At 70.0% G+C, this 55,631-nt stretch carries 57 protein-coding genes and 1 pseudogene; 41 read left to right on the top strand and 17 right to left on the bottom strand.

Annotated features, from left to right (window positions below; genetic code table 11):
• Window positions 1-100: 100 nt before the first annotated feature.
• The 3 genes from VET29_RS00290 (at window position 101) to VET29_RS00280 (ending at window position 2,839) form a co-directional block, all read left to right on the top strand.
• Window positions 101-268 carry a DUF3117 domain-containing protein gene (locus VET29_RS00290; protein WP_075136168.1) on the top strand — a complete coding sequence of 56 codons (168 nt, stop codon included), beginning with the start codon at window positions 101-103 and terminating at the stop codon, window positions 266-268.
• Window positions 269-312: 44 nt separating this feature from the next.
• Complete coding sequence (locus tag VET29_RS00285) at window positions 313-1,812, top strand: leucyl aminopeptidase family protein (protein WP_324912992.1); 1,500 nt, start codon at window positions 313-315, stop codon at window positions 1,810-1,812.
• 127 nt (window positions 1,813-1,939) lie between these two features.
• The gene (locus VET29_RS00280) at window positions 1,940-2,839 is read left to right on the top strand and encodes a S1 family peptidase (protein ID WP_324912990.1); all 900 of its coding nucleotides are present in this window, start codon (window positions 1,940-1,942) and stop codon (window positions 2,837-2,839) included.
• Between the two features lie 44 nt (window positions 2,840-2,883).
• Here VET29_RS00280 and VET29_RS00275 read toward each other — a convergent pair whose 3' ends face one another.
• The 3 genes from VET29_RS00275 to glgA all read right to left on the bottom strand — a co-directional run bounded on the left by VET29_RS00275 (window position 2,884) and on the right by glgA (window position 5,089).
• Window positions 2,884-3,324, bottom strand: a complete 441-nt coding sequence (locus VET29_RS00275) for a GtrA family protein (RefSeq protein WP_324912987.1) — start codon at window positions 3,322-3,324, stop codon at window positions 2,884-2,886.
• A gap of 73 nt (window positions 3,325-3,397) precedes the next feature.
• Window positions 3,398-3,922, bottom strand: a complete 525-nt coding sequence (locus VET29_RS00270; RefSeq protein WP_324912985.1) for a GNAT family N-acetyltransferase — start codon at window positions 3,920-3,922, stop codon at window positions 3,398-3,400.
• Between the two features lie 6 nt (window positions 3,923-3,928).
• Window positions 3,929-5,089: a glycogen synthase gene (glgA, locus tag VET29_RS00265; RefSeq protein WP_324912981.1), complete on the bottom strand. Its 1,161-nt coding sequence runs from the start codon at window positions 5,087-5,089 to the stop codon at window positions 3,929-3,931.
• A 48-nt stretch (window positions 5,090-5,137) separates the two neighbouring features.
• On the opposite strand from glgA, the gene glgC reads away from it, so the two are divergent.
• Both glgC and VET29_RS00255 read left to right on the top strand, forming a co-directional pair.
• Window positions 5,138-6,358: a glucose-1-phosphate adenylyltransferase gene (gene glgC, locus VET29_RS00260; protein WP_324912977.1), complete on the top strand. Its 1,221-nt coding sequence runs from the start codon at window positions 5,138-5,140 to the stop codon at window positions 6,356-6,358.
• 41 nt (window positions 6,359-6,399) lie between these two features.
• Entirely contained in the window at window positions 6,400-6,651 is a 252-nt protein-coding gene (locus tag VET29_RS00255) for a hypothetical protein (protein WP_324912974.1), read from the top strand.
• Window positions 6,652-6,663: 12 nt separating this feature from the next.
• Here VET29_RS00255 and VET29_RS00250 read toward each other — a convergent pair whose 3' ends face one another.
• On the bottom strand, window positions 6,664-7,314 hold the full coding sequence (locus tag VET29_RS00250; protein ID WP_324912970.1) for an O-methyltransferase: 651 nt from the start codon (window positions 7,312-7,314) through the stop codon (window positions 6,664-6,666).
• A 153-nt stretch (window positions 7,315-7,467) separates the two neighbouring features.
• Between VET29_RS00250 and sigE the strand changes: the two genes are divergently transcribed.
• The 4 genes from sigE to tatB all read left to right on the top strand — a co-directional run bounded on the left by sigE (window position 7,468) and on the right by tatB (window position 10,784).
• Window positions 7,468-8,112, top strand: coding sequence for an RNA polymerase sigma factor SigE (gene sigE, locus VET29_RS00245; RefSeq protein ID WP_324912968.1), 645 nt, complete (start codon window positions 7,468-7,470; stop codon window positions 8,110-8,112).
• Entirely contained in the window at window positions 8,109-8,708 is a 600-nt protein-coding gene (locus VET29_RS00240) for a zf-HC2 domain-containing protein (protein WP_324912965.1), read from the top strand. The genes sigE and VET29_RS00240 overlap by 4 nt, the downstream gene beginning before the upstream one ends.
• 86 nt (window positions 8,709-8,794) lie before the next feature.
• Entirely contained in the window at window positions 8,795-10,336 is a 1,542-nt protein-coding gene (locus VET29_RS00235) for a S1C family serine protease (protein WP_324912961.1), read from the top strand.
• 55 nt (window positions 10,337-10,391) lie between these two features.
• On the top strand, window positions 10,392-10,784 hold the full coding sequence (tatB, locus tag VET29_RS00230; protein ID WP_324912958.1) for a Sec-independent protein translocase protein TatB: 393 nt from the start codon (window positions 10,392-10,394) through the stop codon (window positions 10,782-10,784).
• Window positions 10,785-10,865: 81 nt separating this feature from the next.
• Here tatB and VET29_RS00225 read toward each other — a convergent pair whose 3' ends face one another.
• Window positions 10,866-11,993 carry an Mrp/NBP35 family ATP-binding protein gene (locus VET29_RS00225; protein ID WP_324912956.1) on the bottom strand — a complete coding sequence of 376 codons (1,128 nt, stop codon included), beginning with the start codon at window positions 11,991-11,993 and terminating at the stop codon, window positions 10,866-10,868.
• Between the two features lie 38 nt (window positions 11,994-12,031).
• Between VET29_RS00225 and VET29_RS00220 the strand changes: the two genes are divergently transcribed.
• On the top strand, window positions 12,032-12,502 hold the full coding sequence (locus VET29_RS00220) for a MarR family winged helix-turn-helix transcriptional regulator (protein ID WP_324912953.1): 471 nt from the start codon (window positions 12,032-12,034) through the stop codon (window positions 12,500-12,502).
• Window positions 12,503-12,554: 52 nt separating this feature from the next.
• Here VET29_RS00220 and VET29_RS00215 read toward each other — a convergent pair whose 3' ends face one another.
• From VET29_RS00215 to VET29_RS00205, 3 genes are read right to left on the bottom strand one after another with little or no spacing between them, the layout of a single operon-like run.
• Window positions 12,555-13,085 (bottom strand): DUF1003 domain-containing protein, encoded by a 531-nt coding sequence (locus tag VET29_RS00215; protein ID WP_324912950.1) that lies wholly within the window; start codon window positions 13,083-13,085, stop codon window positions 12,555-12,557.
• The gene (locus VET29_RS00210) at window positions 13,078-14,334 is read right to left on the bottom strand and encodes a magnesium transporter MgtE N-terminal domain-containing protein (RefSeq protein WP_324912947.1); all 1,257 of its coding nucleotides are present in this window, start codon (window positions 14,332-14,334) and stop codon (window positions 13,078-13,080) included. The genes VET29_RS00215 and VET29_RS00210 overlap by 8 nt, the downstream gene beginning before the upstream one ends.
• Window positions 14,335-14,394: 60 nt before the next feature.
• Entirely contained in the window at window positions 14,395-15,246 is an 852-nt protein-coding gene (locus tag VET29_RS00205) for an aminoglycoside phosphotransferase family protein (protein WP_324912944.1), read from the bottom strand.
• Window positions 15,247-15,332: 86 nt separating this feature from the next.
• Between VET29_RS00205 and VET29_RS00200 the strand changes: the two genes are divergently transcribed.
• From VET29_RS00200 to VET29_RS00150, 11 genes are all read left to right on the top strand, one after another.
• Window positions 15,333-16,391 carry a CoA ester lyase gene (locus VET29_RS00200; protein ID WP_324912941.1) on the top strand — a complete coding sequence of 353 codons (1,059 nt, stop codon included), beginning with the start codon at window positions 15,333-15,335 and terminating at the stop codon, window positions 16,389-16,391.
• Window positions 16,388-17,233 carry a CoA ester lyase gene (locus VET29_RS00195; protein ID WP_324912937.1) on the top strand — a complete coding sequence of 282 codons (846 nt, stop codon included), beginning with the start codon at window positions 16,388-16,390 and terminating at the stop codon, window positions 17,231-17,233. The genes VET29_RS00200 and VET29_RS00195 overlap by 4 nt, the downstream gene beginning before the upstream one ends.
• A 785-nt stretch (window positions 17,234-18,018) precedes the next feature.
• On the top strand, window positions 18,019-18,810 hold the full coding sequence (locus VET29_RS00190; RefSeq protein WP_324912934.1) for a slipin family protein: 792 nt from the start codon (window positions 18,019-18,021) through the stop codon (window positions 18,808-18,810).
• Window positions 18,811-18,819: 9 nt separating this feature from the next.
• Window positions 18,820-19,734, top strand: a complete 915-nt coding sequence (locus VET29_RS00185; RefSeq protein ID WP_324912930.1) for a hypothetical protein — start codon at window positions 18,820-18,822, stop codon at window positions 19,732-19,734.
• Between the two features lie 135 nt (window positions 19,735-19,869).
• Window positions 19,870-20,049: a hypothetical protein gene (locus VET29_RS00180; RefSeq protein WP_324912926.1), complete on the top strand. Its 180-nt coding sequence runs from the start codon at window positions 19,870-19,872 to the stop codon at window positions 20,047-20,049.
• Between the two features lie 106 nt (window positions 20,050-20,155).
• Complete coding sequence (locus tag VET29_RS00175; RefSeq protein ID WP_324912924.1) at window positions 20,156-21,349, top strand: acyl-CoA dehydrogenase family protein; 1,194 nt, start codon at window positions 20,156-20,158, stop codon at window positions 21,347-21,349.
• A 220-nt stretch (window positions 21,350-21,569) separates the two neighbouring features.
• On the top strand, window positions 21,570-22,097 hold the full coding sequence (locus VET29_RS00170) for a general stress protein (protein WP_324912920.1): 528 nt from the start codon (window positions 21,570-21,572) through the stop codon (window positions 22,095-22,097).
• A 327-nt stretch (window positions 22,098-22,424) separates the two neighbouring features.
• Window positions 22,425-23,675 carry an ABC transporter substrate-binding protein gene (locus VET29_RS00165; protein WP_324912917.1) on the top strand — a complete coding sequence of 417 codons (1,251 nt, stop codon included), beginning with the start codon at window positions 22,425-22,427 and terminating at the stop codon, window positions 23,673-23,675.
• A gap of 50 nt (window positions 23,676-23,725) precedes the next feature.
• Window positions 23,726-24,637, top strand: a complete 912-nt coding sequence (locus VET29_RS00160) for a sugar ABC transporter permease (protein WP_324913089.1) — start codon at window positions 23,726-23,728, stop codon at window positions 24,635-24,637.
• On the top strand, window positions 24,637-25,530 hold the full coding sequence (locus tag VET29_RS00155) for a carbohydrate ABC transporter permease (RefSeq protein WP_324912914.1): 894 nt from the start codon (window positions 24,637-24,639) through the stop codon (window positions 25,528-25,530). The genes VET29_RS00160 and VET29_RS00155 overlap by 1 nt, the downstream gene beginning before the upstream one ends.
• A 5-nt stretch (window positions 25,531-25,535) precedes the next feature.
• Entirely contained in the window at window positions 25,536-26,717 is a 1,182-nt protein-coding gene (locus VET29_RS00150; RefSeq protein ID WP_324912912.1) for a sn-glycerol-3-phosphate ABC transporter ATP-binding protein UgpC, read from the top strand.
• Window positions 26,718-26,749: 32 nt separating this feature from the next.
• Here the strand turns inward: VET29_RS00150 and VET29_RS00145 are convergent, their stop codons facing one another.
• On the bottom strand, window positions 26,750-27,115 hold the full coding sequence (locus VET29_RS00145) for a DUF4267 domain-containing protein (protein WP_324912909.1): 366 nt from the start codon (window positions 27,113-27,115) through the stop codon (window positions 26,750-26,752).
• Between the two features lie 88 nt (window positions 27,116-27,203).
• On the opposite strand from VET29_RS00145, the gene VET29_RS00140 reads away from it, so the two are divergent.
• Entirely contained in the window at window positions 27,204-27,773 is a 570-nt protein-coding gene (locus VET29_RS00140; protein ID WP_324912906.1) for a TetR/AcrR family transcriptional regulator, read from the top strand.
• Window positions 27,774-27,996: 223 nt separating this feature from the next.
• On the opposite strand, the gene VET29_RS00135 is transcribed toward VET29_RS00140, so the two are convergent.
• The 5 genes from VET29_RS00135 to VET29_RS00115 all read right to left on the bottom strand — a co-directional run bounded on the left by VET29_RS00135 (window position 27,997) and on the right by VET29_RS00115 (window position 32,420).
• Window positions 27,997-28,902, bottom strand: a complete 906-nt coding sequence (locus VET29_RS00135; RefSeq protein WP_324912901.1) for a hypothetical protein — start codon at window positions 28,900-28,902, stop codon at window positions 27,997-27,999.
• Window positions 28,899-29,651 (bottom strand): DUF998 domain-containing protein, encoded by a 753-nt coding sequence (locus VET29_RS00130; protein WP_324912898.1) that lies wholly within the window; start codon window positions 29,649-29,651, stop codon window positions 28,899-28,901. The genes VET29_RS00135 and VET29_RS00130 overlap by 4 nt, the downstream gene beginning before the upstream one ends.
• A gap of 789 nt (window positions 29,652-30,440) precedes the next feature.
• Window positions 30,441-30,800 (bottom strand): peptidase inhibitor family I36 protein, encoded by a 360-nt coding sequence (locus VET29_RS00125; RefSeq protein WP_324912896.1) that lies wholly within the window; start codon window positions 30,798-30,800, stop codon window positions 30,441-30,443.
• A gap of 139 nt (window positions 30,801-30,939) precedes the next feature.
• The gene (locus tag VET29_RS00120; protein WP_324912894.1) at window positions 30,940-31,785 is read right to left on the bottom strand and encodes a chromosome partitioning protein ParB; all 846 of its coding nucleotides are present in this window, start codon (window positions 31,783-31,785) and stop codon (window positions 30,940-30,942) included.
• Window positions 31,782-32,420: a metallophosphoesterase family protein gene (locus VET29_RS00115; protein WP_324912891.1), complete on the bottom strand. Its 639-nt coding sequence runs from the start codon at window positions 32,418-32,420 to the stop codon at window positions 31,782-31,784. Before VET29_RS00115 ends, VET29_RS00120 begins: the two co-directional genes overlap by 4 nt.
• A gap of 104 nt (window positions 32,421-32,524) precedes the next feature.
• Between VET29_RS00115 and VET29_RS00110 the strand changes: the two genes are divergently transcribed.
• From VET29_RS00110 to VET29_RS00085, 6 genes are all read left to right on the top strand, one after another.
• Window positions 32,525-33,613 carry a PPE domain-containing protein gene (locus tag VET29_RS00110; RefSeq protein WP_324912888.1) on the top strand — a complete coding sequence of 363 codons (1,089 nt, stop codon included), beginning with the start codon at window positions 32,525-32,527 and terminating at the stop codon, window positions 33,611-33,613.
• Between the two features lie 18 nt (window positions 33,614-33,631).
• Window positions 33,632-34,246 carry a hypothetical protein gene (locus VET29_RS00105; protein WP_324912886.1) on the top strand — a complete coding sequence of 205 codons (615 nt, stop codon included), beginning with the start codon at window positions 33,632-33,634 and terminating at the stop codon, window positions 34,244-34,246.
• A complete protein-coding gene (locus tag VET29_RS00100; protein ID WP_324912881.1) occupies window positions 34,246-35,049 on the top strand; it encodes an ESX secretion-associated protein EspG in 804 nt (267 codons plus the stop codon). Before VET29_RS00105 ends, VET29_RS00100 begins: the two co-directional genes overlap by 1 nt.
• A gap of 107 nt (window positions 35,050-35,156) precedes the next feature.
• Entirely contained in the window at window positions 35,157-36,452 is a 1,296-nt protein-coding gene (locus VET29_RS00095) for a hypothetical protein (RefSeq protein ID WP_324912878.1), read from the top strand.
• Window positions 36,453-36,462: 10 nt separating this feature from the next.
• A complete protein-coding gene (locus tag VET29_RS00090) occupies window positions 36,463-36,819 on the top strand; it encodes a hypothetical protein (protein ID WP_324912875.1) in 357 nt (118 codons plus the stop codon).
• Window positions 36,819-37,613 carry an ESX secretion-associated protein EspG gene (locus VET29_RS00085; protein ID WP_324912871.1) on the top strand — a complete coding sequence of 265 codons (795 nt, stop codon included), beginning with the start codon at window positions 36,819-36,821 and terminating at the stop codon, window positions 37,611-37,613. Before VET29_RS00090 ends, VET29_RS00085 begins: the two co-directional genes overlap by 1 nt.
• A 10-nt stretch (window positions 37,614-37,623) precedes the next feature.
• Here VET29_RS00085 and mycP read toward each other — a convergent pair whose 3' ends face one another.
• The gene (mycP, locus tag VET29_RS00080; protein ID WP_324912868.1) at window positions 37,624-39,105 is read right to left on the bottom strand and encodes a type VII secretion-associated serine protease mycosin; all 1,482 of its coding nucleotides are present in this window, start codon (window positions 39,103-39,105) and stop codon (window positions 37,624-37,626) included.
• Between the two features lie 12 nt (window positions 39,106-39,117).
• Entirely contained in the window at window positions 39,118-40,521 is a 1,404-nt protein-coding gene (gene eccD, locus VET29_RS00075; protein WP_324912864.1) for a type VII secretion integral membrane protein EccD, read from the bottom strand.
• 139 nt (window positions 40,522-40,660) lie between these two features.
• Here eccD and eccCa point away from each other — a divergent pair, with 139 nt between their 5' ends.
• The 5 genes from eccCa to VET29_RS00050 all read left to right on the top strand — a co-directional run bounded on the left by eccCa (window position 40,661) and on the right by VET29_RS00050 (window position 48,117).
• Window positions 40,661-44,662 (top strand): type VII secretion protein EccCa, encoded by a 4,002-nt coding sequence (eccCa, locus tag VET29_RS00070; protein ID WP_324912861.1) that lies wholly within the window; start codon window positions 40,661-40,663, stop codon window positions 44,660-44,662.
• 170 nt (window positions 44,663-44,832) lie between these two features.
• Window positions 44,833-46,605, top strand: a complete 1,773-nt coding sequence (locus VET29_RS00065; protein ID WP_324912857.1) for a type VII secretion-associated protein — start codon at window positions 44,833-44,835, stop codon at window positions 46,603-46,605.
• A 10-nt stretch (window positions 46,606-46,615) separates the two neighbouring features.
• Window positions 46,616-47,167 carry a hypothetical protein gene (locus VET29_RS00060; RefSeq protein WP_324912853.1) on the top strand — a complete coding sequence of 184 codons (552 nt, stop codon included), beginning with the start codon at window positions 46,616-46,618 and terminating at the stop codon, window positions 47,165-47,167.
• Between the two features lie 236 nt (window positions 47,168-47,403).
• Window positions 47,404-47,718, top strand: a complete 315-nt coding sequence (locus VET29_RS00055; RefSeq protein ID WP_324912849.1) for a WXG100 family type VII secretion target — start codon at window positions 47,404-47,406, stop codon at window positions 47,716-47,718.
• A 69-nt stretch (window positions 47,719-47,787) separates the two neighbouring features.
• Window positions 47,788-48,117 (top strand): WXG100 family type VII secretion target, encoded by a 330-nt coding sequence (locus VET29_RS00050; protein WP_324912844.1) that lies wholly within the window; start codon window positions 47,788-47,790, stop codon window positions 48,115-48,117.
• Between the two features lie 68 nt (window positions 48,118-48,185).
• On the opposite strand, the gene VET29_RS00045 is transcribed toward VET29_RS00050, so the two are convergent.
• On the bottom strand, window positions 48,186-49,079 hold the full coding sequence (locus VET29_RS00045) for a hypothetical protein (protein WP_324912840.1): 894 nt from the start codon (window positions 49,077-49,079) through the stop codon (window positions 48,186-48,188).
• A 195-nt stretch (window positions 49,080-49,274) separates the two neighbouring features.
• Between VET29_RS00045 and rplM the strand changes: the two genes are divergently transcribed.
• The 8 genes and pseudogenes from rplM to VET29_RS00005 form a co-directional block, all read left to right on the top strand.
• Window positions 49,275-49,718, top strand: coding sequence for a 50S ribosomal protein L13 (gene rplM / locus VET29_RS00040; RefSeq protein WP_324912837.1), 444 nt, complete (start codon window positions 49,275-49,277; stop codon window positions 49,716-49,718).
• A 44-nt stretch (window positions 49,719-49,762) separates the two neighbouring features.
• Window positions 49,763-50,221, top strand: coding sequence for a 30S ribosomal protein S9 (rpsI, locus tag VET29_RS00035; RefSeq protein ID WP_324912835.1), 459 nt, complete (start codon window positions 49,763-49,765; stop codon window positions 50,219-50,221).
• 227 nt (window positions 50,222-50,448) lie between these two features.
• Window positions 50,449-51,783: a phosphoglucosamine mutase gene (glmM, locus tag VET29_RS00030; protein WP_324912833.1), complete on the top strand. Its 1,335-nt coding sequence runs from the start codon at window positions 50,449-50,451 to the stop codon at window positions 51,781-51,783.
• A 137-nt stretch (window positions 51,784-51,920) separates the two neighbouring features.
• Window positions 51,921-52,346, top strand: coding sequence for a hypothetical protein (locus tag VET29_RS00025; protein WP_324912831.1), 426 nt, complete (start codon window positions 51,921-51,923; stop codon window positions 52,344-52,346).
• Between the two features lies 1 nt (window position 52,347).
• Window positions 52,348-54,312: a WXG100 family type VII secretion target gene (locus VET29_RS00020; protein WP_324912828.1), complete on the top strand. Its 1,965-nt coding sequence runs from the start codon at window positions 52,348-52,350 to the stop codon at window positions 54,310-54,312.
• Window positions 54,313-54,314: 2 nt separating this feature from the next.
• Window positions 54,315-54,818 (top strand): hypothetical protein, encoded by a 504-nt coding sequence (locus tag VET29_RS00015; RefSeq protein WP_324912825.1) that lies wholly within the window; start codon window positions 54,315-54,317, stop codon window positions 54,816-54,818.
• Window positions 54,819-54,960: 142 nt separating this feature from the next.
• Window positions 54,961-55,320 carry a hypothetical protein gene (locus VET29_RS00010; protein WP_324912822.1) on the top strand — a complete coding sequence of 120 codons (360 nt, stop codon included), beginning with the start codon at window positions 54,961-54,963 and terminating at the stop codon, window positions 55,318-55,320.
• Window positions 55,317-55,631 (top strand): annotated as a pseudogene (locus VET29_RS00005) (hypothetical protein); the annotation flags it as partial. The gene VET29_RS00010 and the pseudogene VET29_RS00005, both read left to right, overlap by 4 nt.

Here is a 55,631-nt window from a genome sequence, read left to right as displayed (position 1 = left end):
CGGTTCGATTTCACCGGCGAGATGCCATAGGGGAGAATGTCAGGGTCTTTGGTCGGGTGGGTCCGGCCAGGGTGGCAGGCTATGACGGAGGGAGCACGCTATGGCGGCCATGAAGCCCCGGACCGGGGACGGTCCCCTCGAGGTGACCAAGGAGGGTCGGGGCATCGTGATGCGCGTCCCACTCGAGGGTGGTGGGCGCCTCGTCGTCGAGATGTCGGCTGAAGAGGCTTCTGCCCTGGGTGACGCGTTGAAGGTCGCCGCTGGCTGACGGGTCCAGAGTGGAGGTTCTGTTCCGTCGAGTATGGAGGTCCGTTGCGAACTTCGGTGCCCGCGATACCGACGGCGCTCCCCGACGTGGAGGTGATTTCCGCACCACGGCGGGCTACGCCGCTCGCCGTGGTGTGCCGGGCCGGCGACGCGGCGCCGGCCTCGCTGTCGGCCAGGGGGGACGAGCTGACCGGCGAGTGGATGCACGCCGTGGCGCTCACCGGCAAGGCCGGTGAGGTTCAGCCGGGTCCCGTCGGGTCGTCGGTCCGCTGGGTCGCCGGGGTCGGGGATGGTGCCCCCGGCCAGTGGCGTACCGCGGGCGCGGCACTGACCAAGGCGCTGAACGCGCGGATCGCGCAGGACGTCGACGCCGGCCGCGCCGCGGAGCGGACGCTGCAGCTGGAGCTGCCGTCCTCGGTCGGGCCGGACGAGATCGCCGAGCTGGTGTGCGGGTTGCGGCTTGGCGGCTACCGGTACGAGGTCACGGCGCAGACGGCTCCGCCCGCCGTGCGGACGATCCGCCTGCTCACCGCCGACCCGGCGCTCGACGCGCCGGTGCGCCGGGCCGCGGTGCTCGCGCAGGCCACGGCCCTCGCCCGGGACCTCGCGAACACGCCGTCGAACATCAAGGACCCGGAGTGGCTCGCGCAGATGGCCGTGCGCACCGCGGGCAAGGTCGCCGACGTCGTCGTGCGGGACGAGAAGTGGCTGGCCGAGCAGGGCTTCGGCGGGGTGCTCGCGGTCGGCGGCGGCTCGGCGCGGCCACCGCGGTTCGTCGAGCTGTCCTGGAAACCCAAGGCCAGGGCGCCACACGTGGTGCTCGTCGGCAAGGGCATCACGTTCGACACCGGTGGCGTGTCGATCAAGCCGGCGGACGGCATGCACCTGATGCGCACGGACATGTCCGGTGGCGCCGCGGTCATCGCCGCTGTGGAGGCGATCGCGCGGCTCAGGCTGGACGTACGGGTGACCGGGCTCGTGTCGTGCGCGGAGAACCACGTGTCCGGGTCCGCCTACCGGCCGGGTGACGTCGTGCGGCACTACGGCGGCCGCACGACCGAGGTCACCAACACCGACGCCGAGGGCCGCATGGTGATGGCCGACGCGCTGGCCTACGCGGTCGACCGGCTCAGGCCCGACCTGCTGGTCGACGTCGCGACGCTGACCGGGGCGATGAAGGTCTCGCTGGGGCTGCGGACCGGCGGCGTGTTCGCGTCCACGGACCTGGTCGCGTCCCGGGTGCTCTCCGCCGGGGTGGCGGCGGGCGAGCGGTGGTGGCGGATGCCGCTCGGCTCGGACCTCGGCTCGGTGGCGGAGGAGTTCGCGGAGTCGGTGCGTAGCCAGATCGCGGACGTGCGCCAGTGCCCGCCGGGGCCGGGTGGCATCGCGGCGGCAATGTTCCTGCGTGAGTTCACGGGTGGTCTGCCGTGGGCGCACCTCGACATCGCGGGGCCGGCGCGGGCCGACCGCAACTACGACGAGGTCTCAGCAGGCGCGACCGGGTTCGCGGCACGTACGCTTGTTGAGTTGGCCGCCCAGTCCTGAACTGGCAACTTTAGGCCCCGAACGGCCGATATCGGACAAACCGCTTAAATACCCAGTTTCATCGGTTGTTGCCCACACCGGGCGACCGTTCCCTCCACCCTACGGGGCGTACGAGGGAGAAATCCTGATGAGACAACTCACCCTCCCAAGGCTGCTCGGCGCCGCCCTCCTGGCGGCCGGCGCGGCCCTGACCATGTCCGCTCCCGCGAACGCGGCACCCACGACACCCGCCGACCCGGCCGCGGCGGTCACCTCGCTCAACACGGCGGCCGCGAGCCGGCCGAGCACGGTGACCGGCTGGTACGTCGACGCCGCGACGAAGTCGGTCGTGGTGTCGGTGCACGGCTCCGACCGGGGCGTGGCCACCTGGGCCGCGGCCGCACACGCGGGCGCCATCACGATCGAGCACGTCGCCGAGGCGCCGAAGCTGCTGTGGAACCTCATCGGCGGCCAGGCCATCTACACGGGCGGTGCACGCTGTTCGCTGGGCTTCAACGCCACCTCCGGCCGCAGCCGGTACGTCATCACGGCCGGTCACTGCACCGCCGCCGGCGCCGGCTGGACCGGAACTGGCGGCACCATCGGCAGGCGTGCGGCCTCGTCGTTCCCCACGAACGACTACGGCGTCATCCGCGTGACGTCCTCCCTCGCCGTGCCGACCCCGCTGGTCGACCGGTACTCGAGCGGAAGTGACGTGACGGTCACCGGCCCGGTGACCGCGACGAACGCACTGGCCGTGTGCAGGTCCGGGTCCACCACCGGCTGGCGGTGCGGCAGCGTCACCGGCGTGAACGAGACCGTCTGCTACCCCCAGGGCTGCGTCTACCAGCTGATTCGCACGAACGTGTGCGCCGAAGCAGGTGACTCCGGTGGCTCGTTGGTGACCAAGCCGGGTTCGGGTTCCACCGTTCGGGCGGTTGGCATGACCTCCGGCGGGTCCGGCGACTGCACCAGCGGCGGCACGACCTACTTCCAGCCCGTCACCGAGGTACTGAGCGTGAACGGTCTCACGCTTGTCACCGGCTGACCTCGACCCGGGCGGGCCGGCCCTCCCCTGCCGGCCCGCCCCGGTCAGCCGGCCAGCGCGAGCGCGGCGTACCTGCGCTCGGCGCTGGCGGCGAAGACCCGGTCGAAGATCGCGAACTTGGCCACGAACACCGGGCCGCTCGCCGCGAGGTAGCTCAACGTCAGCGCCACCGGCTGCCACCCGGGCGACAGCAGCGGCAGGACCAGCAGGTCGGCGGCCGTGGTCAGCGCGATGGACGCCGCGCCGCCGACCATGGTCACCGTCAAGTACGTCGCCAGTTGGGCCCGCAGTTTGCCCGGCGGCCACGCCCAGTGGCGGACCATCAGGAAGTGTGGCACCGAGCCGGCCAGGAACGCGGCCGTGCTCGCGACGGTCGCGTCGAACGGGGTCCACGCGTACAGCACCAGCAGCACCACCTGGCTCAGGCCGGTGGCGATCGCCGACGCCACCGTGAAGCGGGCCAGCCTGGTGCGGGAAGGTGCCATGCGACGACGCTATTGCGCCCAGGCTGAACGGGTTCTCAGGTAGATCCCTGAGTTTCCCCGTAGCAACCCCCGGTCAGGGGGTGAGTCGCCAGATGATGTCCACGCCGTCCTCGCCGGACGTGAGCGGCTCCTGTGGCGAACGTCGCTCCACCTCGGTGAAGCCCAGGCGCCTCGGGACGGCGGCGCTACGGAAGTTCGCGACGTCGGTCACGATCTCGACGCGGCGAACGCCGTTGCGGAAGGCCTCCGTCGCCAGCAGTGACGCCGCTCGGGTCGCGGCGCCGTGGCCGACGAACGACGGGTGCAGCCAGTAGCCGAGCTCCAGCCCGCCCGGGCCGACGCGGTCCATCAGGCTGGCGGCGCCAGCGAGCCGGCCCTGCACGAAGATCGCGTAGTTGTACGCCGCCCCGCTCGCCCAGTCGTCCCGCGCGCTGGCCAGGAACTCGACCGCGGCCTGCGGCGAGTAGCCGTCCGCGACCCATGCCATCCACGGCCGCAGGTGGTCGAGCGACTCCAGGACGACCTGGTACAGGTCGTCCGCGTCTGTCTCGCGCCAGCGACGCAGTGTCACCTCGCCCGCGCCAAGTTGTGCCCGCATGGGTGATTAGTCAAGCACTGACCGGTAGACCGCGACCGTCTGCTCGGCCGCGGACTCCCACGAGAACTCCGTGACCGCCCGTTCCCGGCCCGCCACGCCCATGGCCTTCGCCCGGTCGGGGTCACCCAGCAGGGCGTTCACGGCGTCCGCGAGACCGACCCTGAACGTCGACTCGTCGGCCGCGTCGTAGTGCACCAGCAGGCCCGTCCGGCCGTCGTCGACGACCTCGGGGATCCCGCCGACGTCCGACGCGACAACCGCCGTGCCGCACGCCATGGCCTCCAGGTTCACGATGCCCAGCGGCTCGTACACCGACGGGCACACGAACACCGCCGCGTGGCTGAGGAACTGGCGCACCTCGGCCGGTTGCAGCATCTTCTGGATCCAGAAGACACCGGGCCGGGCGGCTGCCAGCTCCGACACCGCCTCGGTCGTCTCCCTGGCGATCTCCGGCGTGTCCGGGGCGCCCGCGCACAGCACGAGCTGCGCGTCGTGGTCGATCTGGTGCGCGGCCGCGACCAGGTGGCCGACACCTTTCTGCCGGGTGATCCTCCCCACGAACACCACGATCGGGCGGTCCGGGTCCACCCCGTAGTGGCGCAGCGCGTCCGACTCGGTCACCGGGTGGTACGACGACGCGTCGATGCCGTTGCGGACGACCTTCACCCGGTCGGGGTGCAGCGACGGGTAGCAGTCCAGCACGTCGGCCCGCATGCCCTCGCTCACCGCGATGATCGCGTCCGCCGACTCGTACGCCGTCCTCTCCACCCACGACGACAGCCGGTAGCCGCCGCCGAGCTGTTCGGCCTTCCACGGCCTGCGCGGCTCCAGCGAGTGGGCCGTGACCACGTGCGGCATGCCGTGGAGCAGCTTCGCGAGGTGGCCGGCGTGGTTGGCGTACCAGGTGTGCGAGTGCACGAGGTCGAGGCCGTCCACGGCAGCGGTGATCGACAGATCGACCGACAGCGTGCTCAGCGCCTGGTTCGCGTGCTCCATGCCCGGGGCCGGCCGGTGCGAGTGGACACCCTCGCCCGACCGCGGCCCGCCGAAGCAGTGCACGTCGACGTCGACGAGATCCCGCAGGCGAGGCACGAGGAACTCGACGTGCACGCCCGCGCCACCGTAGACCTCCGGCGGCCACTCACGAGTTAACAGCCCGATACGCACGAGCCTCAAGGTAGCCGTACCAGGCCGTACGCCGTTAGGGTCAGCCCCGTGAAGTGGCAGCAGCCGCACGTGCTCGCGATCGTGCTCGCCGGTGGCGAAGGTAAGCGTCTGTGGCCGCTCACGGCTGACCGCGCCAAGCCGGCCGTCCCGTTCGGGGGCAACTACCGGCTGATCGACTTCGTGCTGTCGAACCTCGTGAACGCCGGCTTCCACCGCCTGTGCGTGCTCACCCAGTACAAGTCGCACTCGCTGGACCGGCACATCTCGACGACCTGGCGGCTGTCCAGCGTGCTCGGGCAGTACATCACCCCGGTACCGGCGCAGCAGCGGCTCGGGCCGCGGTGGTACACGGGCAGCGCGGACGCGATCTACCAGTCGCTGAACCTGGTGTACGACGAGCGACCGGACCACATCGTCGTCTTCGGCGCGGACCACGTGTACCGGATGGACCCGGCGCAGATGGTGGAGCAGCACGTCGACTCGGGCGCGGGGGTGACCGTGGCCGGGATCCGCGTGCCGCGCGCGGAGGCGAAGGCGTTCGGCTGCATCGACTCCGACGCCGACGGCAGGATCACCCGCTTCCTGGAGAAGCCGGCGAACCCGCCGCACGTGCCGGACGACCCGGAAGTGACGTTCGCGTCGATGGGCAACTACGTGTTCCGCACGTCGACGCTGCTGGAGGCGCTGCGCGAGGACGCCGCGAACCCCGAGTCCATGCACGACATGGGCGGCGACATCATCCCGATGCTCGTCGGGCGGGGCGACGCGCGGGTGTACGACTTCGACGACAACGCGGTGCCCGGCGCGACGGAGCGTGACCGCGGGTACTGGCGCGACGTCGGGACGCTCGACGCGTACTACGACTCGCACCTGGATCTCGTGTCGGTGCACCCGGTGTTCAACCTGTACAACCACCGGTGGCCCATCCGGACGGCGACGCCGCCGCTGCCGCCGGCGAAGTTCGTCAACTCCGGCAGCGCGGTCGAGTCGATCGTGGGCCCCGGGACGATCGTGTCCGGTTCGACCGTGCGCGACTCGGTGATCAGCGCGGACGTGATGATCGAGGACGGGGCGCTGGTCGAGGGGAGCGTGCTTTTGCCCGGCGTGCGGGTCGGCAAGGGCGCGGTGGTCCGGCGGGCGATCCTGGACAAGAACGTGCAGGTGGCGGAGGGTGCGGAGATCGGCGTCGACCTGGCGGCGGACCGGCAGCGGTGGACCGTCAGTAACGGCGGGGTTGTCGTTCTGGGCAAGGGTGAGCGAGTCGAGTGATTCGGTCCCACTGAGACGGACGGGATGCCTACCCTGGGGGTATGGAGCCACCTGGGGGAGAGAACGACCCGTACCGGTCCGTATGGCAGATGTCGCAGGTCGGCGGGACCGGCGGGCGGCGGGACCGGCGCATCCGGTGGCTGCCCGGGATCCTCACCGGGCTGGCCGTGTTCGTGCCGTTCGGCCTGGTCGTGGTCATGTGGGAGTTCACCGGGGTCGCCGTCGCGGTCCTGATCATCGGCCTGTCGATCGCGGTGACCGTGGGCGGCTACGTGGCGACCGGCGAGGAGTAGGCGAGGAGTAGGTCAGCGGGCCTTCGCCGCCACCAGCAGGCCGTCGCCGAGGGGAAGCAGGACCGGGACCAGGCGGTCGTCGTCGCGGACGATCCTGGCCACGTCGCGCAGGGCGACGGTCTCGGCGTCGCGCCGGGTGGGGTTGGCCACCAGGCCCGACCACAGGACGCCGGCGAACGCGAGCACGCCGCCGGGACGCAGCAGCCGCACGCCCTGCTCGTGGTAGCTCGGGTACTCCGGCTTGGCCGCGTCGACGAACAGCAGGTCGTAGGCCTCCTCGGTCAGCCGGGGCAGCACGTCCAGCGCCCGGCCCATGATCAACCGGGTGCGGCCGGGGGCGACGCCGGCGGCACTGAACGCGCGCTTGGCGGCCGTCTGCCGTTCCGGATCGACGTCTATCGAGGTCAGCACCCCGTCCGTGGCCATGCCACGCAGCAGGTACAGGCCGCTGACGCCCGCGCCGGTGCCCACCTCGACCACGGCCTTGGCCTGCAGTGCGGTCGCCAGGAACCGCAGGGCGGAGCCCGAGCCGGGGGACAGCGGGCCGGCGCCCAGCTGGTCGGCCCGCCTGCGGGCGGCGGCCAGCGCGTCCTCCTCCGGGAGGTAGCCCTCGACGTACGCGTGCACCGCGTCTGAGTCGATCGTCGGCGTATCGGATGCCACGAGTTGTGAGATTAGCGTTGTCGACCCCGGAACCGGGTGATAAGGCCCCGGTCGATTCTCAGGCGCTTCTCAGTCGACTCTCACTAGCTTCACACCAGCACCCGAAATGATCCTGGGTGAGACAACGACACAGGTCGGGGGATGGGGAACACGATGAGCGCGGCACACGTTGAGAAGTTGAGTGGGTTTACCGACCCGGAAGAGGTGGCACAAGCGCCTATGTCTACGCAGACAGCCGACGCCGCGCCCGTCGCCCTCGACGACGCCGCCACGTGGACGCCGCCGTCGTGGGACGAGGTCGTGCGGGAGCACGCCGACCGTGTCTACCGTCTGGCCTACCGCCTGACGGGTAACGCGCATGACGCCGAGGACCTCACCCAGGAGACCTTCATCCGGGTGTTCCGCTCCCTCGCGAACTACAAGCCCGGCACGTTCGAGGGCTGGCTGCACCGCATCACGACCAACCTCTTCCTGGACATGGCGCGTCGTCGCTCGCGGCTGCGCATGGAGGGGCTGCCGGAGGACACCGACCGCCTCGCCGGCGACGACCCGAGCCCGGAGCAGGTCTACGTGTCGAACCACCTCGACCCGGACCTGCAGGCCGCGCTGGACGAGCTGCCCCCCGAGTTCCGTGCCGCGGTCGTCCTGTGTGACGTCGAAGGTCTGTCCTACGAGGAGATCGGCGCCACGCTCGGCGTGAAGTTGGGTACTGTTCGAAGCAGGATCCACCGGGGGCGGCAGGCACTTCGTGCGTCGCTGGAGCGGCGCCGTGAACTCGTAGGGGAGGGTAGGTCGTGACCGACGAGCGCGGTTGGGGTCTGTCCGAACAGCACTTGCTGCCGGACGCGGTGGTGGCGTTCGTCGACGGCGAGCTGACGCCGACGGCCTGCGACCGGGCGTCCTCGCATGCCGCCAGGTGCGGCGCCTGTGCCGCCGAGATCGCGGCGCAGCGGCAGGCGGCGGCCGCCGTCCACGCGGCGAACGCGTTCTCCGCGCCGGCGGGTCTCCTCGCGAGCCTGCGGGCCATCCCGGAGCAGATCGAGATGCCGGCGATGCCCGACGGCCTCGCCGTCACCAACGACGGCCAGCTGGTCGCCGTCCAGCGCCCGGACCGGGTTGCCGCGCTGGGGGGCACCGCCCCGTTGGGCACATCAACCAAGCTCGGCGAGGGCAGCACCGTCCTCGGCCGTAGTCCCAGCCGTCGTGCCGTCCAGGGCGCCGGTGTGGTCGTGTCCGGCCTCGTGCTCGGCGCGCTCGCACTCGCGGCGACGGCCAGCGGCGGTGGCGCCGAGCCGGCGCCGAGGTCCCCGGCCGGCGGCGAACGTCCCGCGGTGGTCGGCGGCAGCATGCAGCAGGTGGGTTACGCGACCCTGCGGTCCGCCAACCGCCGCTGACAGCACAACCCGTGTGAAGTCGCTGTGAGGCGCCTGGCCGGGAACAGAACGCTGACTTCACCATCCCTCCGGCACGCTTGGCGACGATGAGCAACCAGTGGAACCCCGAGCCGGGCACGCCGTCGAACGGCAGCGCCGTTCCCGGCACGGACGATCGGCCGAGGCTCGGGCCACGGCCGTTGCACCGCCCCGACATCGACCCGGGCGCGGCCGCCGTGTTCGGCCGGCCCACTGGCGTCGACGGGGCGTTCTCCCCGCAGGCCGGGCGGACGCCCACGCTGGGTGAGCTGAAGACCGCGCCCCCGGCCCCCGAGTCGCTCGCGTCGGCGTTCGGCCGGCCCGAGGGCAGCGCGGACCTGCTGCAGCGCCCACCCGCGGACGAGCACGGCGCCAACGGCGTCGACCCGTGGGACCCGGAGGCCGCGCACGACCCGTGGCGCGACCCGTCGGCCGGTGCCGTGATCGGACCGCCCGCCGTCGGCCCGGACCGGGACGGCGACGAGGACGCGAAGTCCGGGACCAAGCCCTCCGGCCAGCTGCTGAGCCTGACCGAGGTGCTGTTCGGGCGCCGGGTGAAGGTGTCCGCGCTGGTCGTGCTCGGGGTGCTCGCACTGGTCATCGGGGGCGGCGGCGGGGTCGCCGCCTACTTCCTCGCGCAGCAGGGCGACCAGCTGTACAGCGACACGACGCTTGCCGAGGTCCAGCCGGCGAAGGAACGTCCGCCGGGCTCGATCGCGGACATCGCGCGGCGGGTGCGTCCGGCGGTCGTCACCATCGAGGTGCGCACCGACCAGGGCACCGGCATCGGCTCGGGCGCGGTCGTCGACAGCCAGGGCTACATCGTGACCAACGAGCACGTGGTCTCCCTCGGGGGCGCGGTGACCAAGGGGCAGAAGATCACCGTCGTGTTCAACGACCGGCGGCGGGCCAACGCTCGGCTCGTCGGCATCGACCCGAAGATGGACCTCGCCGTCGTGAAGGTGGACGCGGACATCAGCACCGTCATCCAGCTCGGCAAGTCGGCCGACCTGGCGGTCGGGGACACCGTGCTCGCGATCGGCTCGCCGCTGGACCAGGCGGACACCGTGACCGAGGGCATCGTCAGCGCGCTGAACCGGCCGGTGGTGCTCGGCGGCGAGGACGGCCAGCCCGCGGCCTACGACGCGATCCAGACCGACGCGGCCATCAACCACGGCAACTCCGGTGGTGCGCTGGTCGACGCGACGGGAGCGCTGGTCGGCATCAACTCGTCGATCATCTCGACGTCCGAGGAGGGCGGCAGCATCGGCCTCGGCTACGCCATCCCGATCGACGACGTGCGGCCGGTGGTCGACTCGCTGATCAAGACGGGCAAGGTCAACCACGCAGACCTCGGCGTCAACGCGTCGTCGGTGTCGGCGGAGACGGCCGAGGGCGCCCGGGTGCAGAACGTGCGCGACGAGGGTGCCGCGGCCAAGGCGGGCATCAAGCAGAACGACGTGATCCGCAAGGTCGGCGACCGTGTCATCGCGAACGCCGCCGAGCTGATCGTGACGGTTCGGCACTACAAGATCGGCGACACGGTGCCGGTCGTGCTCGCCCGGGACGGGCGAGAGCTCACAGTTCAGGTGACGTTGCAGTCCGACTGAGCGGCTACGCTGAACAACGGACTGCGGGGGTTTTCGTCGCGGGAGGGCGGCCACAGTGTTCGACAGCATCGGCTGGTCCGAGATCCTGATCATCGTGGTCGCGGGCCTGTTCATCCTCGGCCCGGAAAGGTTGCCGTCCGCGGCGTCCTGGCTGGGGCGCAACGTGCGGAAGCTCCGCGAGTACGCGACCGGCGCACGCGAGCAGCTCCGCAACGAGATGGGCGACGACTTCGAGGAGCTGCGCAAGCCGTTGCAGGACCTGCAGCAGCTGCGGAACTTCGATCCCCGGCGCGCGGTGGCCCGCCACCTGTTCGAGGACGTCGACGTCTCCAACGGCGGCACCAAGCCGAACGGGCACACGCCACCGCCCGCGACGCCGGCCCCGGTCCAGGACGACCCGAAACCTCCCGCGACCGGCGAGGCCAAGTTCGACCCCGACGCGACCTGACGCGGCCGCCTCGAAGGCGCCGGACCCCACGACGTCCGCGCCGAGGATCTACTGGCCCTGAGGGGACGTCTCCCGGGACTGTCAGGCCGGGGAGACCGACAGCATGCGGCCGGCGAGGCCGCGGGCGCGGGTCGACAGCTTGGCCGCGATCCGGGTCAGCTCCTGAGCGGCCGCGGAGTCCGGGTAGGACATGACGATCGGCTTGCCGCCGTCGCCCGCCTCGACCACGCGGGGGTCCAGCGGGACCTTGCCCAGCAGCGGCACGTCCGAGCCGATCGTCCTGGTCAGCGACGACGCGACCGTCTGGCCGCCGCCGGAGCCGAACAGCTCCATCCGCGAGCCGTCGGGCAGCTCCAGCCACGACATGTTCTCGATGACACCCGCGATGCGCTGCCGCGTCTGCATGGCGATCGCGCCCGCGCGCTCGGCCACCTCGGCGGCCGCCTGCTGCGGCGTGGTCACGACCAGCAGCTCGGCGTTCGGCAGCAGCTGGGCCACCGAGATCGCGATGTCGCCGGTGCCCGGGGGCAGGTCGAGCAGCAGCACGTCCAGGTCGCCCCAGAACACGTCCGCCAGGAACTGCTGCAGCGCCCGGTGCAGCATCGGGCCGCGCCACACGACGGGGGTGTTGCCCGGCGTGAACATGGCGATGGAGATGACCTTCACGCCGTTGGCCTCGGGCGGCAGGATCATCTTCTCGACGCGCGTCGGCCGGCCGTCGGCGCCCAGCATGCGGGGGACGGAGTGGCCGTAGATGTCCGCGTCGACCACGCCGACCGACAGGCCGCGGGAAGCCATCGCGACGGCCAGGTTGACCGTCACGCTCGACTTGCCCACCCCGCCCTTGCCGGACGCCACGCAGTACACCCGGGTCATCGAGCCCGGCTCGGCGAAGGGGATGCGTGGCTCCTCGGACGTGCCACGCAGCTTCTGCCGCAGCTCGGTGCGCTGCTGGTCGGACATGACGTCCATCTCGACGGTCACGTGGCGGACCCCGTCGACCGAGGAGACGGCCTCGGTCACGTCGCGGGTGATCTTGTCGCGCAGCGGGCAGCCGGACACCGTCAGGTAGATCTCGACGTGCACCGTGCCGTTGTCCCCGACGGACACGTTCTTGACCATGCCCAGGTCGGTGATCGGCTTGTGGATTTCCGGATCTTGCACGTCGGCCAGTGCCGTCCGCACAGCCTCGACATCTGGAGTGGTCACCCCACCATGGTACGGATCGGTTCCGTACCATCCTCCTCGTGCCTGAACCCGGGGTAACACGATTGCCGACCACGACCGAGCTCCACGCCTGGCGATCGTTCCTCCGTGCGCACGCGCGGCTCATACGTGTGCTGGAGACCGAGCTGGTGGCCGAGCACCCCATCACCCTGGGTGCCTACGACGTGCTGGTGCAACTTGCTGAGTCCTCCGAACGGCGACTGCGGATGGCCGAGCTGGCCGACGCGGTGCTGCTGTCCCGGTCCGGTGTCACCCGGCTGGTGGACCGCCTGGAGGTGGCCGGCATGGTTACCCGAGAACGCTTCGACGGCGACGGCCGCGGCGTGGTGGCGGTGATCACCACCAAGGGGATCGACACGCTGCGCCACGCGGCCAGGACGCACCTCTCGGGCGTCGTCCGCCACTTCGTCGAGCACCTGGACGGCGACGAGCTGGCCTCCTTCGGCGACCTGTGCTCCCGCCTGGCCGGTCCGCCTCCCGGGATCCCCTAGTGGAGGGTCCCGGCGAAGCTGGAGACCGCCGGACGAGGGTCCACGGACGGGCTCAGGTCTCCGCCCAGCGGTGGTCGTCGCGAACGGCCTCCGCCGACGGGCGGGGCTTGCGGGGCCTGCGCCCGTCGAGGTCCGTGCGGAGGCGGTCCAGCTCGCTGCGCAGGTAGTCCCTGGTCGCGACCTCGCCGATGGCCAACCGCAGCGCGGCCAGCTCGCGTGCCAGGAACTCGGTGTCCTCCTTCGTGCGGGTCGCGCGTGCCCGGTCCTCCTCCAGCGACACCCGGTCCCGGTTGTCCTGGCGGTTCTGGGCGAGCAGGATCAGCGGCGCCGCGTACGCAGCCTGGGTCGAGAACGCCAGGTTCAGCAGGATGAACGGGTAGGGGTCCCACCGCAGCGACACCGCGGTCAGGTTCAGCACGATCCACACGATCACGAGCACCGTCTGCCAGAACAGGTACTTGCCGGTGCCCAGGAACCTCGCCAGCCGCTCGGACATCCGGCCGATCATCTCCGGGTCGATCGACACCCGGAAACCCGGTGTGCGCGGCTGGTCGAGCCGGCGGCGGGCGAACAGTTCAGGCATCGGCCGGCTCCTCGCTGTTGGTCTCGCGCCACCCGGTGGGCAGCAGGTGGTCCAGCACGTCGTCCACGGTCACCGCGCCCAGCAGGTGCTCGTTCTCGTCCACGACGGGCGCGCACACCAGGTCGTAGGTGGCGAAGTAGCGGGTCACCTCGTTCAGTGACGCCGCCGGTGACAGCCGGGCCAGCTCGCTGTCCACGACGCTCGCCACCAGCTCGCTCGGCGGCTCGCGCAGCAGCCGCTGGACGTGGACGCAGCCGATGTACCGGCCGGTCGGCGTCGCGGACGGTGGACGGCAGACGAACACCATGCTTGCCAGCGCGGGCGTGATGTCCGGGTTGCGGATCATGGCCAGCGCCTGGGCGACCGGGGCGTCGGGCATCAACACCAGCGGCTCCGGCGTCATCAGCCCGCCCGCCGTGTCCGACGAGTACGCCAGCAGCCGGCGGACCGGGTCGGACTCCTGCCGCTCCATCAGCTCCAGGAACCTCAACCGGTCCCGCTCGGGCAGCTCGGCCAGCAGGTCCGCGGCGTCGTCGGGGTCCATCGCCTCCAGGACGTCCGCCGCGCGTTCCTCGTCGAGGTGCCCGAGCAGGTCCTTCTGGTCGTCCTCGGACAGCTCCTCGAACACGTCCGCCAGCCGCTCGTCGTCGAGGCCGTCGATGACCTCGTAGCGGCGCTTCACCGGCAGGTCCCGCAGTGCGGTGGCCACGTCCGCGGCCCGCATGCCCTCGAACACGCTCAGCAGGTGCGTCGTCTCCTGCGGCGCGGACGCCAGGTCCGTCACCCCAGGCGGCTCGAGCTCCTCCCAGCGCCGCACCTGGATCGGGCCGCGCCTGGACAGCCTGCCGGTCCGCTCGCGGATGGCGAGCCGGGAGATCACCCAGTCGCGGGTCCGCGTCAGCTCCATCGCCGCGTCCACGATCATGGCGGGGTGCCCGGTCTCGACGACGACCGCCCGCGCGTCCAGCAGCTGACCGACGACCAGCACCTCGTTGGGCCGCTGGTTGAAGCGCCGCAGGTTCACCGAGCCCGTGGCCAGCGTGACCGCGTTCGCGTCGATCGAGGTGACCCGCAGCATCGGCACGAAGATCCGCCGGCGGGTCGCGAGCTCCACGACCACGCCGAGCACGCGCGGTGGCGTGCGGTCGGTACGCAGCACGGCGACCACGTCCCGGATCTTGCCGATGGACTCCCCGTCGGGCCCGAACACCGGCAACCCGACCACCTGCGCCACGAAGACCCTGCTCACGCCGCAAGGCTAGCCGTGCCGCGGTCCGTTCACCCGGCGGTGAGCCCCGCGCGCGTCGGGTCAGCCGGGGCCGGCGAGCACCCCGGCGATCCGGGCGCACCTGTCGCCCAGCCAGTGGTCCGGGCCCGCGTAGAGCCAGTTGTCGACCGCGCGCACGAACGTCCACTTCCTGGCCAGCTCACGGTCCAGCCCGGCCATGTCGACGACCACCGCCAGCCGGGCCAGCAGGGTGGCCTCCTCGAACCGGTTCCACAGCAGCTGGCAGAGCCCGAACTCCCGGTCGCCCGCGACCGGCTTCGGGTCGATCACCAGCCACGGCGCACGCTCGCCACGCAGCACGTTCTGGAAGTGCAGGTCCTCGTTGACCAGGTGGTTCCCGGCGGTCGGTCCCAGCTCGCGGCAGTAGGCGACGGCCTGTGCGACCACGTCGTCAGGCACGAGGCCGTCGTTCTCCGCGGGAAACTCGCGAACCCAGCGGGCGGCGACGTCCCGCAGGTGCCTGACTCCCGCCGGCGCCGGCCGGTCGAGCCGGCGGATCATGCCCGCGAGGACCGCGAGCGCCTCCGGCAGCGGCTCGCTCTCCAGCGTGACGGCCGGGTCGAGGCGTTCGAGCAGCAGCGCCCACGCGCCAGGATCGTGTGCCAGCAGGCGGACCGAGCTCGCACCGTCCCAGATGGACAGTGCGAGGGCCTCGTGCTCGGCCTCCTCGTGCGGCCACGTCACCTTGAGCACGGCGGGTTCGCCGCCGGCCCGGCGCACCGGCAGGACGAGCGCGCACGCGCCGTGCATGGGCTCGCCGTCGACCGTCAGGTCCCAGTTGGTGAGGCAGGACTCGGCGAGCGCGGGGAGCCGCGCGAGCCAGTCCTGGTCTTCGAAGCCCGCCGCGAGGCTTTCTGGCACGGTCAAGGACACGTCCCCAGGGTGGCGTAGCCGACACGTGCACGGCGAACCAGTTTTCGAGCCCCTATGGTTACTGGCAAGTAGCGTTGGGAGGCTCGATGAGGTCACCGAAGGACTTCTTCCGTCCGCTCGCCGTCGGCGCACCGGAGCCGTTGCGGCAGATCCCGGTCCGGCCCTCCCGGATGATCCACTTCTTCGACCCGGGCAACGAGAAGATGGCGGCCAAGGTCCCCGGCATGGCCGGGCAGGCCGACGTGCTGCTCGGCAACCTCGAGGACGCCGTCCAGGCCGACCGCAAGGAGGCCGCCCGCGCCGGGCTCGTGCGCATCGCCCGCGAGGTGGACCTCGGCGACACGCAGCTGTGGACGCGGATCAACAGCCTCGACTCGCCGTGGGTGCTCGACGACCTGTTGACGCTGGTCACCGAGGTCGGCGACAAGCTCGACGTGATCATGGTGCCGAAGGTCGATGGCCCGGAGGACATCCACTACGTCGACCGGCTGCTCGCCCAGCTGGAGGCCCGCGCGGGCCTGCGGCGCCCGCTGCTCGTGCACGCGATCCTGGAGACCGCGAGCGGGGTGTCGCGTGTCGAGGAGATCGCCATGGCCAGCCCGCGCATGCAGGGCATCTCGCTCGGCCCTGCCGACCTGGCCGCGAGCAGGCGGATGAAGACGACCCGGGTCGGCGGCGGCCATCCCGGGTACCTGGTGCGGACGGACCCCGTCGGCGACGACCTGTCCGAAGGGCGCACCACCTACCAGCAGGACCTGTGGCACTACACGGTCGCGCGGATGGTCGACGCGTGCGTGCGGGCCGGGATCCTGCCGTACTACGGGCCGTTCGGCGACATCCGCGACACGGTCGCGTGCGAGGACCAGTTCCGCAACGCGTACCTGCTCGGCTGTGTCGGCGCGTGGAGCCTGCACCCGGCCCAGATCGCCATCGCACGCAAGGTCTTCTCGCCGGACCCGGCCGAGGTGGGATGGGCGCGGCGGGTGATCGCGGCCATGGGTGATGGCACCGGCGCGGTGATGCTCGACGGCAAGATGCAGGACGACGCGACGGTCAAGCAGTGCCAGGTGATCGTGGCCCTCGCCGACGACCTCGCGGCGCGGGACCCGGAACTGGCCGCGCTGTACAAGGAGGCTGCCGAATGAGGCCGCGCAGGTCGGTCCTGTACATGCCGGGCGCCAACGAAAGGGCGCTGGAGAAGGCGAAGACGCTGCCGGCGGACGCGTTGATCCTCGACCTGGAGGACGCGGTCGCGCCGGACGCGAAGGCCGCGGCCCGGGAACGGGTGTGCGCGGCGGTCGGCTCGTACGGCTCGCGCGAGGTGACCGTTCGCGTCAACGGTCTCGGCACGCCGTGGCACGCCGACGACCTCCGCGCGGCCGGCGAGGCGGGCCCGGACGCGGTGGTGGTGCCGAAGGTGAACTCCGCCGAGGAGGTCCACGCGATCGAGAAGGCGCTGTCGCACGCCCCGGACCACACGGCGATCTGGGCGATGATCGAGACACCGGTGGCGGTGCTGAACTGCGCGTCGATCGCGGCGGCGTCGGACCGGCTGACCGTGCTGGTGCTCGGCACGAACGACCTCGCGAAGGAGCTGACGGCGGCACAGGTCCCCGGCCGCGCGCCGCTGCTCGGCCCCCTGTCGACGTGTGTGCTCGCGGCCCGCGCGACCGGCCGGGTGATCCTGGACGGCGTCTACAACGACGTCCGTGACCTGGACGGGTTCGCCGCGGAGTGCCGCCAGGGCCGGGACTTCGGCTTCGACGGCAAGACGCTGATCCACCCCGGCCAGGTCGAGCCGTGCAACGAGATCTTCGCGCCGTCCGCCGACGAGGTCGCGCACGCCCACCGCGTGATCGAGGCTTTCGAACAGGCCCAGCACGCGGGCCGCGGCGTGGCGACGGTCGACGGCCGCATGATCGAGAACCTGCACGTGGTCGACGCCCAACGGATCCTGGCGCTCGCGGCGGCGGTCAAGGGCACCTGACCGCAATTGTCGGTGCCCACCGGTAATGTGGAATCCGGGGGACCCCCGGGCGCACGAAAGTCCCTTTCGCTCGGGTTGGGTGGGTGAAATTGCTGCCGGGGTGTTCAGTGGCTCGCCAGCAGTGCGGGAATCCTTGTGGTGTTGCGACGCAAGCCGTCGTGGACAGTGTCGGATTGTTTCTCCTTGGGGTTGAGCCAGTGTCTTGCTGGGGGTGGTCGTTGGCCGGGCGGTGACGAAGTCGGTGCCTTTGGGGAAGGACTGGTGTTCCCGGCCGACACCCTCGCTGCCAGGCGTGGGTGCGCCGCAGTGGCGAGGCCGCGAAGGCCGGGGTTCTACGCGCCGTCGGTCGCCGGCCTGATCTCCGCGTGCCAGGCCAGTGACCGTCTGGGCGGTGGTGATCATCGCGCACCGCCGCGCTGGCGTCGTAGCCGTCCGGGAGGTGATCTCCAGCAGATCAGGGAGCGGGGGACGGCCGAGCTTGTGCTCACCAACGCTGGAAGCCCCCGTTCGGTGTGCAGTCAAGCGGGCCAACTGGCGACACCATGCCCCTCGGCGCACGAAAGTCCCTTTCGCTCGGGGAACTGCTGGCCGGCGCGTTCAACGGCCCGGAATTGTCGGTGGCTCCCGGTAGCCTGAAAGCAGGGGTCCCCCCGGCGAGCACAGCGGCCGTTCGGGTCGGTGATTTGCTTTTGTGAGTTGGGATGCGGGCTGGATCCTTCTGCGGCTTTCCCCGCATCTCCGGGCGTAGCATCGGTTGCGAGGGGTGGTTGACCGCGGAGGCGCCAATGGTTGCCTACATTCTCCTGCTGATCCTCGTTGTGGTCGTGATCGGAGTCTCCTCCAGCGTCCGCGTGATCAAGCAGTACGAGCAGGGCCTGATCTTCCGGTTCGGTCGGGTCCAGCCCGGCATCCGCGCACCCGGCCTCGCGTTGCTGGTACCCGTCGCGGACAAGCTGCAGAAGGTCAACATGCAGATCGTGACCATGCCGGTGCCCGCGCAGGAGGGCATCACCCGCGACAACGTCACCGTGCGGGTCGACGCGGTCGTCTACTTCAAGGTGGTCGACCCGGTCGCGGCGGTGATCAAGGTCGAGGACTACCGGTTCGCGGTCGGGCAGGTCGCGCAGACCTCGTTGCGTTCGATCATCGGCAAGAGCGACCTCGACGACCTGCTCGCGAACCGCGAGCGGCTCAACCAGGGCCTCGAGATGATGATCGACAGTCCGGCCCTGGAGTGGGGCGTGCACATCGACCGGGTCGAGATCAAGGACGTCGCGCTGCCCGAGTCGATGAAGCGGTCCATGTCCCGCCAGGCCGAGGCCGAGCGGGAGCGCCGCGCGCGCATCATCTCCGCGGACGGCGAGTTCCAGGCCTCGCAGAAGCTCTCCGACGCCGCCCGGGTCATGAGCGACACCCCGGCCGCGCTCCAGTTGCGACTGCTGGAGACCGTCGTACAGGTCGCGTCCGAGAAGAACTCGACCCTCGTGTTGCCCTTCCCCGTTGAGCTTCTCCGCTTCCTCGAACGAACCGGGCACCCGACGCTGGCCCCCAGGCCCGAGGAGAAACCATCCGAATAGGGTGACGCGGTGGGGTTGTTCAGCCGAGGCCGCGAACCGGACGAACCGGCCGACGAGGGTCTGCCGGAACTGACGGTGAGCCGCGCGCAGCGGCTTCGTGATCTCGTCCGCGGCAGCATGGCCGTGGCCGGCTACGAGGTGACCGTCTACGCCGGACATGTCGAGGACGCCGACGGTCGCCAGTTCGGGCTCGGCAGCCTCGCGCGCCGCCTCGCCGACCCCCGCGTGTCGGCGAAGAAGTGGCCGGCGATCGTCGACGACCACATCAGCCGCCTGCTCGCCAGCATCGACGGGCCGGACGAGTTCGACGTGCCGACCGAGGACCTGCTCGAGCGCACGTACCTGCGGCTGTACGAGGCGGGCGCGCTACCCGACGGCGACTGGTGGTCCTACGGCCGCGAGGCCCTGCCCGGCGTGCTGGAGCTCCTGGCGCTCGACCTGCCGGACTCGGTCGCCACGTTCAACGACGAGCAGGTCACCAAGCACGGCCTCGGCCGGCTGCGGTCGGCCGGCCTCGCCAACCTGCGGCGCGAGGAGGCCGACGAGCGCGCGACCTACGACGGTGTGGAGATCCTCGTCGGGTCGATGTTCATGGCGTCCACGGCGCTCGTGCTGCGGGACGTCGTGCTGCGCACCACCGGCGAGGCCCACCTGCCCAACGGCGTGCTGGTCGCGGTGCCGTTCCGGCACCAGCTGCTGTACCACGTGCCGCGGGACTCCAGCGTGGTCGAGGCGCTGAACGCGATGGCCGGCAACGCCGCGGCCGGGTACGACATGGAGGTCGGGCCGATCAGCCCGCATGTCTACTGGTGGCAGGACGGGCAGTTCCAGCAGATCACCCAGCGAGACGATGATGGCCGGATCGAAGTCCACGTCGAGGGTGGCTTCGGCGAGGTGTTCGGCCGCCTGTTTCCTGAGTCGTGAGGTGACTACGTTATGCAATAGTTACTACCCTCCAGAAAAACGACGTCACGGATCGTCGAAGGTTGCCGTGATATAACGCACAGATAACGACGAATACTTGGCACTCACCCACTCCTCCGGGTGAAGCTGTCGGGCATGGGTAAGCATCGACTCGGCAAGGACGATGGAAGTGGGCCACGTCTGTTCAGCCGTTCCCGCCGCGACGAGCTGTTCGAGCGCAGCTTCCGTCCCTGCCGTGACTGTGGTGCCGACGTGTACGTCCTCGTCGACGAGTGCCGAGACTGCGGTTCTCCCGCGGTGATCGGCGTGGGCTGAGCGCGGGTACCGTCTCTAGTGGTACTGCGCACAACCTCCCCGCGAACGAGCGTTAACCGGTGGATACTGGCCGGTAACCACCGTCGCCCGGGAGGGAGCGCCCAAGATGGCCCGCCTCGCTCAGACCGCCGGCCTGACCGACATCCAGCAGGAAATCCTTGCCACGGTTCGTGATTTCGTGGACAAGGAGATCATTCCGCACGCCCAGGCCCTCGAGCACGCGGACGAGTACCCGCAGGACATCGTCGACGGGATGAAGGAGATGGGGCTGTTCGGCCTCACCATCCCGGAGGAGTACGGCGGGCTCGGCGAGTCGCTGCTGACCTACGCGTTGGTGGTCGAGCAGATCGCGCGCGGCTGGATGAGCGTCTCCGGCGTGATCAACACGCACTTCATCGTGGCCCACATGGTTCGCCAGCACGGCACCGACGCGCAGAAACAGAGCCTGTTGCCGCGAATGGCCACCGGTGAGGTGCGCGGTTCCTTCTCGATGTCGGAGCCGGACCTCGGCTCGGACGTCGCGGCGATCAAGACCAGGGCCAGGCGCGACGGTGACGAGTACGTCGTCGACGGCGCGAAGATGTGGCTCACGAACGGCGGCAGCTCCAACCTGATCGCCGTGCTGGTGAGGACCGACGAGGGCGCGGAGAAGCCGCACGAGAACCTGACGGCCTTCCTGGTGGAGAAGCCGACCGGGTTCGGCGAGGTGGCGCCGGGGCTGACGATTCCCGGCAAGATCGACAAGATGGGCTACAAGGGCGTCGACACGACCGAGGCGGTGTTCGCCGGCTACCGGACCGGCGCCTCGTCGGTGCTGGGCGGCGCGCCGGGGCGTGGTTTCGCGCAGATGATGGACGGCGTCGAGGTCGGCAGGGTCAACGTCGCGGCCCGCGCGTGCGGCATCGCGATCCGCGCGTTCGAGCTGGCGGTGGAGTACGCGCAGCAGCGCAGCACGTTCGGCAAGCCGATCGCGCAGCATCAGGCGATCGCGTTCAAGCTGGCCGAGATGGCCACGAAGGTCGAGGCGGCCCACCTGATGATGGTGAACGCGGCCCGCCTGAAGGACTCCGGCGAACGCAACGACGTCGAGGCCGGCATGGCCAAGCTCCTGGCCTCGGAGTACTGCGCCGAGGTCACCCAGGAGTCGTTCCGCATCCACGGCGGCTACGGCTACTCCAAGGAGTACGAGATCGAACGCCTCATGCGCGAGGCCCCGTTCCTGCTCATCGGCGAGGGCACGAGCGAGATCCAGAAAACGATCATCAGCCGAGGCCTGCTACGCGAGTACCGCTCCCGCTGACCCCGCGAGTCCCGCGTTCGCACACACCGAGTCCCGCGTTCGGGCACATCGAACTGCGGTTTAGTGCAGGTCCGTGTGCACGAAACCGCAGTTCGCACTGCTTGAACGCGGGACTCGCACTGTCTGAACGCGGGACTCGCGGGGTGGGTAGGTGTCGGGTTAGCACTGTTTGCCTCGTGTTGGCAGGATGGTGGCAACTGCTGAACAGAGGTGAGCAACGGTGACCGGTTCGTTCTCCGGAGGGGCACGCGGGAGCCAGGCGCTCCCCAAGGTGCCGACCCCGCCGACTGGCTGGCCGATCGGGTCCTACGGCACCTACCAGGAGGCCCATCGCGCGGTCGAGTATCTGGCCGGCAACGAGTTCCCCGTGCAGGAGGTCACGATCGTCGGCGTCGACCTGATGCTGGTCGAGCGGGTGATCGGGCGCCTGAGCTGGCCGAAGGTGCTGGGGACGGGTGCGCTGTCCGGCGCGTGGTTCGGTCTGTTCGTCGGGCTGCTGCTCGGCCTGTTCAGCTCACAGACCATGTCGTTCGCGCCGATCCTGGTCGGGTTGGTGGCCGGTGTGGTCTTCGGGCTGGTCTTCGCCGCGGTCGGGTACGCGACCACGCGGAGCGCGGGCCGGGAGATCGCGTCGGCGAGTCAGCTCGTGGCCGGCCGCTACGACGTGCTCGCCCAGCCACGCAACGCCGAGAAGGGCCGCGACCTCCTCGCCAGGCTCGCGATGCGGCCAACTCCCGCGACGGACTAGCTGCCGGGCGGGAGCTGGCGGCCGGGCTGGGAACTGGCGGCTGGTGCGGCGGCCCAGCTTCCCGCTGGTGGCGTTGCCGGTCCGCCCTTGTGGTCCAGTACGAGGGCGAACCGGCGCCTTGTCGGTGGAAAGCTGGATCCACCGACTCAACCAACGCATCCCCGGGGCGGCCCGCTAGCGTTACAGGCCTTGACCGGATCGTTGCTCCTCTAGGTTGCGGTCCGTGATCATGAGGCCTAGGTTCGGTTCACCGTGAAACACGCATCCCCCAGGCACGACGAGGTGCCCCGCGCCTCCCGTGCAGGCGGGAAGGGAGGCAGGGTTCTCATGCGATGGCGGATGCTCGCCGTCAGCGGAGTCGCACTCGCCGTGGCGCCGTTGGTCGCTGCTTGCGGCTCGGACGGCGGCACTGAAATCAACGTCTACTACGCGCCGGAGGAGCACTTCCAGTCGGTCATCGACCAGTGCAACCAGAAGGCCGACGGACGCTACGAGATCGTCTACCGCAAGTTGCCGCGCGACGCCGACGGCCAGCGCGAGCAGATGGTCCGCAGACTCGCGGCCGCCGACTCCGATCTCGACATTCTCGGGCTGGACGTCACGTGGGTGCCGGAGTTCGCCGAGGCGAAGTGGCTCGAGGAGTGGACCGGCTCGAACAAGAGCGAGGCCGAGGACGGCGTGCTCGAAGGGCCGCTCAAGACGGCGATGTGGAACGACAAGCTCTACGCGGCGACGAAGAACACCAACGTCCAGCTGCTCTGGTACGACGACTCGGTGACGCCGCAACCACCGCAGACGTGGTCGGAGATCATCACCACGGCGAAGCGGCTCAAGAGCGAGGGCAAGCCGTACCGGGTCGTGTTCACCGGCGCGCAGTACGAGGGCCTCGTGGTCACCTACAACACGATGGTCGCCTCCTACGGCGGGCACATCCTGTCTGACGACGGTAAGAAGGTCGTCATGGACCAGGGCGCGGTGGACGCGCTGAAGCTGCTCAAGGAGGTCACGACGCAGGGCATCACCGACCCGTCGCTGACCAACACGCAGGAGCAGCAGGTACAGCAGGCGTTCGAGGCCAAGGACAGCGAGGCCGCGTTCGAACTGAACTGGCCCTACGTCTACACCGCCATGCAGACCGGGAACCCCGAGCGCGCCAAGCACTTCAAGTGGGCGCGGTACCCGGGCATCGACGGGCCGGGCAAGGTGACGATCGGGGGCTACAACCTCGCGGTCAGCGCGTACTCGCAGCACAAGCCCGAGGCGTTCGAGGCGGCACTGTGCCTGCGCAGCGCGGAGAGCCAGCGGTACTCGGCGATCAACGACGGCGTGCCGCCCACGATCGAGTCGGTCTACGACGCCGGCGACGCGGACTTCATCAAGGCGTACCCGATGTGGCAGACGATCCTCGACGAACTGCAGGACGCGGCGGTCCGCCCGCTGACCGTGGTGTACCAGAACCTTTCGACGGTCACGTCGAAGGTGCTCTCGCCACCGCAGGACATCGACCCGAAGTCCACCGCGGACGAACTGCGTGACCAGTTGCAGAAGGCCCTGGACTCCAAGGGGGTGTTGCCGTGAGCGAGCTCGCGAGCGAACCATCGGCGCAGAGCCAGACCGCCCCGGCGCCGGTGGCCGAGGCGCCGGGGAAGAAGCCGGCGCTCTCCGAGGGCAAGAAGGCCGAACGCAGACTCGGTCTGCTGCTGTGCGCGCCGGCCGCGATCGTGATGATCGCGGTCACCGGCTGGCCGATCATCTACTCGATCTGGCTGTCCCTGCAGCGTTACGACCTCCGGTTCCCGGACCAGCGCCAGTTCGTGGGACTCGACAACTACGTGGCGGTCCTGTCGGACGGCTACTGGTGGACCGCGTTCGGCGTCACCGCGCTGATCACCGTGATCTCGGTGGTGATCGAGCTGGTGCTCGGCATGCTGCTCGCGCTGGTCATGCACCGGACGCTCGTCGGCCGTGGTCTGGTCCGCACGGTTTCCCTCATCCCGTACGGCATCGTGACCGTCGTGGCCGCGTTCTCCTGGTTCTACGCGTGGAACACGGACACCGGCTGGCTCACCGCGTTGTTCGGCGCCGACGCCCCACTCACCGACCGGGTCGCGTCGCTCGCGATCATCATCCTCGCCGAGGTGTGGAAGACCACGCCGTTCATGGCGTTGCTGCTGATGGCGGGTCTCGCGCTGGTGCCGGACGACCTGCTGAAGGCGGCGTCGATGGACGGCGCGTCCGCGTGGCAGCGGTTCACCAAGGTGATGATTCCGGTGATGAAGCCGGCGATCCTCGTGGCGCTGCTGTTCCGCACGCTCGACGCGTTCCGGATCTTCGACAACATCTTCGTGCTCACCAAGGGCGCCAACGACACGTCGTCGGTGTCCATGCAGACCTACAACAACCTGATCAAGGGGTTGAACCTCGGCATCGGGTCGACCATGTCCGTGCTGATCTTCATCGCGGTGGCGATCATCGCGTTCATCTTCGTCAAGCTGTTCGGTGCCTCGGCGCCCGGCAGCGACCCGGGAGGTAGGCGCTGATGGCCGACGTCGTTGTTGCCCCCACCACCGAGCGGCCCAAGCCCGCGCGTGCCAAGTCCGCGGGTCCCACGCTCGCGGGCCGCAAGGCCCGCTGGACCCTTGTGGACGTCGTGGTGGTGGTCTACGCGCTGGTTCCCGTGCTGTGGACGCTTTCCCTGTCGTTCAAGACGCCGGAGGCACAGACCGACAAGTACTTCTGGCCGACCTCGTGGACCTGGCAGAACTACAAGGACATCTTCACGACGAGTGAGTTCATCCGGGCCCTGATCAACTCGATCGGCATCGCGATCATCGCGACGCTGATCGCGGTGGTCCTTGGCACGATGGCCGCGTACGCGATCGCGCGCCTCGACTTCCCCGGCAAACAGCTCCTGGTCGGCGTGTCCCTGCTGATCGCGATGTTCCCGCAGGTGTCGCTGGTCTCGCCGCTGTTCGAGATGGAGCGGAACCTGGGCCTGTTCGACACGTGGCCCGGCCTGATCCTGCCGTACATCACCTTCGCCCTGCCGCTGGCGATCTACACGCTGTCGGCGTTCTTCCGGGAGATCCCCTGGGAGCTGGAGAAGGCGGCCAAGATGGACGGCGCGACGCCCGCGCAGGCGTTCCGGCGGGTCATCGCCCCGCTGGCAGCGCCGGGCGTGTTCACGACCGCGATCCTCGTGTTCATCTTCTGCTGGAACGACTTCCTGTTCGCCATCTCGCTGACGTCCACCGAGGCGTCGCGCACGGTGCCGGCCGCGCTGTCGTTCTTCACGGGCGCCTCCCAGTTCGAGGCCCCGGTCGGGACGATCTCCGCGGCCGCCGTGGTGATCACCATTCCGATCATTCTGTTCGTGTTGTTCTTCCAGCGCCGCATCGTCGCGGGGCTTACGTCGGGTGCCGTGAAGGGCTGAGGGAAATGGCTGAGATCGTCCTTGACAAGGTGACCAAGCGGTACCCGGACGGTGCCCTTGCCGTGTCCGAGGTGAATATCGAGATCGCGGACGGCGAGTTCATCATCCTCGTCGGCCCGTCCGGCTGCGGTAAGTCCACGATGCTGAACATGATCGCCGGGCTGGAGGACATCACGTCCGGCGAGCTGCGCATCGACGGCGCGCGGGTGAACGAGAAGGCGCCGAAGGACCGGGACATCGCGATGGTGTTCCAGTCCTACGCGCTGTACCCGCACATGAGCGTGCGGGAGAACATGGCGTTCCCGTTGCGGCTGGCCAAGGTGGACGACGCGACGGTGCGGCAGAAGGTCGAGGAGGCCGCGAAGATCCTGGATCTCACGCAGCACCTGGACCGCAAGCCGGCGAACCTGTCGGGTGGACAGCGCCAGCGCGTGGCCATGGGGCGGGCGATCGTCCGCAGCCCCAAGGCGTTCCTGATGGACGAGCCACTGTCCAACCTGGACGCCAAGCTGCGCGTGCAGATGCGCACGTCGGTGTCGAAGCTGCAGAAGCAGCTCGCGACGACGACCGTCTACGTGACGCACGACCAGACCGAGGCCATGACCCTGGGCGACCGGGTCGTGGTGCTGCGCGGTGGTGTCGTTCAGCAGCTCGGCTCGCCGCAGTTCCTGTACGACAACCCGCAGAACCTGTTCGTGGCCGGCTTCATCGGCTCCCCGGCCATGAACTTCCTGCCGGGCGTGCTGGAGAACGGCCAGCTGTCCACCGGTCTCGGCCAGGTCGCCCTGTCCGACCGCGTGCGGCGGCTCGCTGAGACGGCGAACGCGCCACGCGAGCTGATCGCGGGCATCCGCCCGGAGCACTTCGAGGACGCGAAGGTCCTCGACGACACCACGCTCGCCGGCGGGAGCACCTTCACCGCGACGGTGGACGTACTCGAGTCGATGGGCTCGGACAAGTTCGCCTACTTCACGGTCGAGGGCGAGGCCGCGACGGCCGCCGAGCTGGAGGAACTGGCGGCCGACGCCGGCGCGACGGACGTGCCGGCGAGTGGTTCGCAGCTGGTGACCCGGCTGTCGGCCACGTCGGGCGCGAAGGAGGGCGCGGAGCTGGAGGTCTGGTTCGACGCGGACAAGATCCAGCTGTTCGACCCGTCGACGGGCAAGAACCTGACCTACGCCGAGTGATCTCGTTGTGAGCCCGGGCGTCCTGCCCGGGCTCACAACGCGAACAGCAGCGCCGAGCTGACGAGCACGACCACAGCGGTCGCGAGGTGGACACCGAACGCGATGGCCTTGGTGCCGCCGTTGCGGAGCACGACGACCGTGTCGCCGAGCGGCACGAGCGCGACGAGCAGCATGAGCCAGGCCTCTGCCTGCGCGCCGGCGAAAGCGAGCAAGGCAAGGCCGATGAGGCCGTAGCTGCTGTCGCGGACACCCTTGATCGTGAGGTAGGCCCGGTCGTGCGTGGCCGGCACGCCGTAGGCGGTGGCCGCTGCCCAGGGCACGATGAGGAAGCGGCCACCGATGAAGAGAATCATCAGGTCAAGGACGATGGCCAGCCCGTAGGCGATGGTGGTGAGCATCTCGATCTCCGCTTGCTAGCAGTGCTAGGAACAAGAACAAAGCTAGCATAACGGCGACAGTTTGCCTAGCGTCGCTAGGATCAGAAGCATGTCCATTCAGACGCGCCGGGAGCGCGAGCGTGCGGAGCGCGAGAGGCTGATCGTCACGGCGGCCCGCGACCTGGCCGAGACAGAGGGCTGGGAGGCGGTGACGACGCGCAGGCTGGCGGAGCAGGTGGAGTACAGCCAGCCGGTGCTGTACAGCCATTTCAAGGGCAAGGACGCGATCATGGCCGCGGTGGCGGTGGAGGGCTTCGCCGACCTGGGAGCGGACCTACGCAAGGCACGCGAGGCGGCCGATGACCCACTGGCGGCGGTGAGCACGGCGTACCTGACCTTCGCGGACCAACGCCCAGCCCTGTACGACGCGATGTTCAACCAGGCGGTGGCCCTACCGTTCGCCACCCCCGAAGCCCCACCGGCGTTGCATGCTGCCTTCAACGAACTGCTGGCGGTGGTGACCCCCCGCGCGAACGAGGAACCGGGCCTGCTGACGGAACTGTTCTGGGCAGCCCTACACGGCCTGGCAACCCTGACCCGCGGCGGCCGCCTACCCCGCGAGCAACAGGCCCGAAGGCTGGAGCTACTACTGACGCGCTTCAGCACAGATTTTTCTTGATCAACGCCAACACAGATGGTTGCGTAGGCAGCCCCCACCCGAACCCGGGGGCCGCCCCGATGCCCATTTTACCGGCTGGCACTGACGAAACCCCTGGTCGGCGGGGGCTGTGGATAACTTTCACCCGGTCAGTGCGGGCGAATGGGACATTCGCGCCGGGCTGCGTCGTTCGTTCGGCGATCTTTCCGGGCAGGGCGGATCGCCGCGCCTTCCGGTGCTGTTGTCAGCGGCGGGAGATGGCGCGGAACAGGTGACGTTCGGCCGAGTGTGGGGTCGCTCTGGACGTCGCTTCCGGATGGTGGCGGGCGAGCAGCACCACGCCGACGACCGCCACCGCGGCGCCGCCGGCCAGGCCCACGCCGGTCCAGCCGCCCGCGTCGGCCGTCTCGTCCAGTAGGGCGATCGCGAAGGCCGTGGCCACGAGCGGGCTCAGCACCGTCTGGCAGCCCACCACGATGTCCGGTGGCCCGCTGGCATACGCGAGCTGGACGAACCACGACCCGATCGCGAACGTCACGACCAGCCCGGTGATGGACAGCGGCGGGATGCCGCGTACGCCCTCGGTCTGGAACGTGTACGTCACGTCGCGGACCAGGATCGACACCAGCCCGTAGGCGCTGCCCGCGCCCGTCGCGAGCAGCACGCACCGGACCAGGCCCCCGGTCAGCGCCCCGGCCACGCCGAACAGCGCCACCGCGCCCGCGGTCAGCTGGCATGCGAGCAGCACCGCCGAACTCGGGAAGTGCACGGCCGTCGCGTGGCTGGACGCCAGCGCGACGAACAGCGCGACGCCGAGCGTGCTCGCCCCGATCGCGATCATGGCCGTCGTGTCGAGGCGTTCGCCGGAGGACCGTGCGTTGAGCACGGCGACCGCCGGCAGCGCGAGCACGACGATCGGCGCGACGATCGTCACTGGCGCGAGCGCGAGTGCCAGGATCTGCAGCACCGCGCACGCGAACAGCACCGCGAACCCGAGCAGCCACGTGCGGTTGTGCACCAGCGCCGCCGCACCACGTAGACGCAACCCCGTGTCCTTGGTCGCGGTGCGCACACCCTTGTGCTGCAGGTGTGCCCCGACCGCGCTGCAACACGCGCCGAGCACGGCGAACACGATGGCGAGTGCGATCATCCGGTGGCCTCGGCTCTCGCTGGCTCCCTACGCTCGCGAGCCGCGCCGACCGTGACCCGCAACAGGTGGACCGCGAGCGCCATCAACATCAGCATCTCCAGCCCGAACAGTGCGCGCTGCACGAGTCCGGAGACACCGCGTCCGTCCAGAATGCCGGGAATCGCCAGTCCGGGGAAGATGTCCGGCAGTCTGGTCGCCAGGTAGACCGCGGCCAGCCCCATCGCCACCATCGCCATCCGCCGCACGATCAGACCGACGCGCGCCCAGTGCAGGTCGGCGACGAGGCGCTTCGCGAGCGCCAGGCCGGCCAGCGGCAGGCTCACGAACAGCGACGCCCCCGCGACCTGATGGATCAGGCCGGACACGCTGGTGATCGACTTGCTGTTGTCGGTCGGGAACATCGCGCACAGCGTGAGGCTCGTGCACCACACCCCGAAGAACATCCCGGCTCGTGCGCCGAGGCGCAGACCCGCGACCCGTAGGCCGAGCAACGTGGTCAACGTGCCACCCGCGAGGACGATCACCGCCGTCGCGAACTCCTCACGGCCGTCGCCGTAGAACACGTAGTAGCTCACCGCACGGGAGTACGGGTCCACCTCGGCGCGGAAGTGGATGTTGAGGTAGGTCATCGCCGCGAGGGACCGGACCATCGCGATGATGGAGACCACCGAGAGAACGGCGGTCAGCACGAGGAAACCACGCAACAACGGGCCACGGCGGGCCCGTGTCGAGTCTGGGTCGTGGTTCATCGCCCCCACCCCCTACGCGGATTTAACACACGTACGTGTCGTCAGATTCCCGCATCGGAGCTGAGATGGGCCTCAGGTGAGGTGCCGACGCACTCGGACGAGTGATCGGTGCCTTGTTCAGTTAGGGGCTTGGTTCATGCGACTCCTTTGCCAGGGATGGAAGTTGAGGGCGGCTGCCCAGCGCGGACCAGAGTGCGCGGCGTGGGTTCGAATGGCGGAAGTCCGGATTTGGTCAGGGAGACCTGGTTACGCTCGGCTCCTGGGAGGTGAGCGGATGCCCGGCCTGATCGGACGCGGATGGGTGCCCGCCTCGTCCGGACGCAGGCTGGCGCCCGGCCCGATAGACGCGGATGGGTGGCCGCCTCGTTCGGACACAGGCGGTGCCCGGGCTTCGATGGACCTTGACGCTAGCCCGGCCCGATCGAACTTGGGCGGGCGCCGCGATCGGACAGAGGTTGGTGCCCGGCCCGATCGGACGTGGACAGGTGCCGGACCCGATCAGACGCAGGCGGGTGCCCGGGCCTGATCGGACGTGGGCGGCGTGCCCGGCCCGATCCGGACAGGGACGGACGTGTCCGGCCCGAACGCGAACGCAGACGTGGTGCCTGCTTCGGATCGGGTCCGGGAACGGCGCCCCTGCCCGGAGTGTGAACGTGACCTAGACCCAACGCCGGTCGTTCCGGTCGTCAGGGTGGCCGCAACCACAAACGTTGATCTTGGCCAGGTCTAGTCCGCTGGCGGCCACTCGGCGAAGTTGGTCCTGCTTCGGCCAAACGACCGGCATTGGACCTAGCCCTCCCAGATCTGGACTCCCTTCACGACGTACGGGGCATCGGGGACGAAGGTGCCCCCGCCGGGGTAGGTGTCGAACTCGCCTTCCGTGGAGCAGTCCCGTCCCTGGTAGACGGTGACGGCTCGTTTGGACCTGTTGACGAAGGAGCGGCCGTCGAAGTCGTCCGGTAGCGGTATGCACTCGTTCGGGTTGGCGTTCTCCAGGGCTACTCGAACCGCCTCGCCCTTGTAGGACTCCGTGTCCCATAGGCAGAACTCTCCGCTCTCGCAGAGTTGTGGGTCGGCGTGAGCAACGGACGTGGCGGCGCTGACCAGCAGCCAGGCTGTGACTATGACCGGGATGGCTAGCATTTTCATTCCTGTGGATCCCCTCTGTGTCGAGCCGCGGAAATGCGGCTGACAATGAGTTTCGGGGGGTGTGCGCGAATGGCAAAAAAAGTTGTCCACAGGGGAGAGTTGTCCACAGCTCAGGATTGTGGACTTGACACGCTCAGAATCAGCGGTTCTTGCTTTCGCGGACCGCGGTGATGATTTCGTCGTCCCAACGGTGGGCGCGGATCAGGCGGTAGCGCTCACCCGCGACCCACATGTACGCCTCGGCCTCGGTCTGCGTGTCGATCATCCCCGCCTGCCGCAGCATGCGGACGACGGGCACGAACTCCTCGTCGTACCAACGCTGTGCCACCGTCGGCCGGTCCAGATAACCGCCCTCGTCCTGCATCAGGCGGAAGCCCCACGCCTCCACCGACTCCGCCAACTCCGTGTAGTCCCACGCATCCGTCAGCATCACGGCCTTCCTGGCCTCGCCCACCAGCGGGACGCGGTCCAGGAAGATCCGCCGGTAGTCCTTCACCAGCAGGTCGCCCCGGTAGCGGATGCCGTTCGGGGACAGGCGGGTGACGACCTCCGTGACGAACGCGTCGATCGTCTTCAGGCCAAGGGCATGCGCCACCGACACCCGGTGGTGGCCGTCCAGCACGAAGTGCATGTCGCCGACCCGGTACACGTCGATCGGCGGGATCGGCTCACCGCGCCGCTGTGCCAGCGCCAGCCGTTGCCACCGTTCACGCACCTGTCCGGACGTCGGCCGGAAGCGGCGGTCGAACTCGCGTGACCGGTCCACACTCCCGACGATCGAGTCGAGGGTGATGACCTGCAGGCCCAGTCGCCGCTCGCCCAACCGCCCCAGCGCGGCGACCACCTCGTCGAACGGCAGCATGATGTTCACGTCGTCCGGTGCCCGCCGCAACCACGCGGCCAGGCGGGACAGGACCTGCCTGCGGCGCGCCCGCAGGAAGTCGTTCTCGGCGTCGGCTATCGGGAAGCCCGTGTCTCGCTTCATGGCATGTCCAGGATGCGGTATCCGACCGTGTTGAGCACTCGGGTGTCACCCAGCACACGGTCCGGCACCGGCTGGCCGTGCGGGTGGATGTGGCCGTGCACGAGAACAACTGGTTTCAGCCGGTCGACGACCATGTGAAGACAAGCGAAACCGCGGTGCGGCGGATCCTCGCGGTCGCCGACGTCGCGGGGCGGCGAGTGCGTCAGCAGCACGTCGATCCGCCGGCGCCGGGCGGCGCGGACCAACCGTGCCGCCCGGCGCGTCTGCTGTCGTTCCGTCCACTGGTTGGGGCCGTCGTTGTAGCGGATCGACCCGCCCAGCCCCGCGATCCGCAGGCCCGCCGCCTCGACCACCAGGCCGTCCGCGTTCACCGCCCCCACCGGGCCCGGGTAGCGCGCGGGGAAGCCCGATCGCAGCCACAGCCCGCGCCGGTTCGTGTAGCCGGACAGGTCCGCGTCGTGGTTGCCGGGCACGAACACCAGTGGGCGGTCGAGGGTCGAGGCCAGGAAGTCCAGGTAGTCGAACGGCAGGTCCCCGGCCGCGAGCACGAGGTCGACGTCGCCGTGACGTTCCGCTACCCGGTCCGTCCACAGCGACTCGACTATCTCGTCGGAGACGGTCAGCACTCGGGGCACGTCATCGAGCGTACGGCGGGCGTCTGATCAGACTAGTGCCGTCACCGTGCGCGACCCATTACAGTCAGGTGCGAATGTCGGGGCAAACGGGAGCGGGGAACCCAATGGGGAACACCGGGGACCTATATGTCGACGGCGGGGTGAACTGGGGCGCGTTCACCCTCGAACAGCTGGTCGGGATGGTGTCGGACAAAGCGAGCGTGCCGCAGTTGGAGCGGCTCGCCGACGACTGGCGGGAGACCGGCGAAGGGGTCATCGCCGCGGCCGACTACCTGGCCGACGCGCTCGACGACCTCATGAACTTCTGGTCCGGCGAGTCCGCGGAGCAGGCCAGGCAGACGGTCGCGCTCAACGCCCAGTGGGTCGGCGACCTCGGCGCCACCGCACGAGGCATGGGCAGCCCCATCGAGGAGGCCGCCGGCGCGCTCAAGTCCGCGCAGGAGGCCATGCCGAAGCTGCCGACACCGGAACAGGCCGTGCCGGGGTCGGCGCCGCAGGGTGCGGACGCGGCCTCGAACGTGACCGGTGGCAGCCACCTCGGCGCCGCGGTCGGCGCGACCGCCGCCGGCTCGGACAGCGCGTTCCAGGCGCAGGCCGAGCAGGAGGACATGAAGCGGGTCGCCATCGAGACCATGCAGCGCTTCGAGGCGGCCGCCCTCGGGATCGACCAGGCCACGCCCCAGTTCCAGAGCCAGAGCGACGTGCTGCGGCCGCGGGTCGACGTCGACGTGGTGACCGGCGGTGACGGCGTTTGGCTCGACAGGGTGAAAAAGACGACCGGGGTGGACGCGCGTTTCCAGGCGCTCACCGGGTTGACCGACGCCAGCGCGGCCAAGGCGCCGCGGTTCGGCGCCGCCGACTTCGGCTTCGCCGGTGCCGGCGGCGAGGCCGCTGACGTCGGCACCGTGGGTGCCCCGGCGGGCGGCGGCGCGATCGGTGGCAATCCGGAGCGGGGCGGTGGCGTGAGCGGCGCACGGCCTGGTCTCGCGGCCGCCGCGACGTTCGGTGCGGCGCCCGGAACGGCGCCGGGTGCGGGTTCGGGGACGTCCGGGCCCATCGGCGGCGCGCCGATGGGTGGGGCCGGCATGGGTACGCAGGCCGACGGACAGCAGCACCGCAGACGCGTTCCCTTCGACGGCGAGGACCCGTTCGACACGGGTCAGCAGGCGTCGAAACCGGTCATCGGGATCTAGGGAACCAAGGGGAACGACATGCCTGCCGACAACGTCACGGAGCTGGTGACCGAACCGGCCACCGGCAGCGGGAGTCTCGCGGACCGCCTGGACGGCACGGAACCGGCGGACACGCCGCCCCAGATGCCGGCCACCGGAACGGTCGTGCCGCCGGCCACGGACGGGTCGACACCGCCGGCGATGCCGACCCCGGACCCGTCGGCCAGCGCACCCGCCGTGCCGGACCAGCAGGCCACCACCATGCAGGTGCCGGCCACGACGGTCGCCCCCGTCAGGAAGCCCGACGGCTGGGAGGTCGACTCCTACCAGCTCCGCGCCTTCTCGGACGCCGTGGTCCGGGCCCGCTCGTACCTCGACTCCGTGCACGCCAAGGCGGACCGGATGCAGGGCGCCGAGCTCGACCCGCAGCTGGGCACCAGCCCGGTCGGCACGCAGCTGGCCAAGAAGTTCGACGACCGGCTCAACTCCACACACGGCTTGCGCGCGATGCTGGCCGAGGCCATGAAGCGGATGGACGACTTCGTGGCCAGCGCGGAGAAGGCGGCCCGTGCCTACGAGGAGAACGAGCAGAACGCCGTCGACACGTTCGGCAAGTACGACGTCGTACCACCACAAGACGACAAGCGGGGCTGATGATCATCAGCGCCAGGTCCGCGGTGGCGATGGGCGTGGCGGAGGTCGACCTGCTGTGCGCGGCGGCCAACTCCGCTCCGCCGTTCCCGCTGCGGGTGACGTCCGACGGCGTGACCGGCACCGAACGGCGTGCCGTGCTGCGTGCCGCCGGCGAGCGGCTCGCCGCCCGCGGTCTCGCCGACGAGCGGGGGCCGCTGGGTGTCGCCGAGGCGTTCGCCTACCTCCTGCAGGACGCCCCGATGACCCTCGACCTCGTCCTTTCCATCGGCGGTGACACCATCGGCGTGGTGCTGCTGGTCCGGCAGGACCTCGCCGTGCTCGTCACGCAGGAACTGTCCAAACCGGACAACGTGAGTATGGCCGAGCTGCCCTTCGACGACGCGGTCGACGAGCTGATCGGGCTCATCCCGGACCACGACGCGGCGCTCGCGGCTCCGTTCTCCCTGCCGAAGGCCGCGCTCGACCAGGTGTACCGGGCGCTCCTGCGGCAGCAGGGACGGCCGCTCGGCGTCGGTGAGTGGGAGGAGCTGCTGGCGCGGCACGGCGTCACCGACCGGCTCGCGCGGCGGCTCGTCACACATCTCCAGCCCGTGCTCGGCAACGGTCAGATGGGGCTCGCGACCCGTGGCGGCTACGCCAACCAGTGGCGGCGTGCGGGCGCCGAGCTGCGCTGGCTGGACACCGAGAAAGGAAGGTTCCAGTTGGTCGACACGGACGAGGGTGGTTGGCTGTCGGTGAACCCGCTTTACGGGCAGGATCTGGCCGCTTCCGTGCGTGGGCTCGCCAGGTCGCTCAGGAGATGAGAGGCGTGCGATTGTTTGCCTGCGGAAAGTTGAGGTCGATTCGCCTCCTTTGTGTCGGTGCAATCAAGTAGCGTGACCGTCGGAATCGATGATCGGAGGGTTGGGGCGTGGTCTTCGAGCAGCTCCTCCAGATGGTCGCGGACGCCCAGGCACGTGCCGCGGCTGCGGCGCAGGCGGCGCAGGACGACCGAACGCGCCGGCGCGAGGAGAACGACCAGTGGGTCACCGGCGGGGTCAACTGGAACGGCTTCGGGCTCGAGTCGCTGATCAGAATGGTGGCCGACAAGTCGAGCGCACCTCAGCTCGAGGCCCTGGCCGGGGAGTGGGAAGTGCACGGCCGCGCGGTCACCTTGGCCTCCGACGACCTGCAGCGCTCGCTCGGCAAGCTGATGCACTTCTGGAGCGGCCGGGCCTCCGACGAGGCGGTCCGCACGGTCATGACCAACGCCAGATGGATCGGTGAGCTCGGTACGACCGCCCAGAAGATGTCGCCCCCGATCCAACACGCGGCGGGCGCGTTGCGGTCCGCGCAGTCCACGATGCCCGGCATGCCGAAGAACAACTGGCTGGCCACCGCGGGTGGCGGCGCCGCGGCCGGGTTCGCGGTCGGTGGCCCGGTCGGGGCCGCGTTCGGCGCGGCCATCGGTGGCATCGCGAGCGCGTTCGGCTTCGGCAACAAGAAGAAGAAGATGAAGCGCAAGGCCGTGCAGACCATGGAGCGCTTCGAGGACGCGATACTCGGCGTCGACCAGAACACCCCCCAGTTCGGCGGCCCATCGGACGGCGCAAACCCCGGTGGTCCCGGCGAGTCCCGGCCGGACCCGGGCATCGGCCAGCCGGGCATGCCGGCCCCGCCGCCCGGTGGTGGCGTGGTGCGGCCGGGCCCGCCCCCGATGGACGGCAACCACGTCACCGACCCGTCGTTCGCGCACGGGCCGGAAGGGCGCTGGCAGTCGCTGACCGGGCTGGGCCCCAACGTCTCCGGCGTGCCCGGTCTCGGCAGTGGCGGTGGCGGTGCGAACAGTGGTCTCGGTCTCGGCGCCGGGGCGTTCCCCGGGATGCCGGGCATGAGCGGCCGGGGCGCGGGCGCGATGGGTGGCAGCCCGTACGGCCGAGGCGGCGCCGGTGGACGTGGCGCGGGCGGCCGGGGCGCCGGTGGACGCGGTGGCGGGTTCCCGGGCGGCGGTGGCGCCGGTGGCCGGGGCGACCGCGAGTACCGCGGGCGTGGCCGGTTCAGCAAGGCGGGCGCGTTCGGCAAGTCGGGTGGGTACGGTCAGGGCGGCGCGGGCGCCGGCCGCCGGGAAGAGGGCGAGGAGGACGGCGAGCACCGCAGGACCGTGCCGCTCGAGGAGGACCTCTTCTCGTCGGATCTGAAGGCCGCGCCACCGGTGATCGGGCTCTAGGGGGTAAGGGATGTACGTCGACGGACCCACTGACGAGACCTCGTCGGCCGGTGGCTGGGCGGTCGATCCTTCGCAGGTCCAGGCGTTCGCGGACGCGGTGGCGGAGGTGCGGACGCAGCTCGACAAGATCATGGGCGACGTCGCGGAGCTGGCCACACCGAACTTCGCGCCCATGCTGGGGACGAGCTCCGTCGGCCAGGAGTTGGCGGAGAAGTTCACCGACCGGCTCGGCAGTGAGCGGGGACTGCGCGGCCAGCTGAACATCGCGGTCCGGCACATGGAGGAGTTCGTGCTGGCGGCCGAGAACACCGCACGGACCTACACCCAGGTGGACACGGACAACCTCACGAAGTTCAACTACAGCTGATGGATGTGCGAGTCAGCGCCGGGGCCCCGCTGCACCCGGTCGAGGTCGATCTGCTGTGCGTGTTCGCGGAGGTCGAGGCGCCGTTCCCGCTGGAGATCCCGGCTTCCGGGCAGACCGACGTCGAGCAGCGGTCACTGTTCGCCGCGGCGCGTGAGCAGCTGACCGGGCGCGGGCTCGCGGACGAGAACGGGCCGCTGGGCGTGGCCGAGGACTTCGTGTTCCTGCTGCGGTCGTGCACCGGGGTCGTCGACATGGTGCTGGCGAAGGAGGAGCCGACGCTGGCCGCGGCCGTGCTGGTGCACCGGGACGAGGCGCTGCTGGTGACTCAGGACCTCACGTCGGCCGAGCGGATGGTCCGCATGAAGCCGGTGACGCTGGACGAGGCGCTCGACGACCTCGTACGGCTCGTGCCGCGTGCGGACGCGCCGCTGACCGCGCCGTTCAGCCTCCCGAGGCAGGCGCTGGACGCTGCCTTCAACGCGCTGATGGAGCGGAACGAGCAGCTCACGACCCAGGAGGTCGACGAGGTGCTGCGCGCGCAGGGCATCGACGACCGGATCGTCCGGCGGATGGTGTCGCACCTGCAGCCGGTCCTGGGCAACGGTCAGGTCGGCGTCGCCCGGCGCGACGAGACCGAGGACCAGTGGACCCGCGTGGGCGAGGAACTGCGCTGGCTCGACACCGAGCGCGGCCGGTTCCGGCTGGCCGGCGACACCGAGTGGATGAGCGTCAACCCCCTGCCGCGTGACGACGTCCGCGCGGAGCTCCGCAAGCTGGCCATGAAGGCCCGCTGAGGAACCCCCCTCAGAGGTGCCGGGGTCCGGGTTCCTCTTCTTCGCGACGGTTGCGGCGGACCGTGTGCACCACGAACAGCGTCAGCAGCAGCACGCCGACCCCACCGCCGGAGCCGATCATCGCGACCCGCATCGGCGTCCAGTCACGGGTGTCGGGCGGCGGCATCCTGAACGGCTCGTCGACCGCCTTGTCCGGAGCGATGCCCTTCTCGGACGGGATGAACGCGGTCAGCGCCGCGACCGGGTTGATCATCCCGTAGCCGACCAGGCTGTCGTGGCCACCGCTCGCGGCCGGGTGCGCCGCTGTGGTCTTGATCCGGTTCATGACCTGCTTGGCGGTCAGGTTCGGGTACTTCTCCCGCACCAGCGCGGCCAGCCCGGCCACGTACGGCGCCGCGAACGACGTGCCCTGGATCGGGCTCGCGTTGCCCTTGTCGTCGTACTGCTGGGTCGCCAGCCCGCCGGTCGTGCTGGCCGGGGCCAGCGAGGTGATCTCGGTGCCCGGCGCCGCGACGCTCACCCACGGCCCGTTGAAGGAGAACGGGGCGACCTGCCCGTCCCGCCGCACGGCCGCCACCGACAGCACGTACTCCGAGAACCACGGCGGGATCACGAGCCAGGTCGGGTTCTGCGGGTCCGCGTTGTTCTGCTCGGTGCAGTCGCTCTCCGGGATGTTGCCGGCCGACGCGACCACCACGATGTTCTTCTGCTCGACGGCGTAGCGCAGCGCCGCCTGCACACCCTTCTCCGGTTCGGTGATCGGGCCGGCCGAGGTGGGGCGGCAGGAGTCCACCGACATGTTGATCACGGTGACGCCGGCGTTCGCGGCCCGGATGATCGCCTTGGCCAGCGTGGTGAGGTTGCCGGCCGTGAAGGTCTGGTTGCTGGCCTGGTCCTTGAACTCGTAGTTGCTGCTGGACTGCCGGATGCTGACGATCTCGGCGTCCGGCGCGATGCCGCGGAAGCCGATGCCCGGGTCGGTGGGCTTGGCCGCGATGATGCCCGCGACCTCGGTGCCGTGCCCGTCGCAGTCCTCGAGGCCGTTGTTGTCCTGCTTGACGTAGTCGCCGCCACCCGTCAGCCGGCCCGCCAGGTACGGGTGCGGGAACACGCCGGTGTCGATGACCGCGACCCGCTGGCCGGCGCCGGTGACCCCGAACCGCGCGATCTCGTCGAAGCGGAGCAGGTCCTGGCCCCACGGCTTGGTTTTCAGCGGCTGGGAGTCGCGGGACTGGACGCACTGAGTCTTCTGCGTGTACTCGCGGTCCGGCTTGCCGTCGTCGTTCGGCAGCGGGTAGTCCGCCGGCAGCGGTGGCGGGGCCGCCATGTTCGCCGCGGGTGCGGTCGTCGACGGTGGCGCGGACGACGAGGACGCGGAGGACGGCGGCTGGGAGGAGGAGGTCGGCTGCGCCGCCGCGGGCACCGCCGGCGCGAACGCCAGCAGGGTGGCGGCGAGCACGGACACGACCCGGTTGGTGCGGGAGACGGCCATCAGTGGGAGTCCTCAGTTCGCCGGCAGGATGTTCGCGTGCCGCAGCGTGCCGTACAGGTTCATCACGGCGAGCGCGAGCGGCAGCATGACCGCGATGCACACCGCCTCGATGATCTCCACGGTCCGGCGCAGCGGCGGCGAGAAACGCTGCTCGGGGAAGATCACGCCGAGCACCAGCGCCGCGGCCGCGATCAGCACGAGCGAGCCGAACACCAGCAGCAGCCGGCCGAAGGTGTCCGCGGTGACCAGCCAGCCGATCATGATGCCGGCGGTGGAGAGCATGCCGGTGGCCAGCAGCGCGATGGCCTGGCTGCCGTTGGCGTACGTACGGGCCCGCAGCAGCAGCACCAGCGTGGCGGAGATGGCCGTGAGGATGGCCCAGACGTCACCCTTGCCGGCCGTGATGATGGCCGAGATCGCGGTCGTCGTGCCGAGACCGACGATCATGCCGGTCATGTACTCGTGCGCGAGGCCGGCGCGGCGCTCGATGGACCGGTAGTCCGGGAAGCCGCTGTCCTCCTTGAGGTCCTCGGCACTGCCCGGCACGTTCGGCAGCGGCAGCCTGGCCAGCTGGATCGTCACCCTCGGCAGCACGGACAGCGCCGCGAGCGAGACCGCGGCGGTGCCGGCGGCGATGCCGGGCGCGGGGTGCGCGATCAGGGTGGCGATGGTGAACGCGACGACGCCGACCAGCGCCGCGGACCCGGCCGCGACGAACACCGTCACCCCCGCGCCGATCAGCATGATCGAGGCGGACGCCACGATCAGGACCAGGGCGCACCCGAGCAGCAGGCTGGCCCGCCCGGTCGCGCCGGGCACGATGTAGAGGCCGGCCACGAAGGCCATCGGCAGACCGCCGGCCGCGGCGATCAGCACGCCGGCCGTCTCCGCCTGGTAGCCGCGGGCGATGGTGGCGCCGACCGCGACGCACACGATCGCGGCCGCGCCGGCGGCGATCGCGGCGGGCAGGGCGTCGCCGCCGAACAACGGGCCGCCCATCAGCACGGCCACGGCCCCGAGCAACAGCGCGAGCGCGCCCGCGATGTAACCGATCCGGTTCGCCGTCTTCTTGGTCCAGGGCCGGTAGCTGTCCGGGGTCGACTCGGCGATCGCGTCGACGACGTCGTCGTACAGCGGGGGCGGTGGGTTCTCGGCGCGCTTGCGCAGCTGGAGCAGCTCGCCGTCGACGACGCCGAGCGAGGCCAGCGTGCGGCTCGGGTCGAGCGGGGACTCGCCCAGCTTGGCGAGACACCAGCCGCCGTGCCGCGCGCCGCCGTCCGGGGTGGCCTCCTTGGCCATCTCGAGCAGCATCGGCAGCAGGTCGGCCACCGCGACACCGGCGGGGAGCGCGACGTCGATGCGTGTTCTCGGCGCGACCACCGTCACGCGGCTGAACACAGTCGTCCCGGTTGCCACCCTCGAACCCCCGCTCACCAGTCGTCTCTCGATAACCACCCCTTGCTGTCGGTGGCGGCCCCTAGTATGGCCTTGCCGGTGCTCCCGCGTGCGCGGGTTCCGGCAACAAGGGGTTCGGACCAGGGTGAGGGGTAGTTCGGTGAGTACGCTTCAGTTCAAGCGTTCACCTCGGCTTGCCGCGCCGCGGCAGCCCGGCGGCGAGGTGCATCTGGAGCCGCCGCCCGAGGTACCCCGCGTCATCCCCGGCAACATACTGATGAAGTTCATGCCCGTCGTGATGGTCATCGCGATGCTCGGCATGATGGCACTGATGTTCACCGCGGGCGGCGCGGTCGGCCGCAACCCGGTGACGCTGCTGTTCCCCATGATGATGATGTTCTCGATGGTCGGCATGTTCGGCCAGAACCGCGGTGGCGGCCCGAAGAAGGCCGAGATGAACGAGGACCGCAAGGACTACCTGCGGTACCTCGGCCAGATGCGTGACCGGGCCCGCGAGGCCTCGCTCGACCAGCGCGCGGCGCTCGAGTGGGTGCATCCCGACCCGCAGGCGCTGTGGTCCATGGCCACCAGCCGCCGCATGTGGGAGCGCCGCCAGTCCGACCCCGACTTCTGCCACCTGCGTGCCGGCCGCGGCTCGCAGCGCCTCGCGACCCGGCTCGTGCCGCCGCAGACCGGTCCGGTCGACGAGCTGGAGCCGATCGCCACGCTCGCGCTTCGCCGGTTCGTGCGTGCCCACTCGATCGTGCCGGAGCTGCCGATCCAGATCGCCATCCGCGGGTTCGCGGCCGTTGGCCTCACGGGTGACAAGGAGCTGACCCGCGGCCTCGCCCGCGCGCTGCTGGCCCAGCTCGTGACGTTCCACACCCCCGACGACGTGCTGATCGCCGTGGTCACCTCCGGCCGTGCGAAGGCCGAGTGGGAGTGGGCGAAGTGGTTGCCGCACACGCAGCACCCCACGATGGTCGACGGCATCGGCCAGATGCGGATGATGGCCGGCTCGCTCACGCAGATCGAGGACTGGCTGGACGAGGAGCTGCGCGACCGGCAGCGGTTCACCCGCAACGCGCCGCCGCAGCCCGACCAGCCGCAGGTCGTGATCGTGATCGACGACGGCGAGGTCACCCGCGAGGAGCAGATCATCCTGGAGGAGGGGCTCGTCGGCGTCACGCTGATGGACCTGTCCGACAGCCTCGGCAACCTCACCGCCCGTCGCGGCCTGCGGCTCGTGGTCGAGGAGGACCGGATGGGCGCCCGCAGCGCGAGCGGCGTCGAGTGGTTCGCCAAGCCGGACACGATGACGGTGGCCGAGGCGGAGGCCCTGGCCCGCAAGCTCGCGCCGTACCGGCTGGGCGCCGCGGCCGCTGACGACGGCGGCGAGGAGCCGCTGCTGTCCAACCCGACGCTGCTGGAGCTGCTGGGCATCCCCGGCGACCCGATGACGTTCGACGTGCAGCAGGCGTGGCGGCCCCGGCCCGTCCGCGACCGGTACCGGGTGCCGTTCGGCGTCGGCGAGTTCGGGCAGCCGGTCGAGCTGGACATCAAGGAAGCGGCGATGGAGGGCATGGGCCCGCACGGCCTGTGCATCGGCGCCACCGGCTCCGGCAAGTCCGAGTTCCTGCGGACGCTGGTGCTGGGCATGCTGGCCACGCACTCGTCGACCAACCTCAACTTCGTGCTGGTCGACTTCAAGGGTGGTGCGACGTTCCTCGGTCTGGACAGCTCGCCGCACGTCGCGGCGGTCATCACCAACCTGCAGGACCAGCTGACCCTGGTCGACCGCATGAAGGACGCGCTCGCCGGTGAGATGAACCGGCGGCAGGAGGCGCTGAAGAACGGCGGCAACTTCAAGAACGTGTGGGAGTACGAGAAGGCGCGCGAGAACGGCGCCGACCTCGACCCGCTGCCCGCGTTGTTCATCGTGGTCGACGAGTTCTCCGAGCTGCTGAGCGCGAAGCCGGACTTCATCGACCTGTTCGTCGCGATCGGACGGCTCGGCCGGTCGCTCCAGATGCACATGCTGCTGGCCTCGCAGCGCCTGGAGGAAGGCAAGCTGCGCGGCCTCGACTCCCACCTGTCCTACCGGATCGGTCTGAAGACGTTCTCCGCGGCGGAGTCCCGCGCCGCGATCGGCGTGCCGGACGCGTTCGAGCTGCCGTCGATCCCCGGCTCCGGCTACCTGAAGTACGACACGTCCACGATGGTCCGGTTCAAGGCCGCGTACGTGTCCGGTCCGTACCGGCCCGCCGGCATCCAGACCGCGGGCCCCGCGGCGCCGATCTCCGGCGACCGCCGCGTGAAGCTGTTCGTGCCGGACTACATCGAGATCCCGAAGGAGCCGGAGAGGCCGGTCGAGTCGGTGGCCGAGGCGCCGCGGCCGGAGATCAGCGCGCCGACGGAGCCGAGCGAGCTCGACGTCATCGTGGGCCGGCTGGTCGGCCAGGGCCCGCCCGCGCACGAGGTGTGGCTGCCGCCGCTGGACGTGTCCAACTCGCTCGACACGCTGCTGCCGCCGCTGCAACCGACGGAGGACCGCGGGCTCTCGCCGGCCGGGTTCTTCGGCAACGGCCGGCTGCAGCCGCCGCTCGGGCTGATCGACAAGCCGTTCGAGCAGCGTCGCGACCTGCTCTGGGCGGACTTCTCCGGCGCGGCCGGTCACGCGGCCGTCGCGGGTGGTCCGCAGTCCGGCAAGTCGATGCTGCTGCGCACGCTGGTCATGTCGATGGCGCTGACGCACACGGCGGAGGAGGTGCAGTTCTACTGCATCGACCGTGGCGGCGGCACGCTCGGCACGCTGCAGGGGCTGCCGCACGTCGGTGGGGTGGCCGGCAGGCTGGACCCGGACAAGATCCGCCGCATCGTGGCGGAGGTGGCTGGCGTGATGGCCGGGCGCGAGGAGCTGTTCAGGGACAACTCGATCGACTCCATGACCGACTTCCGCAACCGCAAGCGCCGCGGTGAGCTGAAGGAGGACCCGTGGGGCGACGTGTTCCTGATCATCGACGGCTGGATGAACTTCCGGCAGGAGTTCGAGGCCGTTGAGCCGCAGGTGCTGAACATCGCGGCGCAGGGCCTGTCCTACGGCGTGCACGTGATCGTCACCGCCAACCGCTGGGCGGAGATCCGCCCCGCGATGAAGGACCTGCTCGGCACGCGGTTCGAGCTGCGGCTCGGTGACGCGAGCGAGTCCGAAGTGGACCGCCGGGTCGCGGTGAACGTGCCGGAGGGCCGGCCGGGCCGGGGCCTGTCCCGGGACAAGCTGCACTTCCTGGTGGGCCTGCCGAGGATCGACGGCTCGAGCAACGACCAGGACGTGGCCAACGGCGTGCAGGACGCTATCGCCAAGATCAACACCGCTTGGCGGGGCAGGCGCGCGCCGCAGGTCCGCCTGCTGCCGGAGAAGCTGCCGTACGAGGAACTGCTGAACCAGGACACCAGGCGCAACACGAAGCTCGTCCCGATCGGTGTCAACGAGGACGAGCTGGCGCCGGTGTACCTGGACTTCGACGCCGAGCCGCACTTCTTCGCGTTGATGGACGGCGAGTCGGGCAAGACGAACCTGTTGCGCACGATCGTGCAGGGCATCACCGACCGGTACACGAAGAAGGAGGCGCTGGTCCTCCTGATCGACTACCGGCGCACGATGCTGGGGTTCGTCAAGAGCGACCAGCTGCTCGGGTACGCGGTGTCGAACCAGCAGCTGAACGGCATGATCAAGGAGATCAGCGGGTCGATGCGCAAGCGGCTGCCGGGGCCGGACGTGACGCAGGAGCAGCTGCGCAACCGGTCGTGGTGGAAGGGGCCGGAGCTGTTCGTCATCTGCGACGACTACGACCTGGTCTGTCCACAGGGGACGAACCCGCTGGCGCCGTTGGCGGAGTTCATCCCGCAGGCCAAGGATGTCGGGCTGCACGTGATCGCGGTGCGGCGTACCGGTGGCGCCGGCCGGGCGATGTACGACCCCGTGCTTGGCAAGCTGAAGGAGATCGCGACGCCCGGGTTGCAGGGGTCCGGTTCCCGGGACGAGGGCGCGTTGATCGGCACCGTGCGACCGTCGGCCATGCCGCCCGGGCGGGGGGTGCTGGTGACTCGCAAGGCGGGGCAGCAGCTCATCCAGGTCGGGTGGATTCCGCCGGAGATGTGATGTCCCCTTCCGGCCGCGCGCTGGGTTGGCAGGTGGGCGCCGGTGCCGCGATTCCGTCGATTGTGTGATCCCTTACGACCGTTTGGCCGGTCCTCCGGTACGACGGACGCACTTCACCGGCGCTCCCCCTACCATCAGGCCTGGGACCACGATGGTTACCGGGGGTGTGGATGACACTGCGGGTCGCGGTCGACTTTGGGACGTCCAGTACGTGCATCGCCGCGTCGTTTCGTGGGCGGGAGCCACAGGTCGTCGCCGTTGACGGGGCGCCGCTCATGTCGTCCGCCGTCTACGCGGCGGACGACGGCACGCTCTTCGTCGGGCAAGAGGCCGATCGGCATGCCGCCGTCGATCCTGCCCGCTACGAACCCCACCCCAAGCGGCGCATCGACGAGACGGAGCTGCTTCTCGGCGCCAGTGTGCTCAAGGTCCGTGACGTCATCCGGGCCGTGCTGTCCCGCGCGGTCGCCGAGGGGCAGCGGGTCGGCGGCGCCCCCGTCGACCAACTCGTCCTCACCCACCCCGCCGACTGGGGCGGCATCCGGACCCGGGTGCTCCGCCAGGCCGGCAACGGGCTCGGCGCCCGCCTCGTCCTCGTGCCCGAACCCGTTGCCGCCGCGGTCTTCTACGCCGCGAGCTTTCCCGGGACGCGGCACGACCGGCCCGTCGCCGTGCTCGATCTCGGGGGTGGCACCGTCGATGTCTCCGTCGTGCGGGCCAACCGGCCGCTTGCCACGCGGGGCGACCCGACCTTCGGCGGCGCCGACATCGACCAGCTCCTGCTCGAACATGTCGGTGGGCTTGTCGCCGGCACCGACGAACAGGCCTGGCGCGCCCTCGTCGAAGGGCGCGAGCTTCCCGACCGGCGCCGGCGCCGGGTCATCCGCCAGGACGTCTGTGGGGCCAAGGAGACGCTGTCCCGTCATCCCTACACCGACGTCCCCATGCCGCCGCCCTTCGCCGACGCGCACGTCACCCGGGCGGACCTCGAACGGCTGATCGCCCCGCACATCGAGCGGGCCGCCGAGCTCACCCTCGCCACCATCCGTGAGGCCGGGCTCAAGCCCGTCGACCTCGCCGGCATCTTCCTCGTCGGCGGGTCCAGCCGGATCCCGCTCGTCTCACAGCTCGTCCACAAGCGCTGCGGGGTCGTCCCCACCTCGCTCGACCAGCCGGAGACCGTCGTCGCCCGGGGTGCGCTTCGAGCGGTGGCCGGCAGCGGCGAGAGCACGGGTGACCTCGCCGTGCCGAAGGTTCCGCCGCACCGGCCGCTGCCGCCGCGAGCCCAGCCCAACCGGCCACCGCTCCCGCCGCCGCGGCCCCGGCCGGCGTTGCCGCCCACGCCGGCGGTCGGCAACACGAAGCGACGCTCGGCCCTGCTGCTCACCGGGGCCGCCACGCTCGCCGCCGCCATCGCGATCGTGCTGGTCGTCGTCCTGACCCAGGGCGGCGGGCCGCGGTCGGGTGCCACCCCGGCCCCCACGACGACGCAGGTCAAGGGCAAGTTGATCGCCCAGTACGAGTACCAGTTCACCCTCCCGGACGACTGGCTCCAGACCGGCGGCGACGCCACCCGGCTCCAGACCGAGGTCAAGCCGGCCGACGCCCAGGACGGCGACGACCTCGTCCTCGTCCAGCAGGCCCGCCTCTCCTTCGACAGTGACGCCGACCGGGACCGCGCGGTCGGCAAGCTGCGTGACGACTTCGACGCCGCCGGTGACAACTTCACCGGCTTCGACGAGAACTCCCGCTACGCGGGCCGCGACGTCATCCACTACCGGCAGGCGCTGCCGAACAAGGACGCCACGGTCGAGTGGTACGTCGTCTTCCACCGGGAGACGCAGGTCAGCGTCGGTTGCCAGCGGGAGAACGCCGGCAGCCGGGCGAAGGAAGTTTCCTCGGCTTGCGAGATGATTGTGCGCACACTGCGCATCACCGAATAGGCTCGTTGGTATGACCGGGCAACAGGGCGGCTTCCGACAGGCCGCGGCGCGGTTCTCCGCCGAGGTCCAGTGGGCGCTCACCAGGGCACGGCGGGCCGCCCGTGACGCCAAGGCCGAGAGCGCGGGCTTCCGCCAGCGCACCGAGGAGCTCGCCACCCAGGCGAAGAAGAAGGCGCTCCGTCGCGGCCAGGCCACGCCGACCTCGCCGGCGGCCCGCGCGGACGCCACGAAGTTCCGCACCGACAACGGTTTGCCGGTGCCCGACCTGCCCGAGGCCGACGAGTTGACCGGCCGGCCGAACCGCCCGCCGGCGCGGCAGGAGAACGACGACACCTCCGAGATCACGGTGCTGTTCGACGTCGACACCGAACCCACCCGGCCGGGCCCGGAGCCCGTGGTCGAGCCGGTGGAGGAGCCGGTTCCCGGGCCCACTCGCCCGAGGGATCGCGAAGACGACTTTTCGCAACAGCGAATTCTCATGGACGCGACGGAAGAGACCTACCGTCCTGATGAGATCCTCGACTCCGTCTTCGACACCGACGACCCGCGAAACCGCAGGTAGCGCCACAGATCCGGCGGCTCGACCCGATGTTGGTGGGCAGGCCGGGACAACCTCCCCGCCCCCGTCACCCGAGCCCGCGGCACACACCCGTGCCCACGTGGGGCGTTCACTGTCGCAACGACCTCCGACCAGATGGCGACAACGCGGAACCGAACATGGCAGGGTCTACGTCGCAGGAGGCGTACGAACTGAAAAGGTTCGTCCCGCAGACAGAAATCTGAAGGGGGTAGTTCCCAATGCCAGACGGCTACGCCGGTACACCGCAGGAATTCACCGCGGCGCACCAGAATGTGGTGAAGGTCAAGGAGGACGTCGAGGGCGAGCTCTCGAACCTCTGGAACGCCATTTCCCAGCTGCAGGGCCTGTGGGCCGGTCCGGCCCAGAAGGCGTTCACGACCATGATGCACCGCTTCGACGACGACGCCAAGCGCCTGAACACGGCCCTCGAGGGCATCGCCGAGCAGCTCAAGGCCGCGGGCTCCACCTACGAGGAGTCCGAGCAGTCCCAGATGGACGTGTTCGGCAACCTCTCGTCTCAGCTCGACGGCTGACGGCGCTGACGCTTTCCCACAAGCGACGCACACAGACTTTCGGCAACGTCTTCCAAAAGGGGAACAGAAATGACCTCATCTTCCGGTGGATACGGCGGCGGCATTGACGCCGGCGACACAATCAAGGTCAGCTTCGCCGGCCTCTCCCAGGGTGCCTCCGACATCGGCCGCTCGGCCTCGATGATCCAGTCGCACCTGGACCAGCTCAAGCGCGACCTCCAGCCGCTGGTGACCAACTGGACCGGTTCCGCCTCCGACAACTACAAGCACTTCCAGGGCGAGTGGGACAAGGCCGCCGCCGACCTGCAGCAGGTGCTCGCCTCGATCGGCACCGCGGTCTCCCGCGCCGGCGAGGACTACGCGGACGGCGAGCGCAACAACGCCAACCGCTGGACCTGAGCCACGCGGCACAGCTCGACCGAACGGCTACGGCAGGGCCCCGGAAGCACTTCCGGGGCCCTGCCGTGTCAGTTCTCCGGCGTCCGGTCGTTGAACTTGTCGAAGAAGGCGTCGACCGCCGCCTTGTCGGTGATCGCCGTGATCTGGGCCGCCGCCGGCGTGTCCGGGATGTCGTCCTTCGAGGCCGGTCCGACCACTTCGTACTCCAGCTGGATCTCGAGCGCCGTCGCGTCGCCGTCGGTGATCGAGTCGCGGATCTCGAACCCGGTGAAGTTCATGTCCTTGTCGAACTTCAGCACGACCGGGACGACCTTCCGCAGCTGCCGTTCGGTGAGCCCGTCGCGTTTGTCCTCCGGGATCGAGATGAAGCCCTCGGACAGCATGATCTTCAGCTGCGCGCCGGTGGTCACCTCGAAGCCGTCGCCGGTGGACCGGGCCTCGCTCGGCTGCTCGTCGCCCGCGTCGAGCCTGGTCTGCCCGATGGCGGTGTCCAGGTGGCAGGCGACCCACGCGGTCAGCACGAAGCAGTTCTGGAAGCCGTCCTTGTACAGTGACGGCACGGTGACCCACGGTGTCGGCGCCAGGAACGCGTGGTCGGGGTCGAGCTTGATGTAGTCCACTTCCGACTCCGCAGGCGTGACCTCCATCGACCAGTCGCCGTCCTGGGAGTAGCGGCGCTTGTAGAGGATCGCGGGCGGGCTGCCGACCTTGTAGGACTCGTGCTCGGTCGTGATCTTGAGGTCGCCGTAGTTGAGGTAGTTGTAGACCCTGGCGTGCTCGTTGCCGAGGTTGACGAAGTGCGACTGGAACGCGGCGAGGCCGCGCTTCACCGCGTCCGCCGTCGCCTGCTGGGCCGACGCGCGGTCGGCGACGGGCTGGCCCGCGGTCGGCTGGGCGCAGCCGGCCACGACCGCGACGCAGAGGGCCGCGCCGGCCAGCCGCGCAGATCGGGTGACGGTCATCTCAGCTACCCCTGTCCGAATCCCCTGGAACACGCCGTTCGACGTGCACGATAGTGCGCCGGTCGAGCCAGCAGGTGGGGGCCGCTTTGACCCCCCGCGAACCCGCCAGGTATCTTTCTATGTTGTTGCGCGGCGCGGGCCCATGCCCGTTTGAGCGCATATGCACCCTGACGCGAATGACGACGAGGTAGATCCGTGCGCACGTACAGCCCGAAGCCAGGTGAGGTGGCCCGCACCTGGCATGTCATCGACGCAGAGGACGTTGTCCTCGGCCGGCTCGCCTCGAACGTCGCCACGCTGCTCCGGGGCAAGCACAAGCCAACCTTCGCACCGCATGTCGACACCGGTGACTTCGTCATCATCGTCAACGCGGAGAAGGTCGTGCTGACCGGGAACAAGCGCGAGCAGTCGTTCGCGTACCGGCACAGCGGCTACCCGGGCGGTCTGCGCAAGCAGTCCTTCGGCGAGCTGCTGGACACCCGTCCCGACCGACTGCTGGAGAAGGTCGTCAAGGGCATGCTGCCGAAGAACAAGCTCGGCCGTGCCCAGGGCAAGAAGCTGAAGGTCTACGCCGGCCCGGACCACCCGCATGCCGCGCAGCAGCCGAAGCCGTTCGAGATCGCCAAGGTCAGCAGGTAGATGAACTTGCTGGTAGCCATCAAGTCGAGCACAAGCGAGGATCATTGAGCACCCCTGAGACCACCGAGGCTCCCGCCGCCGAGGAGGCTGCGGCGCCCCGTCCCGTGCGAGTGAGCGGCGAGACCGCCCAGACCGTCGGCCGCCGCAAGGAGGCCGTCGTCCGGGTGCGCCTCACCCCGGGTAGCGGCAAGTTCACCCTGAACGGCAAGACCCTCGAGGACTACTTCCCGAACAAGGTCCACCAGCAGCTCATCCGTGAGCCCCTGGTGACCGTCGAGAAGCCCGAGGCCTTCGACGTCCGCGCGAACCTCAAGGGCGGCGGCATCACCGGCCAGGCCGGTGCGCTGCGCCTCGCCATCGCGCGTGCGCTCATCGAGCTCGACATCGAGGACCGCCCGGCGCTGAAGAAGGCCGGCTTCCTGACCCGTGACCCTCGGGTCAAGGAGCGCAAGAAGTACGGCCTGAAGAAGGCGCGCAAGGCGCCTCAGTACTCCAAGCGCTGAGGTTCGCGTCCCTGCCCGCCGTGCCCGCCCCTGGGCCGGGTGTGGCGGGGCCGGTCATCTCGGTTGGCCGGCATGGGACGCCCTACGCGTCAGTGGCCCTGCTTGCCCGGGGTTGTCGGGTACTGCTGGCTTGTTTTTCTCAGTGGAACGCCGCGTTCGGTACATGAGATGCACCGGGCGCGGCGTTTTCCGCATCCAGAACACCTGTTGCGGAGGTTCCCTCGACGATGGCTCGCCTTTTCGGTACCGACGGTGTTCGTGGGCAGGCGAACTCCGAGCTCACGCCTGAGCTGGCCCTGTCCGTGGCGGCGGCGGCCGCGCGGGTGCTGGTCGAGCGCGACAGCTCCCACCGGCCGGTCGCGGTCGTCGGGCGGGACCCGAGGGCGAGTGGCGAGATGCTGCAGGCGGCCGTCGCCGCGGGCCTGACCTCGGCGGGTGCGGACGTGATGCAGCTCGGCGTGCTGCCGACGCCCGGGGTCGCCCACCTCGTCGGCGACCTGGGCGCCGACCTCGGTGTGATGATCTCCGCGTCGCACAACCCCATGCCGGACAACGGCATCAAGCTGTTCGCCGCGGGCGGGCACAAGCTGCCGGACGCCATCGAGGACGAGATCGAGGCGCACATGGGCCTCTCCTTCGACCGGCCCACCGGCGCCGGCGTCGGCCGCATGTACGACATCGCCGACTCGGTCGACCGGTACGTCACGCACCTGCTCAAGGCGTCCACCCACCGCCTCGACGGCCTGCGGGTCGTCGTCGACTGCGCCAACGGCGCCGCGTGGGCAGCCGCCCCCCGGGCCTACCGCGAGGCGGGTGCCGAGGTGATCGCGATCCACGCGCTGCCCGACGGCGAGAACATCAACGAGAACTGCGGCTCCACCCACCTCGAGAACCTCCGCGAGACGGTCCTGGCGGAGCAGGCCGACCTGGGCATAGCCCACGACGGTGACGCCGACCGCTGCCTGGCCATCGACGCGGCCGGCGACATGGTGGACGGCGACCAGATCATGGCCGTGCTGGCCCTGGACATGAAGGAAAGCGGCGACCTGGTCGACAACACCCTGGTCGCGACGGTCATGAGCAACCTGGGCCTGCACCTGGCGATGCGCGAACACGGCGTGACCCTGCAGACCACGGCGGTGGGCGACCGCTACGTCCTGGAGGCACTGCGCGAGAACAAGCTGTCGCTGGGCGGTGAGCAGTCCGGCCACGTGGTCATGCCGGCCCACGCCACGACGGGCGACGGCCTGCTGACGGCCCTGCGCCTGATGTCGAGGATGGCGGCGACCCGACGTTCGCTGGCCGACCTGGCTGGCGTGATGACCCGCCTGCCCCAGGTCCTGAAGAACGTGAAGGTCGCGGACAAGGCCGCGGTGGCGAGGTCGACGGCGGTGAGCGACGCGGTCGCCGAGGTGGAGTCCGAGCTGGGCGACACCGGCCGCGTGCTGTTGCGTCCGTCAGGCACCGAGCAACTGGTCCGCGTGATGGTCGAGGCGCCGTCGCAGGAAGTAGCCGAAGCGGCGGCCCAACGCTTGGTGGTCGTGGTCAGCTCGGCCACCTGACCTGCGCTTTCCTTTGGCGAATCCCCCAAACCGCCCCGTGCGGGGCGTTGGCTGGGTATGTTGCTAGCTGTGTGCGCAGGCGTACGATCCGTGCTTGCGATCACCGATGGGACACCTGGTAGCGGAACATAGGGGACATGATGTCCGGAGGCTTCGAGGCCAACCCTGAGGCGATTGGCGCGCTCACCACCGCATTCGCCGAAGCGCAGCAGCAGACCGACAAGGTCAAGGCCGCGCTCGAGAAGCCGCATGCCGAGCAGAAGGACTTCGGTCGTTCGTGGCAGGACCCGCTCGGCCGGGACTTCGTCGAGTCCATGGGCGCCATCGCGGCCGACCTCGCCAACCTGTCGAAGCTCTTCGCCGACGTGCAGGCACAGCTGGGACAGATGTCCGAGGTGATGGTGGCGGGCGAGACCACACAGGTCGGGACGTTCCAGGAGCTCGGCTCGGACGGCGGCTCGGGCAGCGAATCCAGCAGCGACTCCAGCAGCGACTCCAGCGGGGACTCCGACAGCGGCTCCGACAGCGGCTCCGACAGTGGCTCGACCTCCGGAGGCGTCTGACATGACCATCAGGATCACCCTCCCGGCCGCGTGGGACGCCTTCCGCGGCGAGGCCAACAAGAAGGACTCGACCAGGAACGACCAGTGCTGGGACGTCGTCGGCGACCCGCTCAACACGCCGGTCAGGCACGTGGTCGCCTCGTACTACGAGAAGCTGGAGCTCGGCGACAAGAACATCGCCATGAGCAAGCGCGGCGAGATCCTCGACCTTCACTGGGGCCGCGTCGAGCAGGACGCCGCGGCGCTCAACGGGCTCGGCAAGGCGCTCGAGAATCTCTCGGCCGCCATCGACGCCAACGTCACGGCGGTTTCCGCGCAGTGGTCGGGTGACTCCTTCGACGCGTTCAAGACCGCGATGGACAAGGTCAGGACGACGCTCGACGCGTACGCCGCGGGTGCGACGAAGGTCGGCGGCATCCTGCTGGAGGCGATGACCCAGGCCAGGTCCATGTACCAGGACTACGCCAACGCCACCGAGCAGACGCTGAGCTTCAGGGAGATGTCCCCGCCGGAGCAGTGGCACAAGATGGACGAACGGACCGGCGAGCACCTGGCGAACGTGTGCCCGACCGGAGGCGTCGACGACTGGCTCAGCTGCAAGAAGAACGACGGCGAGGTCGCCCCCGTGCTCAAGGGCCGGTTCGCGACGTCCCACCAGCTGTCGGTCTGCGAGGCCGACCCGTGCGAATACAACCTCGAACGGGTCCACATCATGTACGACAACCTGGTGAAGGCCGGCAAGGAAGGCCGCGAGAAGATCCGCACGATCGTTCGTGACTGGTGTGGCGCCACGGACGACTTCAAGGAGAACGTCAAGGACGTCCTCAAGGTCGCCGTGGACAACGTGCACGCGCTGGCCCAGTCGCAGGCGTTCAGCAGCCTGCGGGTCGTCGGCGCCGCGGGCGGCGGACAGCCGGCGCCCGGTGGCGGCGAGACCGGCGGCTACCCGGGCGGCGACACCGGCGGCGGTGGTTACCCGGACAGCGGTGCGCAGACCGAGCCGATCGCCGACCCGGCCACCACCCCCGCGCCGGAACCGGCGCCCGAGCAGGCACCGAACACCGCCGTCGCCCCGCCTGCGGAGGCGACGGATCCGGCGGAGGCGACGGATCCGGCCGCCGACGCCAGCACGGTCACGATCGACGACGGGGACCGCAAGATCGGCGTCAGCGACGCGGGTGCCGGCCACGTCAACCTCACGGTCACCGACGCGAGCGGCGCCACCAGGACCTACGACCTCGACTTCGACGCCGCGAGTGGCCTGTCCCGCTCGACCGACGGGCAGCCGGTGCCCGAGGGCGTCGAGCAGGTGTCGGCCCGGACCGACGGCAAGTGCGTCCTCCAGGACGGCGACGTCACCATCACCGCGGAACGACCGCTGTTCGCACCGGACCAGATCACGCTCACCGTCGACGACGGCACCGGCAAGCCGGCCTCGTACACGGTCGACTTCCCCGACACCGATGACGAGCAGCCCGGAACCCAGCCACCCGCCGAGGCAGGCCCGGTCCCGGGCACGGACACCAACGGCTCTCCCGTTCCCGCGGCACCCGCCGACTCGTCGACCCAGACCGGTGCCGTACCCGGCGCGCCGGCCGGGCCGGCTCCGGACGTGACCGCCGGTGCCCAGCCGGTCTCGACGCCGCAGACGGCCGGCGACCAGGTCACCTCGCCGCAGGCTGCCTGGTCGGAGGACGCCCGCGGCTCGGTCTCCGGCGTGCTCGCGCCTCACCAGTCGGACGGCGAGGCCGTGCTTGCCGCCGCGCCGGACGACGCACAGCACGACGCGTCGGGCATGGCCGGCGGTGGACTGCCGGTGCTCGCACAGGCCGGCGGTGGCGCCGGCGACAGCGGCCGTGCCGGTTCCGGCTGGAGCGTGCACGGGGACCTGTTCGACTCCGGCGAGCCCGTCTACAGCATGCACGGTGTGCTCGGCAACGACGACTACGAGCGGACCGACCGGTAGCCATGACCCTGATCGACATCGACGACGCGGCGGCCAGGAAGCGGCTCCAGGAGATCGCGACGGCCAGCAAGGCCGCGCTCGACGCCCACGTACGGCAGGCCGCCGAGCTGGCCGAACAGGCCAAGGCGGCCTTCGAGCGCGAGGAGGCGGACCTCGCGGCCGCGCTCAAGCGAAAGGCCGAGGCCGAGGCGGATGCCGCGCGGCCAGCCGCCGAGCAGCCGGAGCCGGAGGACCAGCCCCGCCCCAGGCCGAAGACGACGCTCTCCCTCGGTGGCGAGGAGTTCCAGCAGGCCCGCGAGACCAAGCGAGCCGAGGCCGAACCGGTCGACAACCCCGAGCCCCGGCCAGAAGAGGCGCAGGCGACGGAGGAGCCCCGGCCCAACCGGACGCTCAAGCTCGGCGCGCGGGACGACGAGGACGCCCCCAAACAGGACAAACCGGTCCGCAGGAAACCCCCGCGACCCGAGGCGGACGACGACATGTCCGGGCGGACCTGGCTGCGGTAACGGAAGCAAATTCCCCGGTTGTGCTCGTCGCCACCTGCGGATAGGTACATTCTGTGTGCAGATGTGACGGCACCAACCGTCGCGCGCGTGCGTCCAATGCGGGCGAACCGCGCCAGCACGATCGTGAGGGGGACCGCCGACCATGAACACGCCGCCGACGAGCGCGAACTCCGGGGTGAACGCACCGGACGGCTACAAGACCGACACGGGCTCGATGTCGTCGTCCGGCCGGACCATCAGCACCAAGGCGGAGGACGCCAAGGACGACGTCGACAAGGTCAAGCCGACCAAGCTCCAGGCCGCCGACTTCGGGCAGCACGCCGACCACCAGGCCTGGCAGAAGGACTACTCGGCCGCCATCGACCAGCTCGGCGCCGGCTCGGTGGCCATGTGTGACAACCTCCTCGCCTTCGCCGGCCAGCTCGGCGGCAACGCGTCCAGCTACAACGAGACCGAGGCCGGTGCCGCGAGCACGGTGACCCAGCCCGGGGGCCAGCGGTGAGCAAGTCCTGGTCCGAGGTCAAGTCGGTTCTGGACGATCCGTACGTGGACGCGGACACCAAGGAGCATCTCTACGCGGCTTATCTTCGTGACCAGGGGTACGCGACCTCGTACAACGGCTATGAGGGCGGCGGCTACGACCAGGGTCCGTTCTATGTGAACGAGGGTCGTCTGCCGCCCGAGGTTCGCGACTACTACAAGAAGTACAAGCTGGATCCCGGTGACTACCAGCAGGGTGACGTCGACAAGATCTACGGCGACGCGCAGGCCGAGTCGGCTGAACACGGGTACAGCAACAAGCTGAACGACGAG

The sequence above is a fragment of the Actinophytocola sp. genome (genome assembly GCF_035634895.1).
Taxonomy (GTDB): domain Bacteria; phylum Actinomycetota; class Actinomycetes; order Mycobacteriales; family Pseudonocardiaceae; genus Actinophytocola.
The sequence above is the reverse complement of the archived record's forward strand: the minus strand, read 5'-3'. Positions and strand labels throughout refer to the sequence as shown.

What these genes read in the sequence shown, in the direction of transcription:
- VET29_RS00290 (WP_075136168.1), top strand. Translation starts at nt 101, where the DNA reads ATGGCGGCCATGAAGCCCCGGACCGGGGACGGTCCCCTCGAGGTGACC.
- VET29_RS00280 (WP_324912990.1), top strand. Translation starts at nt 1,940, where the DNA reads ATGAGACAACTCACCCTCCCAAGGCTGCTCGGCGCCGCCCTCCTGGCG.
- VET29_RS00275 (WP_324912987.1), bottom strand. Translation starts at nt 3,324, where the DNA reads ATGGCACCTTCCCGCACCAGGCTGGCCCGCTTCACGGTGGCGTCGGCG.
- VET29_RS00270 (WP_324912985.1), bottom strand. Translation starts at nt 3,922, where the DNA reads ATGCGGGCACAACTTGGCGCGGGCGAGGTGACACTGCGTCGCTGGCGC.
- VET29_RS00255 (WP_324912974.1), top strand. Translation starts at nt 6,400, where the DNA reads ATGGAGCCACCTGGGGGAGAGAACGACCCGTACCGGTCCGTATGGCAG.
- sigE (WP_324912968.1), top strand. Translation starts at nt 7,468, where the DNA reads ATGAGCGCGGCACACGTTGAGAAGTTGAGTGGGTTTACCGACCCGGAA.
- VET29_RS00235 (WP_324912961.1), top strand. Translation starts at nt 8,795, where the DNA reads ATGAGCAACCAGTGGAACCCCGAGCCGGGCACGCCGTCGAACGGCAGC.
- VET29_RS00215 (WP_324912950.1), bottom strand. Translation starts at nt 13,085, where the DNA reads ATGCCTGAACTGTTCGCCCGCCGCCGGCTCGACCAGCCGCGCACACCG.
- VET29_RS00200 (WP_324912941.1), top strand. Translation starts at nt 15,333, where the DNA reads ATGAGGTCACCGAAGGACTTCTTCCGTCCGCTCGCCGTCGGCGCACCG.
- VET29_RS00195 (WP_324912937.1), top strand. Translation starts at nt 16,388, where the DNA reads ATGAGGCCGCGCAGGTCGGTCCTGTACATGCCGGGCGCCAACGAAAGG.
- VET29_RS00190 (WP_324912934.1), top strand. Translation starts at nt 18,019, where the DNA reads ATGGTTGCCTACATTCTCCTGCTGATCCTCGTTGTGGTCGTGATCGGA.
- VET29_RS00180 (WP_324912926.1), top strand. Translation starts at nt 19,870, where the DNA reads ATGGGTAAGCATCGACTCGGCAAGGACGATGGAAGTGGGCCACGTCTG.
- VET29_RS00175 (WP_324912924.1), top strand. Translation starts at nt 20,156, where the DNA reads ATGGCCCGCCTCGCTCAGACCGCCGGCCTGACCGACATCCAGCAGGAA.
- VET29_RS00165 (WP_324912917.1), top strand. Translation starts at nt 22,425, where the DNA reads ATGCGATGGCGGATGCTCGCCGTCAGCGGAGTCGCACTCGCCGTGGCG.
- VET29_RS00155 (WP_324912914.1), top strand. Translation starts at nt 24,637, where the DNA reads ATGGCCGACGTCGTTGTTGCCCCCACCACCGAGCGGCCCAAGCCCGCG.
- VET29_RS00150 (WP_324912912.1), top strand. Translation starts at nt 25,536, where the DNA reads ATGGCTGAGATCGTCCTTGACAAGGTGACCAAGCGGTACCCGGACGGT.
- VET29_RS00145 (WP_324912909.1), bottom strand. Translation starts at nt 27,115, where the DNA reads ATGCTCACCACCATCGCCTACGGGCTGGCCATCGTCCTTGACCTGATG.
- VET29_RS00140 (WP_324912906.1), top strand. Translation starts at nt 27,204, where the DNA reads ATGTCCATTCAGACGCGCCGGGAGCGCGAGCGTGCGGAGCGCGAGAGG.
- VET29_RS00135 (WP_324912901.1), bottom strand. Translation starts at nt 28,902, where the DNA reads ATGATCGCACTCGCCATCGTGTTCGCCGTGCTCGGCGCGTGTTGCAGC.
- VET29_RS00130 (WP_324912898.1), bottom strand. Translation starts at nt 29,651, where the DNA reads ATGAACCACGACCCAGACTCGACACGGGCCCGCCGTGGCCCGTTGTTG.
- VET29_RS00125 (WP_324912896.1), bottom strand. Translation starts at nt 30,800, where the DNA reads ATGAAAATGCTAGCCATCCCGGTCATAGTCACAGCCTGGCTGCTGGTC.
- VET29_RS00120 (WP_324912894.1), bottom strand. Translation starts at nt 31,785, where the DNA reads ATGAAGCGAGACACGGGCTTCCCGATAGCCGACGCCGAGAACGACTTC.
- VET29_RS00110 (WP_324912888.1), top strand. Translation starts at nt 32,525, where the DNA reads ATGGGGAACACCGGGGACCTATATGTCGACGGCGGGGTGAACTGGGGC.
- VET29_RS00105 (WP_324912886.1), top strand. Translation starts at nt 33,632, where the DNA reads ATGCCTGCCGACAACGTCACGGAGCTGGTGACCGAACCGGCCACCGGC.
- VET29_RS00100 (WP_324912881.1), top strand. Translation starts at nt 34,246, where the DNA reads ATGATCATCAGCGCCAGGTCCGCGGTGGCGATGGGCGTGGCGGAGGTC.
- VET29_RS00090 (WP_324912875.1), top strand. Translation starts at nt 36,463, where the DNA reads ATGTACGTCGACGGACCCACTGACGAGACCTCGTCGGCCGGTGGCTGG.
- VET29_RS00085 (WP_324912871.1), top strand. Translation starts at nt 36,819, where the DNA reads ATGGATGTGCGAGTCAGCGCCGGGGCCCCGCTGCACCCGGTCGAGGTC.
- mycP (WP_324912868.1), bottom strand. Translation starts at nt 39,105, where the DNA reads ATGGCCGTCTCCCGCACCAACCGGGTCGTGTCCGTGCTCGCCGCCACC.
- VET29_RS00065 (WP_324912857.1), top strand. Translation starts at nt 44,833, where the DNA reads ATGACACTGCGGGTCGCGGTCGACTTTGGGACGTCCAGTACGTGCATC.
- VET29_RS00060 (WP_324912853.1), top strand. Translation starts at nt 46,616, where the DNA reads ATGACCGGGCAACAGGGCGGCTTCCGACAGGCCGCGGCGCGGTTCTCC.
- VET29_RS00055 (WP_324912849.1), top strand. Translation starts at nt 47,404, where the DNA reads ATGCCAGACGGCTACGCCGGTACACCGCAGGAATTCACCGCGGCGCAC.
- VET29_RS00050 (WP_324912844.1), top strand. Translation starts at nt 47,788, where the DNA reads ATGACCTCATCTTCCGGTGGATACGGCGGCGGCATTGACGCCGGCGAC.
- VET29_RS00045 (WP_324912840.1), bottom strand. Translation starts at nt 49,079, where the DNA reads ATGACCGTCACCCGATCTGCGCGGCTGGCCGGCGCGGCCCTCTGCGTC.
- glmM (WP_324912833.1), top strand. Translation starts at nt 50,449, where the DNA reads ATGGCTCGCCTTTTCGGTACCGACGGTGTTCGTGGGCAGGCGAACTCC.
- VET29_RS00025 (WP_324912831.1), top strand. Translation starts at nt 51,921, where the DNA reads ATGATGTCCGGAGGCTTCGAGGCCAACCCTGAGGCGATTGGCGCGCTC.
- VET29_RS00020 (WP_324912828.1), top strand. Translation starts at nt 52,348, where the DNA reads ATGACCATCAGGATCACCCTCCCGGCCGCGTGGGACGCCTTCCGCGGC.
- VET29_RS00015 (WP_324912825.1), top strand. Translation starts at nt 54,315, where the DNA reads ATGACCCTGATCGACATCGACGACGCGGCGGCCAGGAAGCGGCTCCAG.
- VET29_RS00010 (WP_324912822.1), top strand. Translation starts at nt 54,961, where the DNA reads ATGAACACGCCGCCGACGAGCGCGAACTCCGGGGTGAACGCACCGGAC.